This is a genomic window from Nocardia sp. NPDC004711 (assembly GCF_053601595.1).
The window spans coordinates 111,825-167,634 of record NZ_JBSGCB010000008.1 but is presented as its reverse complement, the minus strand read 5'-3'; the positions used below and the strand labels follow the sequence as shown (position 1 = coordinate 167,634).

The window sequence follows — 55,810 nt, the reverse complement described above, 5'->3', positions numbered from 1 at the left end:
GGGCATTGCGTCGTTCCGGATTCGTCCGAACCATTGACACCACTCCATGTGTAGTACTACGTTCGTAATCACTACGGACATAGTACTACGAACAAGGCGGTAAACAATGCGAAAGCTCGTCTACTACGTGGCGGTCTCCCTCGACGGCTACATCGCCGGTCCGCAGGGGGAATACGACTTCTATCCGGCCGGCGACGACATGATGGCCTGGTTCAACGAGGCCATGCCGGAGACGGTCCCGACTCACCTTCGCGAACTGGTCGGCCTGCCGGTCGATACGCCGAACCGGCAGATCGACACGGTCCTCATGGGGCGCGGCAGTTATGAACCCGGCCTGGCCGCCGGAACCGACAGCCCGTACAACCACCTGAAGCAGTACGTCTTCTCGACCACCCTTGCGCCGGTGGACAATCCGCAGGTGGAGATCGTCTCGGGCGATCCGGTAGAACTGGTCCGGCGCCTGAAAAAGGAAGAGGGCCTGGACATCTGGCTCTGCGGCGGCGCGAATCTGGCGGGACAGCTGATCGGCGAGATCGACCGGTTGATCCTCAAGAGCTACCCGGTCATCGCGGGTGCGGGCCTGCCCATGATCGTCGGCAACTTCAGCCCGTCCCGGTTCGAGGTCACTCAGCGCCGGGAATTCGGCAACGGCACGCAGGTCACCTGGCTCGACCGGGCCTGAGTCCCGTTCGTGCTCAATCGCTTCCGCGGATCCGGGCGGTCACGTCCATCGAGGTCTCGTGCAGCCGGTCGAAGATCTCGAGCAGTAGCGCCAACTGCTCGTCCGAATAGTCGCGGGCGATCTTGGCGAATTCCGTTGCCAGGAACTCGTAGTGCGGTGCGATCTCGTCGGTGCGGTCGTCCAGGGCGGTGACGATCACCCGGCGCCGATCCTTCGAATCGTGTTCGCGCCGTACGAATCCGCCCTTCAGCAGCCGGTCGATCATCCGGGTGATGGCCCCGGTGGTGAGGCCGGTGCGCTGGGCCAATTCGCCCGCGGTGGCCGGGCCGCCGATGCGCAGCATATTGAGACAGCGCAGGTCGGTGACGTGCAGGCCGAGCTTGTCGGCCATGGCCCCGTGCAGCATCACGGCGTCGGTGGCGCTGCGCTGGGCGGCGAAGGTGAGGGCGGCGCCCAATTCGTCGTGTTCCTCGCTCATCCCTTGGCAGCTTAGTCTCACTCGGGCAATATCTGAATGAGTCAACTACTGCTCAATTCAGTTGAAGACTGGTTCAGATATCTTCGGGAGGGATGTCATGACTGTTCAGCAGATCACCGACGAAACCGCCGTTCGCGCCCTGTTCGAGCGCTCGAATCAGGCACGGGCGGACGGGGATGCAAGCGTCGCCGGAACCGCTTCGACACCAAGGTGAACGTGTACGTCGCGGTGCGGCGGGACGGCGAGTGGGGCTTCGCCGCCTTCCACAACACCAAGTACAGCCGGCTGTTCAACACCCTTGTCGCCAAGCATGATCCGGGCGTGCGGATGTCGGCGCCGGAATAGCTGCCGGGTGACTGGAATCCGCGGACGGGAGGTGGGACGAAAAGTCGTGGACCTGGGCCGGTAGTCTTGGGCGTCGGTAGCAGCAGTTTGTCGATCTTGGAGGATTTCCGCCGTGGCTCTAGTCGTCCAGAAGTACGGAGGATCCTCGGTCGCCACCGCCGAGCGCATCCGTCGGGTCGCTGAGCGGATCGTCGAGACCAAGAAGCAGGGCCACGATGTGGTCGTCGTGTGTTCCGCCATGGGCGACACCACCGACGAACTCCTCGATCTGGCCCAGCAGGTCGCGCCCGCCGCCCCGGCCCGCGAGATGGACATGCTCCTCACCTCCGGTGAGCGCATCTCCAATGCGTTGGTCGCCATGGCCATTCACTCGCTGGGCGCCGAGGCCCGTTCGTTCACCGGCTCGCAGGCCGGTGTCATCACGACCGGCACGCACGGCAATGCCAAGATCATCGACGTGGCCCCGGGCCGGGTGCAGCAGGCGCTCGGCGAGGGCACCATCGTGCTGGTCGCGGGCTTCCAGGGCGTGAGCCAGGACAGCAAGGACGTGACCACGCTGGGTCGCGGTGGTTCTGATACCACCGCCGTCGCGCTGGCCGCCGCGCTCAATGCCGATGTGTGCGAGATCTACACCGATGTGGACGGCGTGTTCAGCGCCGACCCGCGCATCGTCTCCGACGCCCAGAAGCTGGACACCGTCTCCTATGAGGAAATGCTGGAGATGGCCGCCTGCGGCTCGAAAGTTCTCATGCTGCGTTGCGTCGAGTACGCGCGCCGCTACAACGTGCCCGTTCACGTGCGGTCCTCGTACACCGACAAGACGGGCACCATGATTACCGGATCGATGGAGGACATCCCCTTGGAGCAAGCAATCCTCACGGGCGTCGCGCACGACCGCAGCGAGGCCAAGGTGACCGTGGTCGGCATTCCGGACAAGCCGGGCTACGCCGCCAAGGTGTTCCGCGCGGTCGCCGATGCCGAGATCAATATCGACATGGTGTTGCAGAACATCTCGAAGGTCGACACCGGTAAGACCGACATCACCTTCACCCTGCCCAAGCTGGAGGGCCCGCGGGCCGTCGAGCTGCTCACCAAGCAGCAGGGCGAGATCGGCTTCTCCCAGGTCGTGTACGACGACCACATCGGCAAGGTGTCGCTGGTCGGCGCGGGTATGAAGTCGCACCCGGGCGTGACCGCCACCTTCTGCGAGTCGCTGGCCGACGCGGGCATCAACATCGACCTGATCTCCACCTCGGAGATCCGGATCTCGGTGCTGGTCAAGGACAACGACCTGGACGAGGCCGTGAAGGTGCTGCACTCGGCGTTCGATCTGGGCGGCGACGAGGTCGCGGTCGTGCACGGCGGAACGGGACGGTAACGGCATGGGTGTGCGTGTAGGCGTCGTCGGCGCGACCGGTCAGGTCGGCGCGGTCATGCGAAAGCTGCTGGAGGAGCGCAACTTCCCGGCCGACGAGGTGCGGTTCTTCGCGTCCGCGCGCTCGGCGGGCAAGACGTTGCCGTTCCGTGGCCGCGACATCGTGGTCGAGGACACCGAGACCGCCGACCCGAGTGGACTGGACATCGCGCTGTTCTCGGCCGGCGCCACCATGTCCCGGGTGCAGGCCCCGCGCTTCGCGGCCGCCGGTGTCACCGTCATCGACAATTCCTCGGCCTGGCGCAAGGACCCCGAGGTGCCGCTGGTCGTCTCCGAGGTGAACCCGGAGGCCACCCGCAACCTGGTCAAGGGCATCATCGCCAACCCGAACTGCACCACCATGGCCGCCATGCCGGTGCTCAAGGTGCTGCACGACGAGGCCGGGCTGCAGCGGCTGATCGTGTCCAGCTACCAGGCGGTGTCGGGCTCCGGCCTGGCCGGTGTCGAGGAGCTGGCCTCGCAGGTGCGCGCCGTGATCGGCGATGCCGAGAAGCTGGTGCACGACGGTTCGGCCGTGGAGTTCCCGGCGCCGAACAAGTACGTGGCCCCGATCGCCTTCGACGTGATCCCGCTGGCGGGTTCGCTGGTGGACGACGGCAGCGGCGAGACCGACGAGGATCAGAAGCTGCGCAACGAGTCCCGCAAGATCCTGGGTCTGCCGGATCTGCTGGTGAGCGGCACCTGTGTGCGCGTCCCGGTCTTCACCGGCCACTCGCTGTCGATCAATGCCGAATTCGCGCAGCCGCTTTCGGTGGAGCGCGCCGAGGAGCTGCTGGCGAAGGCGCCGGGTGTGAAGCTCACCGACGTCCCCACCCCGCTGGCCGCCGCCGGTATCGACGAGTCGCTGGTGGGCCGCATCCGCCAGGATCCGGGTGTGCCGGACGGCCGCGGTCTGGCGCTGTTCATCTCCGGCGACAACCTGCGTAAGGGCGCTGCGCTCAACACGATTCAGATCGCGGAAGTTCTTTTGAACAACTGATCAGATCTATCCGTTACGGACCGTGCACAAGAAAGTGCACGGTCCGTTTTCGGATATTGTCCAGGCGTCAATGCGATAGGCTCTCCGGAGTCGGTCAATCCGCCCAAAGTGCGGCACAGGGGAGCGGCGGTAGCCGATCGGTCCGGAGCCCGTCGATCGTGACTTCTATGCGATGCGGGCGCAAATGCGCAGCGAGGCGTTCGGCAATTGCGCGTTCCGCGCGGTAATCCAAGATCATTCCTCCGGGAAACCGCAGGCGCACATGGACTTCGTCGGTTTTCGGCGCCGCGGTCATCTCGATGGTGCCCGATGCGAGGCTGGTTGACCTTTCATCGAGCGCGAGTTCCGGATACCCTCGCGTTCGAGGCGCGCGGTGATGCTTTGCACCGTCGCCCCGTCGGCAGTGGAGGAATACTTGGTGGGCGCAAGGGCGCACGCCGCGAACCACATTGCCGCGCCGCCGATTCCGGCTCCGAGTAGGAAGAAGAGAAGTTCGCCGGGCATGACCACCTCTTGTCGTCCGTTTGGTTCGACGGGTCCTCTTCAAACGTTAAACACAGAAAAATTGCGGTGCAATAAGAAAAATCCATGTTCCATACTGTGCGCCGTAAGCTCGGTCGGTCTGGAATCCTTGTCGGCAGATCCCCCCTCTGGATGGAAAGGGCGGAAGGAGAAGGGCATGGTAGACATCGGCGAAACAAGCGGGCGGTGACGGCCGGGAAAGCCGATCAGGCAGAAGGAGTTTGACCCGGTGGCCGAAAGTACCCTTGGGGCACGGGTAGCGGAGTTGCGCCGGCGGCGGGGACTATCGCAGAAAGAGTTGGGAGCGGCGATTCGGCGCTCGGAAAGCTGGGTGTCGCAGGTCGAGCGAGACGTGCTGCCTGTTGAGCGACTGTCCGTTCTGCAAAGACTGGCGGACGTGCTCGGAGTGGCGGTACGCGATCTGCGTCCCGAAGCGGCCGAACCGATTGCCGCCGACCGCGGTGACGGGCATCGGCCCGGCTCGGCGGTGTTCGAGCAGCTGCGGCTGCTGCTCACCGGGCATCCCGCCCTGGAACAGCTCTTCGGAGACGAGGCCGATCGCAGTCTCGAGCTGAGCACTGCGGCCGCGAAACTGCCGGAGCTGCAACAGCGAGTGGACCTGGCCTGGCAGCTGGCGCACGAATCCCGGCTGGTCGAGGTGGGCAGCAGTCTGCTGGAACTGATTCCGGATCTCGAGCACGCCGCGCGGGCGGATGCCGCGCGGCGGCCGGAGGTGCTGACCCTGCTCTCGCGCGCCTATCAGGTGGCCGCGACCGCGTTCACCCGCCAGGAAGAGGTCGACGCGGCGTGGGTCGCGGCCGATCGCGCACTGTCCGCGGCCGAGGAATCCGGTGACGCGCTGAGCGTGGTGGCCGGAACCTACCGCATGGCACAGGCTTTCCTGCGTCTGCAACGCCTGGAACAGGCCGAGCAGGCGGCGCGAGTGTCGGTGGCCGCGCTGGCCGCGCAGGTGGCGGCCGAGCAGCCACGGCCGGAAGTGCTGTCGCTCTACGGATCTCTGCAGCTCATGCTGGCGGTGATCGCGGCGACGGACGGGAATCGCACGGCCGCCCGCACCGGGCTGGCAGCGGCGCGCGCCGCCGCCGACCGGTTGGGCGAGGGCCGCAACGATTTCGACACCGAGTTCGGTCCGACCGGGGTCGCCGTGCACGCGGTGGCCGTGGCGGTCGAACTGGGCGACGCCGGCGAGGCGCTCGATACCGCGCGCACCGTCGACGCCTCGATCCTGTCTCCGGAGCGGCAGGCGCGCTTCCTGGTCGATGTGGCCCGCGCGCACGCGCAGCGGCGGCAGGCGAGCGAGGCATTGGAAGCGTTGCTCAATGCCGAGCGACTAACCCCCGAACTGGTGCACACCGATCATCGCGCCCGCGAAGTGGTGCGGGATCTGCTGCAGTTCGCCGGTCGCCGACCGGCCGACGAACTACGGGAGCTGGCGGGCCGCGCCGCGGTCACCCCCTGACCGAATCAGGGGCCGGCGGCCGGTCAGCGAATCCCGGTGTGCGCGAGCCGGGTCCGACGCATACCGCGCGGGCTGACCCGGAAAGTTGAAGCCGACGCCCAACAAGCGCCTCTCGGCGAGTGGTCGCTCGTAGCGACGAAGGGTGCGGCCCGGGGCTGTTCCGACGCCGGCAAGGGGGATCAACCCGGGGTCCGCCGGATCTATTCCGGGGCGGGCACTGTGATCTGGGCAACGGTCCGCGGAACGAGCCGGTGACGGCGCTGCTGCGGCGGTCTGCTGACTCCGCCCGCAGTGTGGTCGAGATCGCTGACGCTCGATATTTGCCATATCTGCGCGGCCGGACTGTATATACCTTTGTTTACTCACCGCAATGCGGACTTTTCTTGACTAGTTCCAGAAAACTCGGCACGCTCGAAAACATGACCAAGGCGACCACCACCAATACCGGCGCCCCGGTGCCCAGCGACAACGAGTCGCTCACCGCGGGCACACAGGGCCCGATCCTGCTGCACGATCACTACCTGATCGAGAAGCTCGCCCACTTCAACCGGGAGCGGGTGCCCGAGCGCGTGGTGCACGCCAAGGGTTCGGGCGCGTTCGGCGAACTGGTGGTTACCGGTGATGTCAGCCGCTACACCAAGGCCGCGCTGTTCCAGCCGGGCACCCGCACCGAGTCGCTGGTGCGTTTCTCCACCGTCGCCGGTGAGCAGGGCAGCCCCGACACCTGGCGCGACCCGCGCGGTTTCGCGGTGAAGTTCTATACCACCGAGGGCAACTACGACATCGTCGGCAACAACACCCCGGTGTTCTTCATCAAGGACCCGATCAAGTTCCCCGACTTCATCCACTCGCAGAAGCGCCTGCCCGGCTCCGGTCTGCGCGACGCGAACATGCAGTGGGACTTCTGGACCCTGCGTCCGGAGACCGCCCACCAGGTCACCTGGCTCATGGGCGACCGCGGCATCCCGGCCACCCTGCGCCACATGGACGGCTTCGGCTCGCACACCTACCAGTGGATCAACGAGGCCGGCGAGCGCTTCTGGGTGAAGTACCACTTCAAGACCGACCAGGGCATCAAGAACCTGACCCAGGCCGAGGCCGACGAGCTGGCCGGTAAGGACGCCGACTTCCACCGTCGCGACCTGTACCAGGCCATCGAGCGCGGCGACTTCCCGAGCTGGACCCTGAAGGTCCAGATCATGCCGGTCGCCGAGGCGGACAACTACCGCTTCAACCCGTTCGACCTGACCAAGGTCTGGTCGCAGCAGGACTACCCGCTCATCGAGGTCGGCCGCTGGACCCTGAACCGCAACCCCGCGAACTTCTTCGTGGACATCGAGCAGGCCGCCTTCGCGCCCTCGAATGTGGTTCCCGGCATTGCCTTCTCGCCCGACAAGATGCTGCTGGGCCGCGTCTTCGCCTACGCCGACGCGCACCGCTACCGCATCGGCGCGAACCACGAACAGCTGCCGCCGAACCGGGCCAAGGCAGCGCCGGTGAACTCCTACTCGCAGGACGGCGCCATGCGCTTCGCGCACAATGCCGCGAGCGTTCCGGTGTACGCGCCCAACTCCTTCGGCGGCCCGCACGCCGATCCGGCGCGCGCCATCGACGACGGCGCCTGGGCGTTCGACCCGGCCATGGTCCGGGCCGGTTACCTCCAGCACCGCGAGGACAACGACTTCGCGCAGGCCGGCGCCCTGGTCCGCGAGGTCATGAACGACGCCGAGCGGGATCGCCTGGTGGGCAATGTCGTCGGCCATATCCTGGGCGGCGTGCGCGAGCCGATCCTGAGCCGGGTCTTCGACTACTGGAAGAGTGTCGACGCAGAGCTCGGCAAGCGCATCGAGATCGGGGTCCGCGAGCAGCTCTGACCCGACTCCAGGGACAGTCCGGGGCTTCCCCGGAACCCGCACGAGGCCCGCGCCGCGAATTGTGGCGCGGGCCTTCGTCATATCCGCGCAGCGGATAGCCGCGGTGTCCATAACGTGGCTATCTATGATGGTGGCTCGGTGGGCAAGCCCCGCGCGGCGACGAGGAGGTCCGATGCGAATCGGGGAGCTGAGCAAGGCCAGTGGCGTGTCCACCCCGACGATCAAGTACTACCTGCGGGAAGGTCTGCTGCCCAAGGGCGAGGCGACCGGCCACAATCAGGCGCAGTACGACGACGCGCATCTGCGCCGCCTGCGGCTGATCCGGGCGCTCATCGAGGTCGGCGGGCTCTCCATCGCCTCGGCGCGCGAGGTGATCGCGGCCCTGGACGATCCGGATCTCGGCACCCACAAGATCCTCGGCGTCGCCCAGCACACCGCCGCCCGCAGCATCGCCTTCTGCGACGAGGAATCGCGCACTGCCGCCCGCGCCGAGGTGACGGCCATGCTCGATCGCCTGGGCTGGCGCGTCGGCCGCGACAATCCGGCGGTGTCGGCCGCCGCCGAGGTGGTCGGCGCGCTGCGCCAGCTCGGCCACGGCGATATCGCGGACCGCCTCGACGACTACGCCCACGCCCTGGAGCCGATCGCCGAACTGGATATGGCCGTGCTGACCTCGCGCGGCGATATCGACAGCAGGGCCGAGACGGTCGTGGTCGGAAACGTGCTCGGTGACGAGCTCATCGCCGCGCTGCGGCATCTGGCGCAGACCGATCGCTCGGCCGAATTCTTCAGCGGCCGGCCAGCATCGAGTCGGTGAGCCGTTCGGCGAGCGCGTCGTCCAACGGCGCGTGGCCGAGGATGAAGCGGTACCAGAACACCCCGTAGAACTGGTCGACCAGCAGATCGAGATCGGCGCCGGCGGGCAGTTCGCCGCGTAGCCGCCCGCGCTCGAGCACGGCCCGCACCGCTGCCCGGCGCTGCGCGGTGAAGGTCCGCAACAGCTCCGCGAGATGCGGGTCGTGCGCCGCCTCGCGCACCAGCGTGCGCAGCGCGGGTGCGGTCGAACTGCGCTGTGCGCCACGGAAAGTCGCTTCCATGAGGGTGCGCAGGTCGGTGCGCAGCGAACCGCTGTCCGGCGGCGGCACCTCGAGCGCCGACCGTTCGGTGAGCGCGTCCAGCAGGACCGCGCCCTTGGACGGCCACCACCGGTACACGGTCTGCTTCCCGACGCCGGCCGCCCGCGCGATGGCGTCGATGGTGACCGGTGCGCCGTCGGATTCGCCGAGCAGCCGCAGCGAGGCATCGAGGATGGCCTGCCGGGTGGCCTCGTTGCGGCGTCGCCCGGTGTGCGGTCGCGCCGGATTGGGCTGTGCCGCCGTGCTTTCCATGATCGCCCTCCTGTGACGCACCTCACGGATTTGTCGAGACTAAAAGTCTCGCCAACAGTGTTGTCGAGACTGTCAGTTCCGTAAGAATAAGCGGACAGCGACAGAGAGGGTTTCCGACAATGACCACAACACCGCGCGTCGTCGTCATGGGTGGCAGCTCCGGCATCGGCGAGGCCACCGCCACCGCCTTCGCGGCCGACGGCGCCGAGGTCGTCATCACCGGCCGCGGCCGGGACAAGCTCGACGCGGCCGTCGCGCGTATCGGCGGCAAGACCACCGGCTACGCCCTCGACGCCACCAGCCAGGCCGATATCGACGCCTTCTTCGCCCAGGCCGGGACCATCGACCACCTGGTCATCTCGGTGAGCGGCTCGGCCGGCAGCGGTCCCTTCGCCGACCTCGATCTGGACCAGTTGGCCGCCGGCTTCGACGGCAAGTTCTGGCCACAGGTGCGCATCCTGAAAGCCGCACTCCCGCACCTGGATTCGCAGGGCTCGGTCACCCTGGTGACCGCGGGCTCGTCCCGCTCGGCCTTCGCCGGCACCGCGGGCCTGGCCGCCATCAACGGCGCGCTCGACGCCATGGTGCCGCCGCTCGCCGTCGAACTCGCCCCGCTGCGCATCAATGCCGTCTCCCCGGGCGTCATCGACACCCCGTGGTGGGACCGGGTTCCCGAGGCGCAGCGCACCGCTCTGTTCGACGGCCTGGTGGCGACCACCCCGGTCGGCCGCGTCGGCCGCCCCGAGGACATCGCCCGCGCCATCCACATGCTGGCCACCAACGGATTCATCACCGGCGTCGTGCTCGACGCCAATGGCGGCACCAGTCTGGCGACGGGTCGCTGACCGGCCAGTAGTTTGGTCGGCATGCTCGAAAGCTCCGCCGCCGCACCGGAAACCACCACACCGCGCCGGGCCACCTGGTTCGAATGCTTCGGGGATCTGGTGTTCGCGGCGGCCGTCGGCCAGATCACGCATCGGGTGGGCGCGCACCCCGATGCCGGATCGGTGGCCGCGGCGGCCGGACTGTTCGTGCCGCTGTGGTGGGCCTGGGTCCTGTACGCGGTGCACGCCAATCGGGCCGATCGGGATACCGCGGCCCACCGCCTGCTCACCAGTTTCGGGCTGACCGGCATCGTGGGCATGGCGGTGTTCGCGGGCGCGGTCGGCCAGAGCCGGGGCGTGGACGCGGGATTCGTCCTCGCGTACCTGGTGGCCCGGGCCGGTGTCGCCCTGCTCTACGCCTGGGATTCCCGGCGGAATCCGGCACTGCGGGCCGTATTCCGTTCGTTCACACTGGGTTCGGCCGTGAGCGCGGTGGGCTGGCTCGGCGGCCTCGCGTGCGATGCCGGCCCGCTGCGCTACGGCGCCTGGACGCTGGCCATGCTCATGGAGCTGGCCCTGCCGTTGGTGGTGACCCGGCGGCTGGCCGGCGTCGAGCAGGAGACCGACCATCTGCGAGAACGCTTCGGGCTCTTCACCATTGTGATCCTGGGCGAATCCGTGCTGGGCTTCACCAATGGCCTCGCGGCGGTGCACACCGCCGGCTGGGCGGCGGTGACCGCGGCCGCCGCCTTCGCGCTCACCGTGGGCCTGTGGTGGTCCTACTTCAATGGCAGCGGGATGCGCCCGGGGTCGCACACCGAGCTGGCGCGCACCGGAAAACTGCTGCACCTCTACACCTTCGGGCACCTGCCGCTGCTGCTCGGTCTGGCCCTGGCCGGTGCGTCGATGGGCATCACGGTGACCGGCGGCAGCGCGCAGTCGAATGCCACCGCCGCGGACTGTGTCGTCGGCGGCGTGATCGTGTACCTGGTCTCGGTAGCGCTGACCCGGGCCGCCTTCACCGGAATTCGCGAGAGCGTCGTGGTGATCCGTGTGCTCACCGCCGTGCTGGTGGCGGGGCTGCTGCCGATCGCGACCCACATTCCGGTGGCGGGATTGCTCAGCGTGCTGGCCGGATTGGTGATCGGCTCGGTGGTGGTGGAGACTCCGGCCCAGCGCCGTCGGCTGGCGACGTTGGGCTGAATCACCGGCCGCCGCAGGTCACTTGGCGCGGTCGCGCCGAAACTCCAGTCCGTCCAGGATGAGTCCGAGCTCGGAGTCGAAGAAGTCGTTCCTGGCCTGCGTGGGGTCGAGTTCGCGGTAGACGCTGTACCGTTTGGCGACGTGGGGGTAACCGCGTACCGCCTGTTCGGACACGGCCATCATCTTGGCGAACCATTCCTGTTCGCTGAGCCCGCTGCGGGAGACGCTGGTGAGCATGGCGGTTTCGGTGCCGGCGGAGCCGAGGACGAAGGCCCAGAAGGCATTCGAGGCCCGGTCCGCCTCCCCGTCGTCGAAGCCGGCCGCTTCGAGGGTCGCGAGCATGGCGTTCGACAGGCGCATGAGATTGGGGCCGAGGTAGGCGAGTCCGGCTCCGGTGATGGCGGTGCTCATCCAGGGGTGGCGCAGGACGGTGTCGCGCACATCGCGACCCAGCGCGAGTAGATCGGCGCGCCAGTTCTCCGATGCGATGGTGGCGGGCTCGTGGACCTCGCCGAACGCCTCGTCGATCACCAGTTCCAGAATCTCGTCCTTGTTCGTGACATGCGTGTAGAGCGAGGTGGCTCCGGCATTGAGGCGGGAACCGAGCTTGCGCATGCTGAGCGCGTCATAGCCCTCGGTATCGAGCAGCGCGAGGGCTTCGGACACGATCTGTTCCCGGCTCAGTGCGGGCTGATCTCGCCGCTGTCGCTGCGGGCGGGTCCACACCGACGAGAACTCCTGTGCCTTGGCCGCCATGGCTCTTCCTCCTTCGTCTGCGGAACAGCATAACCCCAGCTAGAACGCCGTTCGTTCTGCCGTACACCGTTCTGTATTGCGAACAGTGTACGTAGACCGTACAGTGTTCGACAACGCCGCACAGTGTGCGGAAGAGCTTCTCGAAGGGGAACCGAAATGACTGCGAACGAACTGACCGAGGCGCTGACATCGCCTGCGGCCCAGCGCAATCCGAAGCGCTGGCTGATCCTGGTCGTGCTCTGCCTGGCCACGCTCGTGCTGGTGATCGACAATATGGTCCTCACCGTGGCGCTGCCGGAGATCGCGATCGACCTGCACGCCGGGTCCCAGGCCCTGCAGTGGGTGATCGACTCCTACATCCTGGTCTTCGCGGGCCTGCTGCTCACCACCGGCAGCCTGTCGGACCGCTTCGGCCGCAGGCTGGTGATGGTGCTCGGGCTGGCACTCTTCGGCGCGGCCTCCCTCATCGCGGCCTACGCGACCAGCGCGGGGATGCTCATCTCCGGCCGCGTGATCATGGCGGTCGGCGGCGCGCTCATCATGCCGAGCACGTTGTCGATCCTGATCACCGTGTTCGACGAGGACGAGCGGCCCAGGGCGATCGCCGCCTGGACCGGTGTGTCCGTGCTCGGCATGGTCGGCGGCCCAGTGCTGGGCGGCGTGCTGCTGAACCACTTCTGGTGGGGTTCGGTCTTCCTGCTGAACGTGCCGATCGCGGCACTGGCCATCACGGCCGCCTTCGCCCTGATGCCGGAATCCAAGGGCCCCGCCCGTCCGATCGATCTGCCGGGCATGGTGCTCTCGATCGTCGGCATGGTGTCGCTGGTGTGGTCCATCATCGAGTTCCCGGCCAAGGGCCTGCACGGCACCTGGGCGACGCTCGTGCTGGCGGTTGCGGTGCTGGTGGCCTTCGTGATTCGTGAACTGACGGCTGAGCACCCGATGGTTCCGCTGCAGCTGTTCCGCAACCGGGTCTTCACCGGATCCAGCTTCTCGCTGGTGCTGGCCACCTTCGCCAATGCCGGCCTGACCCTGGTGCTGACCCAGTACCTGCAGTTCGTGCTCGGCTACTCGCCCATCAAGACGGCCCTCGCCTTCACGCCGTTCGCGCTGACCGCGCTGGTGTTCAACGGTCTGGGCGCCGCGCTGGTGCAGAAGCTGGGTGTGCGTCCCGTCGCCCTGGTCGGCATGCTGGTGCTGGCGGGCGGCTTCGGCGCCCTGGCCGCGCTGAGCTCCGACTCCGGCTTCTGGCTGCCGGCCCTGGCGATGTCGCTGGTCGGCGCCGGTGCGGGCCTGGCCATGCCGGCCGCCGTCGGTGCGCTGATGGGTGCGATTCCGCCGGAGCAGGCGGGTGTGGGTTCGGCGCTGAACGACACCATTCAGCAGACCGGTGGTGCGCTCGGTGTCGCGGTGCTCGGCGCGGTGCTGGCCGGTACCTACACCGACGCCATGCCCGCCGACGCGCCGGCGGCGGCCCGGGAGGGCATCGCCGGAGCCTTCGCCACCGGTGACGGCAGCCTGGTGTCCGCGGCCCGCGATGCCTTCACCGACGCCATGTCGAACACCTTCCTGGCCGGTGGGGCGGCGGTGCTGGCTGCCACCGTGATCGCATTCTTCCTCATGAAGGGCGCGAAGCCGGCTGCGCCGGAAGGGGTTCCGGCCGAGGCCGACCTGGTCGAAGCCCGCTAGTCCCGGCACCCGCGAACGACTCCGCCCCCGGCAGCACGCCGGGGGCGGAGTCGTTGCCGCGGCAGGGAGTCACTGCCGCGACAGCGCGGCGCCGGCAGGTGTCAGTCGAGTAATTGCTCGATGCGGGCAGTGCAGAAGCCGGTGATGTTCATCTCCGGCGGGAGCTGTACGCGGTGGGTCATGCGCAGCAGGGGAATCGACAGCAGGGCGGCCGAGAAGACCTCGTGGAATTCGAGGTTGCGGACCTCGTGACCGGTCCGCTTCTCGTAGTAGGCGATGGTCTCGGCGCGGGTCGGTGTGCCCGGCAGCGGGGGATGGCCCTCGTACTCGCTGCACGCCCAGTCCAGGAACAGCAGCCAGGCCAGATCCGACTCCGGCGCACCGAGGTGGGCGATCTCCCAGTCGAGCACACCGCGGACCCGGAAGTCGTTGCCGTACAGGATGTTCGACATCCGGGCGTCACCCCAGCAGAGGCACGGCTGCTCGGGTTCGCAGAGGTTGTCGCGCAGATACGCCACCGCCCGCCGGTAGGTCTCCGGCGGCGTTCCCTCGCAAGCCCACTTCAGCGCGGCGTCCAGATAGTTCACCCCCTGCTCGACGACCCCGGCGCCATGCTCGGGAAACGCGAGGAAGTCCAATCGCAGTGCCCGCCAATCCAACTGGTTGACCTCGGCGATGGTGTCCACGCATCCCCACCACATGCGAGCCCGCTGCTCGGGCGTGGCCTCGAAGTAGTTCCCGGCCGCGTGGTACGACGGATAGTCGCCCGGCGCCCGGCCTTCCAGCCGGTTCATCACGAAATACGGGCTGCCGAGCGGATTGTCGCCCCGCTCCAGCCAGGCCACGGTCGGCACCGGCAGCCCGGTGTCCGCCAGCCGGCGCATCACCAGCACCTGCCGCAGCAGATCGTAGTCCGGGAACAGCGACAGGTCCGGTGGTCGTCGCAGGACCAGGGGAGTGCGGCCGGAATCGTCCTCGACCTCGAAAAGATAGGTTTCGGTGGCGAATCCGCGTTCGGTGCGCGCGAGCTCGAGCACGCGCGCGTTCCCCGTGGGCGAAAGATGCTCGTGTACCGCCGGTTCCAGTGCCGTCGCCAGCTGCTCGGCCGGAATTCGGGTGGTGCTCACGGTCAGTACCCCTCGTACCCGTACCGCGCATTGCGGCCCATGAACACCATTTCGACCAGCCCGTATCCGACCTTGCCGGCGGTCTCGATGCGGCAGAAGGTCTCGCTGAGCATGCTGACCTGCCGCAGGTCCGCGGTGTCGGTGAGGTCGGCGGTGAAGCCGTCGCTCCAGTCCGCACCCTTCCACAGTCCGGAGGCGTAGCCGCGGTAGTGGTCGTATCCCGCGAGGCCGGGCCAGAAGCCGGATACCGGCGTGATGGTGAATTCACGGTCGCGGCCGTCGACGCCGCGCGCGGTGAAGCTGCCGCCGCTGACGATGCGGAAGTCGTCGCGGAAGGTCAGCGCGTGGCCGGTGCTGACGATCGGGACCGGCTGCGCGGCGGAGCCGATCGGGGCCAGCACGGTGCCCTCGAAGTGCCAGCGCTGCCCGTCGGCGGTCTCGCGCTGCGCGAAATGCACCAGTTCGTCCTCGAATTGGAAGATGCCCATGTAGTAGAGGACGCCGTCGGGGATGTCGCCCGGCTGCAGGCCCTCGCCCTCGCCGAGGCTGCCGCCGCCCCCGCCGTGGCGGGTGCCCCAGGAGTGGTCGCGCCCGAACCACCAGGTCTCCGGATCGATCTCGAAGCGGCTGTCCGCCACCTCGATCCACCCGGAGATGCGCCCGTTCTGGTAGTAGCGCCGGGCGTCCTCGCGCACCCGGCCGCGGCTGCGGAAGAAGGCGGGTTCCTGTTCGTACGCCGGGAACTCCCCCTCGAAGTCGAGTTGCAGCCGCACCCCGTGCTCGTTGTCGCCGAGGGTGGCGCGCACCTTGCGCAGCGGTTCGACGATCTCGTACTTGTACGGGCCGACCTGCCAGTCGGCGAGGCCGTCGTAGCGGTCGCCGATCTCGCGCGAGAGCCGGACCACGTGGGCGGTCTTGTCGCCGATCGTGATCATGGCGTAGGCGTCGAGCACATTGCGGTTGGGGTAGCGCGCCATGCCGGTCATCACGCTGATCTCGCCGGTGGTGTCGAAGCCGTACAGGACGACACGTTCGGTCCAGCGCAGATCGCTCTGCTGGACGTGGTCGAAGGTGGTGGGGAGTTGGTGGGCGAGCAGTTCGTCCTGGGGCGTCAGCACGGGTGCCTCCTGAATTAGAATACGGGCCATACCGTATTCCAAATCGGACGACGATGTAACCTGTTTCAGAATTTGCCACCGACCCGAGCGAGAGGGGAGCCCCGTGACCGCAGCCACCGGGACCACCCGCCCCGGCCCCGGCCGACCCCGCGACCCGCAACTGGACGCCCTGGTGCTCACCGCGACCCAGGAACTCCTGGTCCGCGACGGCTACCAGGCCACCACCATCGCGGCAGTGGCCCGGCGTGCCGGAGTCGTCACGACCTCGATCTACCGCCGCTGGCCCGGCAAGCGTGCCCTGGTGGAGGATGCGATCTTCGCCCTGGACACCGAGAATCACCCGGTTCCCAGCGGCGACCTGCGTGCCGACCTACTGGCCTGGACGCGCCTGTTCCTCAATGCCGCCGCGCACCCGGCGGCCCGCTCGGCCATCCCCGGCCTGCTCTCGGAGTATCACGACGATCGGGAGAGCTACCGCCGCCTGCTCGACGGCGGCGAGCGGCCGACGATTCAGGCCCTGCGCGAGCTGCTCATGGCCGCTGCCGAATCGGGTCAGGCGGCCGGTGCCTGCGATGTCGAGGCGATCTTCGAATTCCTGCGGGGTGCGACCCTGATGCGCGCGCTCACGCACGGCACCGAGGATGCCGACCACTTCAGCCGCCGCATCGCGGACGCGCTGCATGCGGTCGCGCAAACTCCCACGTCAGAGTAGGCCCCACCAGTAGATCAGGCAGGCCAGTACGAAGACGACCACGGTTTCCATCGGCAATCCCAATCTTCTTGGCGCACTTACCTACATGATGCCGTGTGCCGGGCGGACTAGGCCACAAATCGGACGAACAAGATCGCTAACCGTTAGCCTGCCACACAAAGAACCCGCCCAGTCCGACACCCCTCGTGGTCGGACTCGGCGGGTTCTGCGCTGGCCTACCACCCCCTTCGCGGTAGGCCATGTCCCCAATTGAGTACCGGTTGGTTGGTTTGCTGTGGCCGACCCGCCACCCCTCGTAGACGGGTCGGCCCCAGCGTTCCCACCCCCGGATGGTGGCTCGTTGGGTCCGCCGGTGCGTTCCGGCGTTGACACAAACGATGCCCAGCCGCGCTTGGCACGGCCTTAACAAGATCTTGTAATTGCGAAAATGCCTGCTGATGGGCAGTTTTCGTGGAGAGTGGACCTTCAGGAGTGCAGCGCGGTCACCAGGTCGGCGATGGCGGCATCGGTGGCCCGATAGCCCGGGAAATAGCAGCAGACGCGAGCGGCGCTGTCGCCGAAGCGGGTACGGATCAGCTGCGCGCACTCGACCGGTGTGCCGCTGACGGTGAGCGCGTCCACCATCGGGTCCTCGATGAGCCCGGCCATCTCCCGCCACCGCCCCTGCTTCGAGAGCAGGTTCAGCTCGGGTTGCAGCTCCGCCCAGCCCTCCACCTCCAGGACCGGACGGTAGGCGGGCGTGGAACCGTAGAACGCCAGCAGGTTTCGCACCGCCCGGCGCGCCTCGAGCAGTTCTTGCTCCGAATCGCCCATGGCCACAATGGCTTCCACGATGATCTCGAAGGGCCGGGTCGACTCACCGCGCCCCTGCGCGACCGCGGCGAGGGTTCGCTCCCGGAAGTGCCGCTCGGTATTGAACGGCATCACCAGCAGTCCGTCGGCCACCTCCGCCGCCATGGTGGTCATGCGCGGCCCCAGTGCGCCGACCAGAACCGGTGGCGCCCCATGGGGATTCGGCCCCGGATCGAACTGCGGGGTCATGAGCGTGTGCTGCCAGAACCGGCCGCGGTAGTCCAGCCGCTCCCCGTCCTGCCAGGCCCGCAGGATCGCCTGCACCGCCAGCACGGTGTCGCGCATTCGCTCCACCGGCTCCGACCAGGTGCTGCCGTAGCGCCGCTCGATATGGGTCCGGATCTGACTGCCGAGCCCGAGCCGGAACCGCCCGCCCGACAACGACTGCAGATCCCATGCGGTGTGCGCCAGATGCATCGGGCTGCGCGGGAACGCCATGGCCACATTGGTCATGATGTCGACCCCGGACGTGGCGGCCAGTGTCAAGGGTAGGAACACGTCGTGCGCGCCCTCGAAGGTGAACACCCCGTCCACGCCGAGCTCGCGCAATCGCGCTGCGCGGGAAGCGGATTCGGCCAGTGGCGCGTTCAGCCAGATATCGACGGGCAGGGACACCGTGACTCCTCCTGATACGAGAAAACAACAGCCCCGGGCCGAGAGGTAGTAGGCCCGGGGCTGTTTCGGGTCAGCGGTGGTCGTGATCCGCCGACCCGCGCGGGGGAGCCGCCAGGGAAGTAGCAGCACTCCTCCGCGGGCTCGTGGTCAGCCGATGAATTCGGCCGCCTTCTCGCCGATCATGTAGCTCGGCGCATTGGTGTTGCCGCCGGTGATGCTCGGCATGATCGAGGCGTCGGCCACGCGCAGGCCCTCGATGCCGTGCACCTTCAGCGTCGGGTCGACGACCGCGCGCTCGTCCACACCCATGCGGCAGGTGCCGACCGGGTGGTAGATGGAGTGCACGCGGTTGGGCAGCTCGCGGCGCAGCGCGGTCTCGTCCGCCCACTCCTGGCCCGGGAAGAAGTTCTCGGTGATGTCGCCCGCGATGCTCTTGTGCGACATGACCTCCCGGATCATCTTGATGCCCTCGATCAGGAACTCGGTGTCCCACGGGTCGGTCAGGTAGCCCGGGTCGATGAGCGGCGAGGCGAACGGGTCGGCGGAGGCCAGCTTCAGTTCGCCGCGGCTCTTCGGGTAGATGAGGCTGGGCATGACGGTGAGCGCCGGGCGGCGGTCCACCAGGTGCAGCTTGTCGGCGTCCTGGTTGGGCGTCGGGTAGCTCCACGGCAGGGTGTGGATCTGCATGTCCGGGTGGTCGCCCTCGGCGAACTTGGTCTTGACGAAGCCGGCGGCCTCGAAGACCGTGCGGCCCATGAAGGAGCTGCCCGGGTTGCGCATCTCCTTGAGGATGCCGCGCGCGAAGTAGGTGGGGATGCCGCGGTGGATGGCCTTCTTGGACACGAAGGTCATCGGCACGAACAGGTGGTCGTGCAGGTTCTGGCCGACGGGCAGATCGGCGACCACCTCGATGCCGAGGTCGCGCAGGTGCCCGGCCGGGCCGATGCCCGAGAGCATGAGCAGCTGCGGCGATCCGACGACACCGCCGGAGACGATGACCTCCTTGGCGGCGCGCACGATGCGGCGCGAGCCGTTCTTCTCGGCGATCTCGACGCCGGTGGCGCGGCCGTTCTCGATCACCACGCGGGTGGCCTGCGCGTGGGTGAGCACGGTCAGGTTCGAGTTCGGCATGTTGGTGATGAAGCCGCGCGAAGAGCTGTAGCGCACACCGTCTTTCACGCTCTGCTGGAAGATCGAGAGGCCTTCCTGCGACGCCCCGTTGTAGTCCTTGATGATCGGCGCGCCGAGGGTCTCGGACGCGGCGGTCATGAACTCCTCGGAGATCGGGGTGATCTCGCGGGGGCGGGTGACCTCGATCGGGCCGCCGGTGGCGCGGTAGTCGTCCGCGCCGTCGACCCAGTTCTCGAGGCGCTTGTAGGCGGGCAGGACCTCGTCGTAGCTCCAGCCGGTGTTGCCCTCGGCGGCCCAGGAGTCGAAGTTGGCGCGGTTGCCGCGCACGTAGAGCATGCCGTTGATGGAGCTGGAGCCGCCCAGCACCTTGCCGCGGGTCATCGGGATCAGCCGGTCGTTGGCGTGCTTCTGCGGGACCGAGTACTGCTTCCACGCCACCAGCTTCTTCAGCTGCGGAACCGTGTGGACCATCGAGATCATGCCGGGGCGGGTGACCAGCTGGGTGTTGTCCTTGCGCCCGGCCTCCAACAGGATCACGCTCGCGCCACGCTGAGCGAGCCGTCCGGCCAATACTGCGCCGGCGCTGCCCGCGCCAACGACGACGTAATCGGCTTCGGACGTGGAGCCCGGGGAAGCGGTCATATCAGTTACCTCATCTTCGAGTGTGCCTGGCATCACTGTAGAACAAGTTCTAGTCTGCCGACACAGTGGACATGATGTCCAGTCACAAGATCGACTTCAAGGCCGGTTGAGCGATCTTGCAGGCGCGTCGGGTCCTCGTTGAACATGTTGCAGATTCACTGCTGCGGGGTAACGGCCCCGCAGGGCGTGCGGGAACCGGGGGATCGGAGGCCGGAAACGCTGCCCAGCCGCAGGTCGGCATGGTTCAATTTCTGTGAAACACGTTCCAATTTCGTGATCATAGCGGCACCTTGCCCGAGGAGGAACAGTGTCTGTTCCGTCATTACCGGCCGGCTTCGATTTCACCGATCCCGCGCTCTGGGCCGACCACAGCCCCGCCGAGGAGTTCGCACTGCTGCGCCGCACCGCGCCGGTCTGGTGGAATGCCCAGACTCCCGAGCAGGCCGCACCCATGGACGACGACGGTTACTGGGTGATCACCCGCCACGAGGATGTCAAGGAGATCTCCCGCAGACCGGAACTCTGGTCCTCGAATCGCAAGGGCTCCATCATCAAGATGCCCGCCGACTCCGAACCCGAACAGCTCGAACTCGGGCGCGAGGCGCTGCTGGTGAATATGGATCCGCCCAAGCACACCAAGATCCGGCGCATCGTCTCCAAGGGATTCACCCCGCGCGCCATCGAGGGATTGCGGGCCGCGCTCACCGAACGCGCGGCAAAGATCGTGCGGGAGGCGAAGGCGAGTGGCGGCGGCGATTTCGTCCAGCAGGTCGCGTGCGAGCTGCCGCTGCAGGCCATCGCGGAACTGCTCGGCGTGCCGCAGGACGACCGCCACAAGCTGTTCACCTGGTCCAATCAGCTGCTCAACTACGACGATCCGGAATTCGCCGGCAGCAATATGACCGCCAATGCCGAACTGCTCGGCTACGCCTACAACATGGCCGAACAGCGCCGGGCCCGCCCGGTCGGCGATATCGTCTCCCAGCTGGTGACCGCCGATGTGGACGGTGAGGCCCTGGGTTCGGACGAGTTCGGTTTCTTCGTCATCCTGCTGTCGGTGGCGGGCAACGAAACCACCCGCAATGCCATCGCGCACGGCATGAAAGCCTTTGTGGATCACCCCGATCAGTGGGCGCTGTACAAGGAGCGCCGGCCGCGCACCGCACCCGATGAAATCGTGCGCTGGGCGACGCCGGTCTCGGCCTTCCAGCGGACCGCCGTGCGCGACACCGAAATCGGCGGGCAGAAAGTTCTGGAGGGGCAGCGGGTGGGGCTGTTCTACAGCTCCGCCAACTTCGACGAGGAGGTCTTCGACCACCCCTTCGAATTCGATGTGGAGCGCGATCCCAATCCGCACGTCGGATTCGGCGGGACCGGAAACCACTTCTGCGTGGGCGCGAATCTGGCGCGGCTGGAGATCGACCTGATGTTCAATGCCATTGCCGACGCCATGCCGGAAATCACCGAGGTCGCGGCGCCGCAACGGCTGCGGTCGGGCTGGATCAACGGGATCAAACACTGGCAGGTGAGCTACTCCTGAACCGGTGACCTCATCGAACTCGTTCTACCATTCGTGTTTGTGACCAATCTTCGCGAAATTCCGCTGCGCACGCTGACCGACAAGCCCACCACACTGGCCGAACTGGCCGGCGACAAGGTCGTGCTGCTGGTCAATGTCGCCTCCAAGTGCGGGCTCACCCCGCAGTACACGGGCCTGGTCGAACTGCAGCAGACCTACGGGCCGCAGGGCTTCACCGTGGTCGGTGTGCCGTGCAACCAGTTCATGGGCCAGGAGCCCGGCAGCGCCGAGGAGATCGCGGAATTCTGTTCCGCCACTTACGGGGTGGACTTCCCGCTGCTGGAGAAGAGCGAGGTCAACGGCGAGGGCCGGATTCCGCTGTACCAGGAGCTGACCCAGGTCGCGGACGCCGCCGGCGAGGCCGGGGACATCCAGTGGAACTTCGAGAAGTTCCTGATCGGGCGCGATGGCGCGGTGCTCGGGCGGTTCCGTCCGCGCACCGAGCCGAAGGATCCGGCCGTGGTCTCCGCCCTCGAGGGCGCGCTGTAGCTCGGAGGGCTCCGGTAGCTCAGCTCTACGACGGCCGTGCCCGGCGGCGGTACCGCACCGCGCACGGCTGTTGCAGCTGCATCACCATCGTGGAATGGTCGTTGCGGTAGGTTTCAGCTCCGCAGCACGCGCAGGGCGAATTTCTCCATGCGATCGGCGATCTCGGCGTAGGACACATAGCCCATGCCCGCGCGCACCAGTGCGCCCGCGTAGATCATTTCGAGTGTTTCCACGAGTTCGGGATCGGCGTCCGCGCCCAGTGCGTCGATCAATCGCCGCCGGATCTCGCCACCGATCCGCAGCCGCAGATGTGCCACATCCGGATCGGTCCCCAGCAGCGCGGCCGTCACCGCGCCCGCGAGGGTCGGCTCGTCGGCCAGTAGCAGCGCGATCTGCCGCAGTACCGCCAGCACCCGCGCGGTCGCATCGGCGCCCTCCGCGGCGGGCGGCTCGGTGGCGGCCAATCGGCGCCAGAACATCTCCGCGACCAGGTGTTCCTTCGACGAGAAATACGTGTACGCGGTGGCCGTGCCCACTCCGGCCTGTGCCGCCACCATGCGCACGGTGAGCCCGGCGAATCCCTCCCGCGACAGCACATCCATGGCTGCCCGGGTCAGGCGGTCCACGGTATCGGCCTGCTTCTCGGTGAGTCGCCGGCGAGTGGCCTCCATGCTCACCGCAGGGCGGGCGGAAAGGGGATCAGACACGTGTCCGGATGCTACTATGGCCGAGCCCGCCGAGCAACTCGCGGTATGCGCGAACCGTATGAATGAGGGCGCATCGGAAAGGCTTTCGAATGAACCGCATCGCGCCCCAGGTCACCGCGCGCGAGATGTCGGCGTTGATCGAGCGGATCAACGGATCGTGGCCGGTCGACGAGGCTCGCGCATTGTCCGAAGCTGCACGCGCCTATGCGGGCAAGGGCGTCATTCTGGAAGTCGCCGCTCACGCTGATGAGGCTGCGCCGGGCAATCGCGACGAGGCCGGGCCGGGTGACTACGGCAGCGAGGTTCGTGGGTGGCGTACGCCGCTGCGTCTGCTCCTGATCGCCGAGCCGGGCTCCGATGCCGCCGCCGAGCTCGCCTACGACGACTGGGCTCATTGGATCGCCGGTGGCGGGCTGCTCGTGCTCCGCGACGCTGATGCCCTCTATCGCCGAGTCGCGGCCGGAGGGAAGTTCCGCGAGCTCGCTGCGGTCGGAGCGCTGCGAATCCTGCAACGGATCGCCGCCTGTAATTAGACCGCACGCGGCGCGAATCCAATTGTTAGCCAGAGATTTTCAAGGCGTGTCTCGGCTATCTTGCTTCCGTGTCCTCGGATTCGAAATTATGATCGAATCTATGAGTGAATCAACTGGTGAGGGCTTCGCCGCCGTGCAGGTGGTGGAGCGACTCCGTGTGGTGCACTCGATGATTGCTGCGGCCCAGGCCGAAGAGGTCGAGTTGATGACGCAGCTGTATCGGCTGCGGCGCGAGCAGCAGTTGGAGCTGGGGGTCGGTGCGTTGTATGCGGGCGAGGATGCGGCCACCGAGATCGGGATCGCGCTGAAGGTATCGCAGCGGTCGGCGGACGGGCTGATCGCGCTCGGTCTGGGCTTGGACAACCGATACAGCGGTACTCGCGAGGCTTTCGCCGATGGCCGGATCGACCTGCCACGGGTGCGGGCGATCAGTGAAACGCTGGCCAATGCTTCCGAGGATCTGGTCGCGGAGTTGGAGTCGCGGATCGTCGCGTATGCGGAAAATGCTGAGCCGCAGCGGGTTCGGCGGACGCTGCGGCGGTGGCTGCTGGAGGCGGATCCGGCGGGTCAGGCCGCGCGGCGTAAGTCCGCAGAGGCGGACCGGTATGTGAAGGTCACCGCGGCCGATGACGGCACCGCGCTGCTCGATGGGGTGCTGCCCGCCGCCGGTGGGCAGGCGCTCTATGAACGGTTGCGGGAAATGGCGACCACTCAGTGCTGCGGGAACGATCCGCGCACCACCAATCAGCGCCGGGCTGACGCACTGGTCGCACTGGCAGACGGCCGCGGCCGCCCGCCTGCGAATGTGGGTGCGCCGACTGCCCCCGCACCGATACGGGCGAGCCGACTCCTGCGGCGCGCAAAGCCCTTGTGCAGGTCGGGGTTTCGGCGGAGACACTGGCCGGTCTGCAGGACAACCCGGCACTGCTCGCGGGTCTCGGTGCGATCGATGCCGACCTGGCCCGCCAGATCGCACGACATGCCCGCTTCGACATCATCACCGACCCGGCCGCACCGGCACCCGTACCCGCGGCGCGGGCCACTGATTCCGAGTTGCGATACCGCCCTGCGGCCCGAGCGGCCAGGCGAGTTCGCGCTCTCGACGGTGGTTGCCGCGCACCGGGTTGCGGAGTTCCCCCTGCCGGAACCGATCTCGACCATCAGGATCGATTCGATCACACGGACCCCGAGAATGGCGGCCGCACAGTCGAGTCGAATCTCGGATGCCGGTGTCGTCGCCACCATCGATTGAAGACACTCGCGGACAATGGAGCCAATGGCTGGCAGGTCGTTCACCATCCGGACCGGAAGGTCGAATGGCGCACGCCCTCAGGTGGTTCGGTGATCACTTCCCCGGAGGGCGCGAAGTTCCTGTTTCCGGCGCTGGCGGTGCCGCCGGTTACCGCTCCCGGAGTTCCGGATGCCGAACCGATTCGGCCTCTGATCGATCCGGGCCCGGTGGTCAACGCCATGACCGAGATCGTCCATGTCTATTGCACGCCGGGCCAGCGGCGGGCGGTACGTTCATACGCCAGGACCTCCCGCGTCACTATGTGATTCAGATGCATGAGGCCAGGTAACTCGGGGGAAGACAACCAGGGTGGATGACTGGCAACGGGATTCCTCGCGCGGTGATGTACCTGGAAGTGTGGTTGCGTCGCCTGCCCTACCGGACTTTCGCTGACGCGGCTCGGGTGCCGTGACCTCGGTCCCGGCCGGCGGACTGCACGGATCACCTTTTAGGACAAAACAAAACAAAAGCAAGAACCGAAAGCTCGGATGTTCGGCGGTGGCGCAGTTTTCGACAACCTTCGCGTCGCTGTCCTGCGTAGACCGACCTCCGCGCCTGCGGTTGTTGCGGGCGGGGAGGTCGGTGTTGCGCCGGGCTGCGAGTGGGACGGGTCAGGCGGTGGGGGTGGTCAGGCCCAGTGGGGCGAGTTTGCCTGCCAGGCGGTCGAGGTAGGCGAGGACGTCGGGTTCGGGTTTGTCGGGGAGGCCGTAGAGGACGTCGGTGACACCGGCTTCGGACCAGGCCGAGAGTTTTTCGGGGTCGGGTTTGTGGGCGAGGGCCACCACGCGGGGGGTGCCTTGGCGGCCTGCTTCCTGCCAGTGCTTCATCAGCAGGGTGGTGGAGGCGGAGACGTCGGATTCGTAGGGGGTGGTGATCCAGCCGTCGCCGGAGCGGGCGATCCATTTGAAGGTCTTCTCGGTGCCGCCGGCGCCGATGAGGACGGGGATGTGGGATTGGATCGGTTTGGGCCAGGCCCAGCTGGGGCCGAAGGAGACGAAATCGCCGGAGTAGGAGGCTTCTTCCTCGGTCCAGAGGGCGCGCATGGCTTCGATGTATTCGCGCAGCACGGTGCGGCGCTTGTTGCCGGGTACGCCGTGGTCGGTGAGTTCGTCGGTGTTCCAGCCGAATCCGGCGCCGAGGGTGACGCGACCGCCGGAGAGGTGGTCCAGGGTGGCGATGGTCTTGGCGAGGGTGATGGGGTCGCTCTCGGTGGGCAGCGCTACCGCGGTGGACAATTCGATGCGGGAGGTGACCGCGGCGGCCGTGCCGAGGGCCACCCACGGGTCGAGGGTGCGCATGTAGCGGTCGTCGGGGAGTTCGGCGGTGCCCGTCTGGGGGTGGGCCGCGTCGCGTTTGACGGGGATGTGGGTGTGCTCGGGGACGAAGAAGGAGTCGAAGCCTCGATCTTCGGCGGCCTTGGCGGCGGCCGCGGGTGTGATGCCGCGGTCGCTGGTGAACAGGACGATGCCGAATCGCATGGGGGACGGCTCCTTTCAGAGCTGCTTGGCGGCGGAGACGCCGGCGCGGCGGCCGTAGAAACTGCCGTCGCCGAGGGAGCAACCGGAGGCGTAGCCGCCGGCACAGATGCCGGAGGTGACGCGGCCCGCGGCGTACAGGCCGGGGATGGGTTCGCCGGAGACGTGGAGGACTCGGGAGTCCAGGTCGGTGCGCAGGCCGCCCAGGGTGAAACCGCCGGTGTAGCCGCGCAGGTCGTAGGCGCCGAGCGGGGTGCGGATGGGTTTGACCCACTCGGTCTTCTTGTGCAGCAGCGGATCCTCGCCCTGCTCCGCGTGATGGTTGTAGAGGTCGACGGTGGCCTGCAGGGTGTGCTCCGGCAGGCCCATCTCGCTTTCCAGTTCGGCGACCGTCTCGGCCACCCAGGTCGGCGCGGTGCGCAGGAACGACAGTGAGGACTTGCTCTCCATCGCCTCCTCCAGCGCGAGTTCGTCGATCACCAGGTACGCCTGATTGCCCTGCTCCTGCAGCACGGCCTGACCCATGCGCCCGGCGTAGGTGTCCTCGGTGATGAAGCGCTGCCCGCGCCCGTTCACCAGGATCCCGCGCGCTACCACCTGCGGGTCCACCACCAGCGCGACCTCGGTGGCGTCCATGTGCGCGAGATCCGCGCCCAGCGCCTGGGCGACCCGGATGCCGATGCCGTCGTGCTCCTCGACGGTGGCGGTGGGCCGGCCGGAGATCTTGGGCGCGTAGCGCTGCACCATTTCATGGTTGTAGGCGAAGCTGCCGGTGGCCAGCACCACGCCGCGTTCGGCGCGCACGTGTACCGGCTTGCCGTAGCGGGTGGCGGCCACGCCCACCACGCGCCCGGTCTCGTCGACGATGAGCCGGCGCAGGCGCGCGTCGTATTCGTGTCGCACGCCGAGTTCGTCGGCCTTGTGGGCGAGGGGCTCCATCAGCATGTAGCCGCCGCCCTTCTCGCCCAGCTTCTTGTCCTTGGTCCAGGCCAGGTGACCGCGCGGCGCGGGCGGGATCGAGTCCTTGAACGGTGCGGCGTTCTCGCCGCCGGAGTACATCAGGCCCTGGTCGCCGGGCGGCTCGTAGCCGGGCTCGCCCCAGAATTCCTCCTTGAACGGAACACCCTGGGCGACCAGCCAATCGAAGTGCTCGATACTGCCCTGGCAGTAGTCGTGGATCTTGGCCTTGTCGACGCCCGGGCCCAGGGCCGCGGTGAGGAATGCCTCCATGTTCTCGGCGGTGTCCTCGAAGCCCAGTTTCCGCTGCAGCGCGGTACCGCCGCCGAGATAGATGAAGCCGCCGGACATGGCGGCCGCACCGCCCCAGCCGCCGGTGCGTTCCAGCACCAGGACGTCGGCCCCCGAGCGGGCGGCCTCGATGGCCGCGCACACCCCGGCGATGCCGAAGCCGACGACCACGACGTCGGCCTGGTCGTCCCAGGTCTCGACCTCGCTGGCCAGAAGCGGTCGGACGCTTGCGGTTTCCGCCATTGTCTCTGTATTCCTCACTGCGGGTTGGGATTACTTCTTCTTGTCCTTGGCGAGCGTCTTGCGAATGACGCCGTCCAGCTTGGTGGCCGCGGGCCAGCCCACGTAGTGGGCCAGGAACACCGCGATCTCACGCAGTTGATCGGCGTCGAGCTCGCCATTGCGCAGGGCCGCGCCGACCTGGATCTCGGCGATCTCCGAATGTCCCTGCGCCGTAATGGCGCCGAGCAGCAGCAGCCGCCGGTCGCGCAGCGACAGGCCGGGCCGATTCCAGATATCGGCGAACAGGTGATCGACGGTGACCTCGAAGAACGGATCACCCGTCAGGTTCGGCAGATCGAACCCGTACACCTCCGACATCTTCTTCAGGCCCTGCTGCCGTTGCTCCGAGGGACTCTGATCCGCTGTCATGACTGCTCCTTCGCGATCGTTCCGGGCCCCACACCGAGCCCGTCACCCAGGTCGTGCAATGCGCGCCGCGCCAGCGGCAGGTCGACATCCAGCCGCCCGGCCAGGTCCAGCGCGAGCGCCAGATCCTTCTCGCCGAGGTCGCGGACGTGGCCGAGGATCGGGAACCAGAAGTCGTCCGCGGCGACCGGCGCGGTGGTCTTGCGCAGCATGATCGCGCCGGGCCCGCCGGTGTGCGAGTCGGAATGCCGGACCACCTTGCCGAGCGCGGCGATGTCCAGCCCGCCCGCCGCCGCCAGTCGCTGCGCCTCCGACGCGGCGGTGAAGGCGACGAAGTGCAGCAGGTTGCGCGCCAGCTTCATTCGCGTGCCCGCACCGACCTCGCCGGCATGGATGACCAGGGACCCGAAGCGCCCGAACGGCTCCCGCACCGTCTCGAAGGCGGCGGCGGTGCCGCCCACCATGACCGCGAGCTCCCCGCGCTGCGCGGCCGGCGCCCCGCCGCTGATCGGCGCGTCCACGAATTCCACACCGTAGGCGGCGCATTCGGCGCCGAGCTCGACGGCGGTGCGATCGGAGATGGTGGAGTGCACGGCGATGACGGTGCCCGGTTTCGCGGTCTGCAACAGCCCGTCGGGGCCGGTCACGACCGAGCGCACCTGGTCGTCGTCGAGGACCACGACCGAGACGACGCCGCAGCGCTGTGCCACCTCGGCGGCGGTGGCGGCGGCCGTCGCGCCCGCGTCGGTGAACGGCTGCACCGCGTCCGGCCGCATATCGCACACCACCAGCCCGCCCGGCCAGCCGACCAGGCGCTGCGCCATCGGCGCGCCCATATTGCCGAGTCCGATGAACCCGACCGAGATTTCCTGGTTCGCACTCATGGCCGGAAGACCTGCCCCCCATCGACATTGAGCACCTGCCCGGTCACCCAGGCGGCATCGTCGGACAGCAGGTACAGGCACGCCCCGACCATGTCCTCGGTGGTGCCGAGCCGCTTGAGCGCCATCTGCTTCACCAGCTGATCCACGAACTGGTCCGGCACGATGCTGCGGGTGGCCTCGGTGTCGGTGGGCCCGGGCGCGATGGCGTTGACCCGAATCTTGGAGTGCCCCAGCTCGTGTGCCAGCTGCTGGGTCAGGCTGTTGATGCCCGCCTTGGCCAGCCCGTAGAACCCGGAGTAGGTCCAGGCCGCGGTGGACGACTGATTGACGATCGACCCGCCGCCCTTGGCCGCGATGTGCCGGTACACCGCGCGCGTCATGTTCAGCGCCCCATCGAGATTCACGGCCATGAACTTCTTGTAGTAGTCCCACGGCACGGTCAGCAGGATGTCGAGCTTCATGTCGCCGTAGATGGCGGCATTGTTGACCAGATGATCGATGCCGCCGAACTCGGCGACGGTGAAGTCGGCGACCGCCTTGGCGGAGGCCGGGTCGGCCACGTCGACCTGCGCGAAGACCGCGACGCCGCCGGCGGCGGTGATCTCCTTGGCGACGGTCTCGCCCAGTTCGCTGTTGAGGTCGGCGACAACCACTTTCGCGCCCTCGGCGGCCAGCGCCCGTGCGTAGGCGGCGCCGATGCCGCGCGCGGCGCCGGTGACGATGATCGACCTGTCGGTGAATCGGTTCATGTCAGTTCTCCTCAGACGCCGGTCGCGATGAGTTTGGTTTCGGTGTATTCCTCGAAGCCGAGGACGCCCATTTCCCGGCCGATGCCGGACTGCTTGTAGCCGCCGAAGGGCGCGTCGGCCGAATACCAGATGCCGCCGTTGACGCTGAGCGTCCCGGTGCGCACGCCCTCCACGACCGCGCGCAGCCGCTCGGGATCGCGTCCCCAGACCGAGCCGGACAGGCCATAGGGGGAGTCATTGGCGATGCGGACGGCATCCGCGTCACCGTCGTGCGGGATGACGGTGAGGACGGGCCCGAAGATCTCCTCCTGGGCCACGGTGGAGCTGTTGGGCAGCCCCGTGATCAGGGTCGGCTCGATGAACCAGCCGCCGGCGCGCTCGGGGCGTCCGCCGCCGGTGACGATGGTGCCGCCCTCGGCGCGCGCGATCTCGAGATAGCGTTCGACGCGCGCCAACTGCCGCTCGGAAATGACGGGGCCGCAGACGGTTCCGGGCTTCGACGGATCCCCGGGCTTGATCCCGGCCAGGGTGCGCGCGGCCGCTTCGACCGCCTGATCGTGCAGTGCACGCGGCACCAGCAGCCGGGTGCTGATCGCACAGCCCTGCCCGGCGTGCACGCACACCCCGAACGCCGCGTAGCCGACCGCCGCCGCGATGTCCGCGTCGTCCAGCACGATGAACGCCGATTTCCCGCCCAGCTCCAGGAACACCTTCTTCAAAGACGTTGCCGCAGCGGCCATGACGGCCCGGCCGGTCTGCGTCGACCCGGTGAACGAGATCATGTCCACCCGCGGATCGGTGACCAGCTGGGCGCCCAGTCCGTGATCGTCGGAGGTGACGATATTGACCACCCCGGCCGGAATATCGGTCTCCTCGGCGATGATCCGGCCCACGGCCGCCGCGCACCACGGCGTATCGGGCGCGGGCTTGAGCACCACGGTGGTTCCCGCCGCGAGCGCCGGGCCCAGCTTGGCGAAGTTGATCTGGTGCGGGAAATTCCAGGGCGTGATCGCCCCGACCACGCCGATGGGTTCGCGGCGCACCCGCCGCGCACTCTTGATCCCCATGGGTGAGGCGATGCCGAGATCGGTTTCCCACGCGTAGTTCTCGGCGAGGTCGGCGAAGTACCCGAGATCGCCGACCGGGCCCTCCAGCTGCGGCCCGCTGGTCAGCATGCGGGGTGCGCCGGCCTCGGCGATGGTGATCTCGCGTAGTTCCTCGAGGTGCCCGCGCAGCGCGTCCCGCAGCTGCCGCAGGCAGGTCGCGCGAAATCCCGGATCGCGCGACCAGTCGGTGGTGTCGAAGGCGGTACGGGCGGCGGCGATGGCCGCGTCCATATCGGCGGCGTCGGCATTGGCGGCGTAGCCGAGGGTTTCCCCGGTGGCGGGGTTGGCGGTGGTGAACACACCGCCGCCGCCGGGCGTCAGCTTGCCGCCGATCAGCAGGTGCGAACCGCCGTCGGGGACGAGATCGCTCGGGCTCATAGGTAGCTCCCATGCTGTCCGGACACGTGTACGGACTATAGGTTCGCGGCTCGGATACGCGCAAGAACCTGTTTCAGTTTGCGCGGACTTTGCCGATTTGGTTCGCGGGATTCCGTTGTCAGGCGATCCCGTCGCTAGTACCGTACAGACACATGTCCAGCTACGTGTCTCCGTTGCTGGAAAACGTTCATCGGCTCCGATGAACGCGTTATCGAAGACGAGGTGCAGACACCATGACCGCAGCCTCCCTAGAGCCGCTGCTGTTCGACCCCTACGACTACCGCATCCACGAGGACCCCTACCCCGTGTACCAGCGGTTGCGCACCGAGGCGCCGGTGTACCACCACCCCGACCTGGACTTCTGGGCACTGTCCCGGCACGCCGACGTGACCGCCGGGTTCCGCGACAACATCCGGCTCTCCAGCGCCAACGGCGTCTCCCTGGACCCCGCCGCCTGGGGTCCGCACGCCTGGCGGACCATGTCCTTCCTGGCCATGGACGATCCGCGGCACCTGCGCCTGCGCAAGCTGGTCTACCAGGGCTTCACGCCGCGCCGGGTCACCGAGATGAGCGATCGCATCCGCGACATCACCCGGCGCTACCTCGAACCCGCGCTGGCCGGAGGCGATTTCGACTGGATCGACGCGGTGGCGGGACAGGTCCCGATGGACGTCATCTCCGAACTGCTGGGCGTCCCCGAATCCGACCGCACCGAACTGCGCAGGCTCGCGGACCTGCTGGTGCATCGCGAGGAGGGCGTGCTGGATGTGCCGGTCGCGGCCATGGAGGCCGCCCTGCAGCTGGCGGGCTACTACAACGAGATGCTGGTGGCCCGGAAGCGGCAGCGCACCGACGATCTGACCTCGGCCCTGCTCGACGCCGAAGCCGACGGGGACCGGCTCACCGACGAGGAGATCCTCGGATTCATGTTCCTCATGGTGGTCGCCGGGAACGAGACCACCACGAAACTCCTGGGCAATGCGCTGTATTGGGCGGGCCACAATCCCGGCGAGTACGCCAAGGTCGCCGCCCATCCGGAACTCGTGGCGGACTGGGTGGACGAGACACTGCGCTACGACGCGTCGAGCCAGATTCTGGCCCGCACCGCCGCCGAGGACCTGGAGTACTACGGGCAGACGATTCCGCGGGGCTCGAAGGTGCTGCTGCTCGTCGGTTCCGCCAATCGCGACGCCGCCGTCTTCCACGACCCGGACCGCTACGACATCGAACGCACCGACAAGGGCGGGCTGATCAGCTTCGGCCGCGGCGTGCACTTCTGCCTGGGCGCGCACCTGGCCCGGCTCGAGGCCTCGATCGTGCTGGGGGAGTTCGCGGCTCGCGTGCCCGCCTTCGGTATCGGTGAATCCGGTTGCCGGCGCGTGCATTCGGTGAATGTGCGCGGTTTCGCCCACCTGCCCGTCTCCGTGGAGGTCCGCCGATGACCCGTTTCCCCGCACATCCCGGCCGCCGTCCCGCCATTGTCGCGGGCGCGTCCTCCGGCATCGGCGCCGCCACGGCGGAAGCCCTTGCCGCCCTGGGGCATCCGGTCGCGCTCGGCGCACGCCGGATGGAGATCTGCGAGACCCTCGCCGAGAAGATCCGCGCGGCCGGCGGTGCGGCGTTCGCCGGACGGCTCGACGTCTCCGACACCGATTCGGTGCACGAATTCGTCACCGCCGCCGAAGCAGCGCTGGGCCCCACCGAGATCCTGGTCTCCGGCGCGGGCGACCTCGAATTCGGGCAGGCCTGGGAAATGGATCCCGACGTCTTCGAATCCCAGGTCCGCGTGCATCTGGTCGGCGCGCAGCGCCTCGCGCACCGGGTGCTGCCCGGCATGATCGAACGGCAGCGCGGCGACTTCGTCGTCATCGGCTCCGACTGCGCGGTCCGGGTGCGCCCCGGCGCGGGCGCGTACAACGCGGCCAAGACCGGGGTGGAGGCCTTCGCCACCCAGCTGCGCATGGAGCTGGAGGGCACCGGGGTGCGCTCGTCCATCGTCCGCCCGGGGCAGACCCTCACCGGCATGGGCATGCAGGCCACCCCGGAAGTCGTCGGCCCGCTGCTGGAGAACTGGGTGAAATGGGGCTTCGCCCGGCACCCGCAGTTCCTGCGGCCCGCCGATCTCGCGGCGGCCGTGACCGCGGTCGTCTCCACCCCGCGCGGCGCGCACCTGGTGCTGGTGGAGGTGCAGCCGGAAGCGCCGATCCAGGACAGGAAGGACGTCTCCTGATGCGACTGATCGTCGATCTCGATCTCTGCCAGGGCCACGCCGTCTGCCAGGACGAGGCCCCCGAACTCTTCCAGGTGCCCAAACAGGGCCAGGTCCGGATCCTGCGCCCCGATCCCGGCGCCGACCTGGAGGCGGCCCGCGCCGCCGTCCGCTACTGCCCGACCCAGGCGCTGTCGCTGGTCGACGACAGCGCCACCGAATAGCGCAACCCGAACAGAAGGAGGCCGCGGTGAGCTGGTCCCGCGACGAACTCGACGAGATGATCCGCCGCTGGGTGGACGAGAACAAACAGTGTGAGGCCCACGGCGATTGGAAGCCGCTCGAGCACTTCTACACCGAGGACGCCACCTACGGCTGGAACTACGGTCCGCAGCAGGAGTTCATGGCCGTCGGCCGCGACGAGATCCGTGACATCGCGCTCGGCCAGGAGATGTTCGGCCTGGAGGGCTGGACCTATCCGTATCAGGAATTCGTGGTCGACGAGCGCAGCGGCAGCGTCATCGGCTTCTGGAAGCAGGTCAACGAGGGCCGGCGGGCGGATGGCCGGCCCTACAGTCCGGAGGGCATCGGCGGCAGCTGGTTCCGCTACGCGGGTGACTACCAGTGGTCCTGGCAGCGCGACTTCTTCGACTTCGGCAATGTGACCGCGCTTTTCGTCGAGATGATCTCGAACGACGCGCTATCGTCCGGAATGCGCAAGCGCATGGAACGGGCCATGACGGGCGAACCGCTGCCCGGCTGGTACCCCGTCGGAAAGGGGCCGGTGCCCCTGTGGTGAACAGCAGATTCGAAGCCCTGACCAGATCCGAACTGGCCCTGCTGGTTCCGGAGTTGCTGCTGTGCGGCCACCTCATCGACCGCTCCGGCATGGCGCACGTGCTGGGCGCGCTCGGCCGGGAGGGCATGACGGCGGTGGCCATCGAGGAATGGCAGCTGGCCAGCCCGGTCTACACCCGGCGCATGCGGCGGGCGCTCGACATCACCGGCGACGGCGTGGACGCCATCTTCAAGGGCTTCCAGCTGGATATCGGCGCGCCGCCGCAATTCATGGACTTCCGCTTCCGGGTGATCGACCACGACCACGGCGAATTCCACCTGGACCACTGCGGCGCGCTCGCCGACGTGGAGCCGATGGGGACCGAGTTCGTGGTCGCCATGTGCCACGACATCGAGGACCCCACCTTCGACGCGACCGCGCTGGCCACCAACCCCTACGCGCAGGTCCGCCCGGTACACCGGCCACCTCGCGAGCCCGCCGACCGGAAGCCGGTGTGCGCGTGGACGGTCACCATCGATCCCGCGCACAAGCCACCGGTCCCGCCCGACGACGCGCAGGTGGTGGCCGGATCCGAGGCCGCCGCCACGGTATTGGCGCCCATCGAACCGGAAGATCCGGGGCAGCACGACTATTCGGGTCCGCTGCTGAGCGATCTGCGCTTCGCGGACTTCTCCCGCTCCGCGCTCATCCGGATCGCCGACGAGGTGTGCCTGCAGCACCATCTGCTCAACCTCGGCTACAAAACAGCCGTCGAAGCGCGGACGAAACCCGAAGTGGCGCTGGATATCCTGCGCAAGCAGTGGACGGGAATCGCCGGCCTCACCGCCGAACGCATCCGCACGGCGCTCGGGCTCGGCGACGACGCGGCGGCGCTGGCCAAGGTGCTGCGGTTGCATCCGGCCTTCAATCCGGCCGCCTACGTCGACATCGAGGTCGCCACCGAGACCACCGGTGGCGAACAACTGGTGGAACTGCGGGTCGGCCGCGGCTGCGGCGCGATCGACGACGGCGCGTGGCCCGCCCTGCTCGACCCCGAGCACCTGGCCCCGCTCGACGCACTGGTGCGCGGGGTCAACCCGCGTTTCCACACTCGCGTCCGCTCCGTCGACGAGTGCGGCCTCACCCTCGAAATCGGTTGTGCGGACCTGCCGTACCGCGAGGCCGACGAGGTCGCCATCACCCGGTTCAGCTCCGGGGCCGCCTTCACCTTCACCGACCGGGGCACCCCGCTGCCGCTCACCGTCCTGTAGCCGGAACACACCAGGAGATACGGCCATGGCGTGCACTTTCGCCGACCTCTACGAACACTCCGCCGACGCCGTGCCGGACCGGACCGCAGTCATCGAGGGCCCGCGCCGGCGCACCTTCGCCGAACTCGACGCCCGCGCCAACCGGCTGGCCCACCACCTCACCGCCGCCGGCGCGGGACCGGGGACCCACATCGGCTTCCACATGCACAACAGCATCGAGAGTCTCGAAACACTGCTGGGCTGCTACAAGATTCGCGCGGTGCCGGTCAATATCAACTACCGGTACCGCGCGGAGGAACTGCGCTACGTCTACGACAACGCCGACCTCGAGATGGCGGTGCACCACCGCTGCTACGCGCCGCTGATCGACGAGATCCGGCCGCGATTGCCGAAGCTGCGGCACACCCTGGTGGTGGAGGACGATCAGGGCGGCGCGGGGCTGCCGACCGCCTCCATCCCGTACGAGCAGGCGCTCGAATCCGGTTCGCCCGATCGGGATTTCGGGCCGCGCAGCGCCGACGACCACTTCATCATGTACACCGGCGGCACCACCGGCCTGCCCAAAGGGGTCATCTGGCGACAGGAGGACATGTGGCGGGTGCTGGGCGGCGGCATCGACTTCTACACCGGTGAACCCGTCGCCGACGAGTACCAGCAATCCCGCGCGGGGGGCGAGAACCCCTCGCCGATGACCTGGTTCGTGCTGCCGCCGCTCATTCACGCCGCCGCCATGATGCCCACCTTCACCGCGCTGTGGTCCGGCAACGCGGTGCTGTTCCAGCCGCGCTTCGACGCCGACGAGGTGTGGCAGGTGGTGGCGCGGGAGCGGCCCCAGGTCCTGGTGGTCACCGGCGACGCCATCGCCCGGCCGCTGGTGGACTCCTACCGGGCCGCGCCGGTGGACGCGTCCTCGCTGATCTCCATCGGCTCCGGCGCGGCCCAGCTCACCCAGCCGGTGAAGAACGCGCTGCTGGAACTGTTCCCGAATACGCTGGTCACCGAATCCATCGGCTCCTCCGAAACCGGTTTCGGCGGTATCGGATTCGCGCAGAAGGACGACGACCCGGCCCGCGCGCCGCGGGTGCACACCGGGCGCGGGGCGCTGGTGGTGGACGACGCCGGGCGGCCCGTCGCGCCGGGCGGCGAGGGCTGGGTGGCCAAGACCGGCAATGTGCCGATCGGCTACTACAAGGATCCGGTCAAGACCGACAAGCTCTTCCGCACCGTGGACGGGGTGCGCATGGTCATCACCGACGATCGCGCGCGCGTGGAGTCCGACGGGTCGGTCACCCTGATCGGCCGCGGCAACATGGTCATCAATACCGGCGGGGAGAAGGTCTTCCCGGAAGAGGTCGAGGCCACCGTCAAGGCCCATCCCGCCGTCTACGACGCGGTCGTCATCGGGGTGCCGGACGAGCGCTGGGGTCAGCTGGTGGCGGCCGTGGTGTCGCCGGCCGCGGGCACGATCGACTTCGCCGCGCTGGCGGAGCACGTGCGCGCGCGTCTCGCGGGATACAAACTGCCGCGGCGGATCTGGGTGGCCGAGACCGTCGCGCGCACGCCGAGCGGCAAGCCCGACTACCGCTGGGCCAAGGGTTATGTGGCCGAGCGGGAACCCGACTACGAGGCGAGGTGAAGAAACTCGGCGAAACGACCGGCGTCCATCACTGAAACCTGTTCTAATTCTGGCATGGAGGCGCATACCGTACTCGGTGAACAGGTCCGCATGCCGGTGCAGATCCGGCACGCGGACGCCTGCTCGGCGCTGTTCCTCGTCGACGCGGCCGCGGCCCGCGACCTGCTCACCGGCACCGGGCTGGAGCCGATCACGACGCTGCCCGGAAAGGCCGTGCTCTCCCTGGCCTTCGTCCGCTACCTCGACGGAGACCTCGGGCCGTACCACGAATTCGCCTTCTCGCTCATGGCCAGACAGCCGGGACGCAAGAACAGCACCGGCGCGTACATCCACTGGCTGCCGGTCAACCAGAGCTTCACCTGTGAAGCGGGACAATCCATTTGGGGCTTCCCGAAGCTCATGGCCGATATCGACATCACGCCGGACGGCCGCGGGCACCGCTGCGAGGTCCACGTCGACGGGCAGTTCGTGCTCGCGCTGCGGGTCGCCGACGGCTTCCGCATGCCCGGCGGCGCGGGCGGGGCATCCATCGACGCGTACACCGCCCGCAATGGAATCCTGCGGCGCACACCGTGGGTCATGAATCCGGCCCAGGTCCGGGGACGGCCGGGCGGTGCGCGGATCGAACTCGGAAATCATCCGGTCTCCGAGCAATTGCGGACGCTGGGACTCCCCGCGCGCGCACTGTTCTCCAGCCGGATCGGCGCACTCCGCATGACCTTCGAGGACGCCGCGACGGTATTGCAGACCCGGGAGGTCCGATGAGCCGGACAGCACTCGTCACCGGAGCGGCCAGCGGCATGGGCCGCATCGTCGCGCAGCGACTCGCCGCCGCGGGCTGGCAGGTGGCCGCGGTCGACCTGAACGCCGACGGCCTGGCCACCATGGCCGCGCGCTCGCCCAACACCCACACCTACGAATGTGACGTGTCGGATTCCGCGCAGGTTCGCGCCGTCGTCGACAAGGTGCGCGCGGAACTGGGCAGCATCGACCGACTGGTGCACGCGGCCGGCATGGCCCACGTGCACGCCTCCGTGCTGGACCACGACGTGGCCCAGATCCGGAAGATGATGGACATCAACTACATCGGCACCGTCAATCTCTGCCAGGCCGTCATCCCCGCCATGAAGCAGGCGGGCGCGGGCACCGTGGTGTTGTTCGCCTCGCTCGCGGGCTGGCTGCCCTCACCCGGCATGGCCGGGTACACGGCCTCCAAGCACGCGGTGGTCGGCTTCGCCGACAGCCTCTCCTACGAACTGCACGACACCGGCGTGCGGCTGCTCGTGCTCTGCCCGCCCATGGTGGAGACCCCGTTCCTGGACGCGGTCCGCAAGGAGAACGCCAGCGTGCTCGGCAACGCCGGCGGCGCCACGCCCGAGAGCATTGTCGACGCGCTGGAAAAGGCACTGGCCAAACCGAAGTCGCCGCTGTTCGTCTTCCCCGGACAGGCGCGACCGGCGTATCTCATGCGGAGGCTGCTGCCCGGCCTGGCGCGTGCCATCGTCCGGCGCACGGTGCACCCCACCGAGTAATCCCCCCGAACGTGGATGCCGGCACGTGCTCCGATCGGCATCCGCTCCCGGCGCTGGGTAGCCGGCCCTGCGGCTGCCCAGCGCCGAAAACCCTTCGACCGGAGCCGAAACCAGCTACCGCGCAGCAATAATTCGGTGGCGCGCCCTCTCCCCACCAGGCACTCTGGGCTGTCTGCACTGCTCGAAGCACCTATTCGAGAGGGGATGGATGAGTTCGCGCACATCCGCTGTCAGGCTGGTTCTGCGCTACTACGGCCGGGAAATGGCCCGGCGCAAGACAATCACGATTCCGGCCATGCTGGGGCCCGCCCTCGGCAATATCTGCCAGCTCTACATCGCGCCGCTGCTGGTCGCGGTCGTCGTGGGCAAGGTGGCCGCCACCGGTGACTCCTCGTTCGGCACGCTCGCGCCGTACGTGATCGGGTTCGGCACGCTGCTGTTCATCGCGGAAGTCTTCTGGCGGTTGGGGATCCACTGTCTCAACCGTCTCGACGCCTACGGCATCGAGAGCCTCTACAACACCGCCATGGACGAACTGCTGGCCAAGGACTCGGCGTTCTTCCACAACAACTTCGCGGGCTCGCTGACCAAGCGCGCTCTGAGCTTCGCGACCCGGTTCGAGGAGTTCGCCGACACCTTCGCCTTCGAGATCGTCGCCGCCCTGGTGCCGCTGAGCTTCGCCTCGGTGGTGCTGTGGCGCTACGACCCGATGCTGGTCGTCGTGCTGCTCGGCCTGATCGCGGTGAGCGGCGTCGTGGTCGCCCCGCTGATCCGGCGGCGCCAGCACCTGGTCGACGACCGCGAGGCCGCCATCGCGCGGGTATCGGGCCACGTCTCCGACACCCTGTCGAACATGCAGGCGGTGCGGGCCTTCGCGGCCGAACCGCAGGAGATCGAGGAGCATCGGCGGCGGGTGGCGGTGCAGCGGCGAAAGTCGTTGCGGTCCTGGGACTACAACAACCTCTACATCGACACCGCGGTCACGCCGCTGATGGTGATCGTGAACGTCTCCGGATTGCTGATCGCGCTGGGCATCGGCGGCGGGCACGCCTCGGTCGAGGTGATCATGGTGGCCTTCACCTACTACTGGAACGCCACCGGCATCATGTTCCGGTTCAACCAGATCTACCGGCGGCTGGAGAGTGCCACCACCGAGGCCGCGCAGTTCACCGAACTGCTGCTGGAATCACCGACGGTGCTCGACACCAGCGAGCCGGAACCGCTGTGCCCCAAGGGCTCCGGCATCCGGTTCGAGCGGGTGGACTTCGCCCACGCGGGTGCGCCGCCCCTGTTCCGCGGGCTGGATCTGGATGTGGCCAGTGGCGCGCGCATCGGCCTGGTCGGCCGGTCGGGCGGCGGCAAGAGCACGCTCACCCAGCTGCTGCTGCGCATGATGGATGTCGACGGCGGAGTAATCCGTATCGGCGGACAGGATATCTCGCGCCTGCGGCAGCGTGATCTGCGCAGCCTGCTGTCCTACGTGCCGCAGGACCCGGCCATGTTCCACCGGTCGCTGAGCGACAACATTCGCTTCGCCCGGCCCGAGGCCACCGACGAGGAGGTGCGGCGCGCCGCCAAGGCCGCGCACGTCACCGAATTCGCGGACGGGCTACCCGAGGGCATGGAGACGCTCATCGGCGAGCGCGGCGTGAAACTCTCCGGCGGGCAACGCCAGCGGGTCGCGCTCGCACGGGCAATCCTGCGCGACGCCCCGATCCTGCTGCTGGACGAGGCCACCAGCGCCCTCGACTCCGAGAGCGAAATCCTTGTGCAGCAAGCGCTCTGGGAGTTGATGGAAGGGCGTACGGCGCTGGTGGTCGCGCACCGGTTGAGCACGGTGGCCGGGATGGACCGGCTGATCGTGCTCGATCGCGGGCGGATCGTCGAACAGGGCAGCCACGAGGAGCTGCTGCGCGGCGAGGGTACGTACGCGCAGCTGTGGCGGCACCAGTCCGGCGGCTTCCTCGGCGAGGAGCTGGCCGCTCGCTGACGGTGAGGTGGCGATGTGAGAGGTCCGTCGCCACCTCAGCTCCGGGGGAGTCCCCGGAATTCCTAGTTGCCCTGGAAATTGGGCTTGCGCTTCTCGGCGAAGGCGCGCGGGCCCTCCTTCGCGTCGTTGCTGCGGAAGACCGGCAGGCCGACCTTGGCGTCGATCTTGAACGCCTCTTCCTCGTGCATGCCCTCGGTGTCGCGGATGACCTTCAGGATCGCCTGCACGGCCAGCGGGCCGTTGTTGTTGATCAGCTCGGCGATCTCGAGGGCCTTGTCCAGCGCGGTCCCGTCCGGCACCACGTGGCCGATGAGGCCGAAGTTCAGCGCCTCGGCCGCGGTGATGTGGCGACCGGTCAGCAGCAGTTCCGCGGCGACGGTGTAGGGGATCTGGCGCGGCAGCCGCACCGCCGAGCCGCCCATCGGGAACAGGCTCCACTTCGCCTCGGAGACACCGAACTTGGCGCTCTCACCGGCGATGCGGATATCGGTGCCCTGCAGGATCTCGGTGCCGCCCGCGATGGCCGCGCCCTCCACCGCCGCGATCAGCGGCTTGGTCAGGCGACGGCCCTTGAGCAGACCCGGCATGCGGGACGGGTCGAACGCACTGCCCTCCTTCATGCCGTCGTCCGGGCTGCGCTTGTTCATGGCCTTCAGGTCCGCGCCCGCGCAGAACGCGCCGCCGGCACCGGTGAGGATGCAGGAGCGGATCTCCGGATCGTTGTCGACGGTGTCCCACGCCTCGGTCATGATCGCCAGCATCTCGCCGGTGAGGGCGTTCTTGGACTTGGGGCGGTTCATGGTGACGATCAGCGTCGCGCCGCGCTTCTCGACCAGAGCGTGCGGTTCGGTGTTGCTAGGTGTTTCAGCAGTCGCTGCGGTCATCGCCGACCCTTCTTTCCACATGGGCGAACCAAGATTCCGGCACGAAACTACCCCGCGCCGTTGTCCTGAACAATAACGTGTTCTAGTTTGGAGCATGGTGACCGCCGTCACGGGCGGCAAGTAGTGGAGAGAGTCCCATGAGCACAACGAGCAAGGCGAAGCTTCCGCCGCGCGTCACGGAATCCCTCATCAACCGGCTGACCGCGATGGTGACGGCGGGCCGGGCCGGCGAGGCCCGCGAGCCCTTCGAGATGGTCGAGGTCTACACCGGCGACGTCGTCGGCTACCTGCCGCAGTCCTCGCCCGAGGACGTCGAGGCCGCCGTCGAGATCTCCCGCGCCGCCCAGAAGGAATGGGCCGCCCGGCCGCTCAAGGACCGCCTCGCCGTATTCGAGCGCGCGCACGAGCTGATTCTCTCCGAGATCGAGACCATCGCGGACCTGATCCAGATCGGCTGCGGCAAGGCGCGGCGGATGGCCATCGAGGAGGCGTGCGATACGCCGATGGTCATCGCCCACTACCTGAAGACCGCCGAGAAGACCCTCAAGCCCAAGAAGCGCAGCGGCCCGATGCCGGTCATCACCTCCTCCACCGAGGAGCACCGGCCCAAGGGCGTGGTCGCGGTCATCGCGCCGTGGAACTTCCCGTTCGCCATCTCCATGTCCGACTCCACCCCGGCGCTCATGGCCGGCAACGGCGTGATCATGAAGCCGGACAACAAGACCGCGCTGTGCACCCTGTACGGCATCGAACTGCTGCAGAAGGCGGGCCTGCCGCGCGGGCTCATCCAGGTGGTCTGCGGCGGCGGCCCCGACGTCGGCCCCACCCTCATCGACAATGTCGAGTTCGTCATGTTCACCGGCTCCACCGCCACCGGCCGCACCATCGGTGAGCAGGCCGGGCGCAACCTCATCGGCTGCAGCCTGGAACTCGGCGGCAAGAACCCGATGATCGTGCTCGACGACGTCAACCTCGACGAGGCCATCCCCTCGGCCGTGTTCGCCGTCTTCGGCAACACCGGCCAGGCGTGCATGCACATCGAGCGCATCTACGTCCACGAGCGCATCTACGACGAGTACCTGCGCCGCTTCGTGGCCGCCGCCGAGGACCTCGCCGGCAAGATGGGCGCCAGCTACGACTTCGATCCCGAGATGGGCTCGCTGGTCTCGGTGGACCACATGAAGCGCGTCGCCGCCCACGTCGACGAGGCCCGGGAGAAGGGCGCGACCGTCGTCACCGGCGGCAACCCCCGCCCCGACATCGGGCCCGCCTTCTTCGAGCCGACCGTCCTCACCGGCGTCACCAAGGACATGGCCCACGCCACCATGGAGACCTTCGGCCCCGTGGTCAGCATCTACAAGTACGGCACCGAGGACGAGGCCGTCGCGCTCGCGAACGACACCGCGTACGGCCTCAACGCCAGCATCTGGACCGGAAACATCGACCGCGCAACGAAACTCGCCGAGCGCGTCGAAGCCGGCGCCATCAATATCAACGACGGCTTCGTCACCAGCTACGCCGCCAAGGGCACCCCGTCGGGCGGCGTGAAGCAGTCCGGCGTCGGCACCCGCCACGGCGCGGCCGGCATTCTCAAGTACACCGACACCATCAATGTCGGCGTGCAGAAGAAGCAGATCATGGCGGCCCGCGCCAACATGCCCTACGAGAAGCAGCTCAAGTCCACCCTGGTCACGCTGCGCCTCATGCGGCGCCTGCACCTGGGCTGAAAGCCGTTCCACCGCATCGGGTCCCGGCCGGGTTGGCCGGGACCCGATGTGCGTTCGGGTCAGGGTCGCTGCGCGGTCAGCGACAGTCGTGCCACCCCGATGATGTGCGAACCCATCGAGAACGACGCGACCGTCGGGGTGGTCGCCGCGGGCAGGTCCAGCGTCGGGGTGTCCAGGGCCAGCACGGAGATCTGGTAGGTGTGCGGCCGGTCGCCGGCGGGCGGGCACGGACCCAGGTAGCCGGGGACGCCGGCGTCGTTGGCGCCCGCCACACTCGCGGCGCCCGCGGTGAAATCGGTTGCGGCGGCGGGGATGTCCCAGTTCATCCAATGCCAGAAGCCCGCGCCGGTCGGCGCGTCCGGGTCGAACATGGTGACCGCGAAGCTCTTCGCTCCGGCCGGAGCGCCGGACCAGCGCAGGCGCGGGGCATGATTGGCGGCCGTGCAGCCGAAGGCGCCCGCGTAGAAGTCGGCCGGGAAGGCACGGTCGGCCGTGGCGTCACCGGTGGTGACGGTGAACGGGGCGGCCGACGCGGGAACCACGGCCCGAACCTGAACGGACGGAGCCGGATTCGGGCTCGGGGTCGCGGCGGACGAATCCCGGTCGCTGCCGCAGGCGGCGGCGGACAGCAGGGCCGCCACGGCGAAGGTCGCGGAAACGATGCGTGCGGTGCGATTCATGGCGGTTCTCCTCGTCGTTCGACTGACGAGAAGAGACTCTCGGAATCCGGTACCGCCAGGGAGATCGTCCGCACCCTGGTATCCCGCGTGCCACCCGCCCGCACCCTAGGCTGAGGGCCGGGAGCCGGGGCTCCGGCGAGAAGGAGTGCGAGCGTGGACACTACGACATCGGGAAGGGAGCTGGGCGCCTTCCTGCGGGCCATGCGGGAACGGCTGGCCCCCGAACAGGCGGGGCTGCCGAACGTCGGGCAGCGGCGTACTCCGGGCCTGCGACGGCAGGAGGTGGCGCAGCTCGCGGCGGTCAGCGTCGACTGGTACATCCGCCTCGAACAGGGCCGCGTCGGCACCCCCGGCGCCGCCATCCTCGACGCCCTCGCCGACGCCCTGCGGCTCACCGACGCCGAGCGCGCGCACCTGCACCTCATCGCCCGCGGCGCCCAGCCGCCCACCCGCCGCCGACCGGCCGACCCGCCGGAATCACTGCGCGCCATCCTCGACGGCCTGCCCGCCCTCCCGGCCTACCTGTCCGACTTCCGCCTCGACGTGCTGGCCCGCAACACCGCCGCGTCGGCTCTGTTCGGCCCGGGCTTCGAACCCGGCATCAATGTCGCCCGCCTGACCCTGCTCGACCCCGCCACCCGCGCCACCCAGCTGGACTGGGACCGGGTGGCCCGCGAGACCGTCGGCAACCTGCGCCGCAACCTGGCCCGCCACCCCGATGACCCGCGCCTGCGCGAGGTGATCGGCGAATTGCGCACGGACAGCCCCGAATTCGCCACCTGGTGGGATGACCATGCGGTTCAGGACCGCAGCCACGGCACCAAACGCATCCGGCATCCCGACGCGGGCGACCTGACGGTCTGCTACGACAACCTCACCAGCCCCGACGGGGCCGACTACAGCCTCACCGTCCTCACGCCCGTGGACGCGACGTCCGCCGCCGCCCTGCGCACCATCCTCACCGACCACGCGGACCGCCTGGGCGGCACCCGCCTTCGTCCGGTCGCGGGCTGACGACTGGAAACCAACCCCGAAACCAAGCGGGGTCCCTGAAAAACACGCGGGGTCCCTGAAAAACACAAAACCCCCGGCTCTCGAAAGAGCCGGGGGCCGAGTTGTGTCTCAACCACACAGTCGGGGTGACAGGATTTGAACCTGCGACCTCTTCGTCCCGAACGAAGCGCGCTACCAAGCTGCGCCACACCCCGTGAAGCGAACCTGCAGTAGCTTAGCGCACCCGTCGTCCAGACGTTAAATCGGCTGGTCAGGTGCTCTAAAGCAGGCGAAAAGTGGCGAACATCTTACGCGCGAAATCGGCCGTGACCGAGCGATCCACGCCCGTGTCGGCGAGGATCACCAGCACCAGCGAACCCTTGCCGGCGCCCACGCTGAGAGCGAAGGTGTAGACCGAATAGCCGGTGGCGCATCCCGCGGGAGCGGTGAAGCCGCCGCTGGTCTCCAGGAAGGTGCCGTGCAGCTGGCCGTCGCTGGTGTCGAGGGGTTGCGCGGTGCCCGGGGTGAGCGAGGTCTTGGTGGTGTAGCCGATGCGGGCGGCGTGCGCACCCACATCGGTGGCCGCCGCGGCCGCATCGGAGATATCCGAGGTGGACAGGAACATGGTGGTCCGCACATTGCTCGGGCAGTAGTCCGAACCCTCCTCCGCGAAGCCCGCAGCGGGAATGCTGTCGGTGCCGTTCCCGTAGGTGGTGGCGGTCAGATCGGTCTTCCAGTCGCTGGGGATGTCCCACGCGGCCTTCAGGTCCTTGGGCACGTCGACCTGATAGCCGGGAATCTGGGGAGCCAGGGTGGACGCCGGGGTCGTGGTGGTGCGCGGCGTGGTGGCGGGCGCGCTGGTGATCGAGGTGGGCTTCGCGGCGGTCGGGGTGGGGCCGTTGCCGGAATCGCGCATCACGATCACGATCGCCACGACGGCCACGATCGCCGCCACGAGCGCGCCCACGCCTGCCAGCAGCCACACCCGCCTGCGATTGCCGCCCGGCGGGGGCCCGAAGCCGCCCGGTTGCCCGGCGGCGAAGGGCGACGCGCCCGTGCTGTACGAATTCGCGCTCGGCGGAACGGGATTCGGCCCGGACCGATAGGGCGAGGACTGGTAGGGGTTGGGCCCCGACTGGTACGGGCTCGGGCCCGGCCACGGTCCTGGACCCGAGGCCGGACCCGGTCCCGGGATCGGATTCGGCCCGGAGGCTTGGGGATTCGGGTTCGGCTGGGGATACGGGCGCGGTGGGCTGGGCTGCGGCCGTTCGTGCACCGGCCCCTGCCACCAGTCCCCGCTGGACGTCGTCTTCTCCGGATCGATGTCCTGGCCGTCGGTTTCACCGCTCATCGTCGGACCCCCTGTGACGAGTCGTGCCGGCTACTGGATCGGGCGGATACTGGCGAGAATCTTCTTCGCCAGGGTCGCGTCCACGGACTGGTCCACCCCGGTGTCCGCGGCGATGGTGAACACGAAAGCGCCGCTGTCGCCGGGGAAGGCGAAGGTGTAGACCGAATACGTCGAGGCACAGCCCGCCGCCGGAGCCGGGGCAGCGCCCTTGGTCTCCATGTAGATGCCCTGCAGCTGCCCGTCCGAGGACTGGAAGGACTCCGCCGCGCCGGGCGTCGCACCCGTCGATGTGGACCAGCCGATGCGGCCCATCCGGGTGCCGATGTCGGCCGCCGCCCGTGTCGGATCCGTCTCGTCGGACTGGGTCAGAAAGATGTTGGTGCGCACGTACTTCGGGCAGTACTCGATGCCGTCCTGCGCCAGCCCGGCCACCGGAATGCTGTCCGCGCCGCTGCCGAAGGTGCTCTGCCCGGTGCCGTCCACCTTCCAGCTCTGCGGAATGTCGTATGCCGCACCGTTGTCCGTGATCGTGACCACCTGGTAGCCGGGGATCACCGCGGCGGGCGTGCTGGTCGCCTTCGGGGCGGTGGTCCTGGCGGTCGTCGGCCGGCCCGACTGGGTGGGCTTGGCCGCGGTCGAGGTGAGCGCGCTGATCAGCGACGGCGCGGTGTTCGACCTCGCCGAGGCGTCGTTCGAGTTCCGGTGCACCAGCGCCACGACCACCACCGCGGCGATGATCGCCAGCACCAGCACGCCGACACCGGCGAACAGCCATACCCGGCGATTGCCGCCACCGGGCGGCGGGGGATAGGGCGGCTGCTGGCCGTAGCCCTGCGGCGCGCCGAACGCTTGGGTCGGCGGGTACTGGGCCAGGTACTGGGCGGGACCGGGCGGATAGGGCTGGCCGTACGGGCCGCCGGTGAGCGGGGTCGTCGCCTGCGGCTGCCCGTAGCCGGGCTGCTGCCAGCCCGGATCGGGTTGCGGCGCACCATAACCCGGCTGCGGCGCACCATAACCCGGCTGCGGCGACGGTTGCGGCTGCTGCCAGGTCTGATCCTGTCCGGGCACACCCTGCCACCAGTCCGGATCGGGTTCCGGACGGCCGGGCTCGTTGCTGTGGTCGTTTCCACTGGTCACGGTTGCCCCCTGACTGACGACTACATACCGCGCTGTATATCGCGGCGGGCGCTCACCGCGCGACAGCCTCCGACGACGCGGTGCGACCCCGCCCCGACTCGGCGACCGGCTTCTTCGGCGGCGCGCCGACCAGCGTCAGCAGCGTCGCCTCCGGGCGGCAGCAGAACCGGTACGGAGCCCAGGGCGAGGTCCCCAGACCCGCCGACACGTGCAGCCGGGTGTGCGCGCCCCAGCGCGAGGCGCCCTTCACCCGGGCGCGGTCGATCCCGCAGTTGGTCACCAGGGCGCCGAAGCCCGGCAGGCACAGCTGCCCACCGTGGGTGTGGCCCGCCATCACCAGGTCGTAGCCGTCGGCCGCGAATCGGTCCAGTACCCGCGGCTCCGGCGAGTGGGTGAGTCCGATGCTCAAGTCCGCCAGCGGATTCGGCGCACCCGCCACGGTGTCGTAGCGGTCCCGCTGCAGATGCGGATCGTCCACGCCCGCGGTCGAGATCCGCACCCCGGCGACCTCGATATCGCGGCGCACATGCGTCAGGTCCAGCCAGCCCCGCTCGGTGAACGCGGCCCGCAGATCCTGCCAGGGCAGCGGATCACCGTAGACCCGCTTGTGGTCCTTGTTGAAGTACTTGAACGGGTTCTTCGGCACCGGCGCGAAGTAATCGTTCGAGCCGAACACGAAAATGCCGGGACGCGCGAGCAATCCACCCAGTGACTGCACCACGGCGGGCACCGACTTCTGGTGCGAGAGGTTGTCCCCGGTGTTCACCACCAGATCCGGCTCCAGCCGGTCCAGCTCCCGCAGCCAGGCCTGCTTCAACTGCTGCCCGGGCATCATGTGCAGGTCGCTGATGTGCAGCACCCGTAGGGAGGGCTTGCCCGGTTCCAGCACCGGTAGCGTCGCCTCACGCAGCGTGAAGGCATTGCGCTCGATGAGCGTCGCGTATCCGATTCCGGCGACCGCGGCCCCGGCGGCTCCGAGTGCGGCACGGCTGAGGACGGAAGTCGAGAAGACGGGCATTTGCCCAGAATAGGCGACCCGGCGGAGAAACATCGAGTCAAATGAGCTGGACCACGATAGAAGTCCCTCGTACCGTGTCGCTCATGTCGGAACTCAAATCCAAGCTGCGGTCGGACATGACCACCGCGATGAAGAGCAAGGACACGCTGCGGCTGGCCACCCTGCGGATGCTGCTGTCCGCCGTTCAGAACGCGGAAGTCGCCGGACCCGAGGCCCGTGAGCTTTCCGACGCGGAGATCATCGCCGTCCTGCAGAAGGAGGCGAAGAAGCGCAATGAGGCCGCCGTCGTCTACGAGCAGGCCGGGCGTGGCGAGCTGGCCGCCAACGAGCGCGCCGAGGAATCGATCATCGACGAGTACCTGCCCACCCAGCTCACCGATGCCGAGGTGGGCGACATCGCCGACACCGCCATCGCCGACGTCGCCGAGCAGCTGGGGGAGCGGCCCGGGATGAAGCAGATGGGTCAGGTCATGAAGGCCGCGACGGCGCTCGCCGCGGGGCGCGCGGACGGGTCGCGGATCTCCGCGGCCGTGAAGGCGCGACTCTGACACTGTCTTGTTGATACGAAAGGCCCGGAGTGAGTGAATCACTCCGGGCCTTTCCTTTGCCTGCCGCGAGATTGCCTACCGCGGGATCGGGATGGGAATCGGGATCGGCGGCAGCTGCGGGAGGGGGATGCTCGGCAAGCCCGGCACCGTGGGCGGCGCGTTCGGCGCGGGCGCCGGAATCTGACTGCCGTCGCTCACGTAGAGCGTGATCACCGAGCCCGGGATGGCCGACCCGTTCGGCGAGACGTTCATGACCGTCCCCTTGTTCGCGCCGGGCTGCGTCGTCACCGACACCTGGAAGCCCGCCCCGACCAGGGTGGAGGTGGCCTCCGCCTGGGACATGCCGATCACATCCGGGATCTGCGAATTGTTCGATCCGCGAACGTACTTGTCGTCCAGCGGCGGCAACGCCGCCGGCGGGAAGTGGTCGAGCACGTTCTTCATCGCGCCCAGATAGGTTTTGGCGGGCTCATTACCGCCGTACAGGTTTCCGCTGCCACAGCTGCGGAGCGGGAACGAGCAGATCTCGCCCGGCGTCGGGCTGTCGCCGTAGATGTAGCTGGCCCCGGCGAAGGAGTTGGTGAAGGCCAGGAAGGCCGAGGACCGGTGGGTCTCGGTGGTGCCCGTCTTGGCCGAGGTCGGGACGTTCCAGCCCACCGAGTGTGCCGAACCGGCACCGGTACCGCTCACCACGTCCTGGCTCAGGGCATTGGCGAGGGTGTTGGCCAGGCCCGGATCCACCACCTGCTCACATGCCTGCTGGGTCAGCGGCACCTGCTTGCCGTTGCGGTCCACCACCTCCTTGATCGGGGTGGGCGGGCACCACTTGCCGCTGGAAGCCAGCGTGGCGGCCACATTCGACAGTTCGAGGGGGTTGATCGCCACCGGGCCCAGGGTGAACGAGCCCAGGTTCTGGTCCTTGATCATGTCGGCCAGGCTCTGGTTGCCGTGGCCGGAGGTGCCGGGCTGGGTGTAGGAACGCATGCCCAGGCGCACCGCCATATCGACGGTCGGCTGTACCCCGACGGCCTGGATCAGCTTGACGAACGCCGTGTTCGGCGAGGTCGCCAGCGCCTGCGTCACCGACATCGAGCCCGCGTAGTTGCCCGCGTTCTTCACGCAGTAGGTCTCCGGCGGGCAGCCCGGCGTCCCGGAATTACCCATGCCCTTGGCAGAGAAGAACGCCGGGACGTCCAGCGTGGCATTGATGCCCAGGCCCTTCTCCATGGCCGCGGCCGTGGTGAAGATCTTGAAGATCGAGCCCGCGCCGTCACCGACCATCGAGTACGGCTGCGGCTGCACGGTCTGATGCGCGTTGGCGTCCAGGCCGTAGACGCGGCTCGAGCCCATGGCCAGCACCGGATGCGAATCCTGGCCGGGCGCCACGATATTCATGACCTCGGCGATGTCGTCCAGATTCGGGTTGGTGTTGGCGGCCAGCGAGTCGCGCACCTGGTCCTGGACCGCCGGGTCCAGCGTGGTGCGGATCAGGTAGCCGCCCTTCTCGAGCTGATCGCGGCTGATGCCGGCGTTGTTCAGGTACTGCATCGCGTAGTCGCAGAAGAAGCCGCGGTCATTGGCCGCGATGCAGCCGCGCGGCAGGCCCTTGGGCTCGGGCAGCACGCCGAGGGGCAATTCCTTGGCCTTGCGATACTCGTCGGCGCGATTGGGCACATTCTGGATCAGCGTGTCCAGCACGGTGTTCCGGCGCTCCAGCACGCCCGTGGGGTTGGTGTACGGGTTCAGCTTGGAGCTGGACTGCACCATGCCGGCGAGCATGGCCGACTGCACGACGTTCAGATCCTTGGCGTCCACACCGAAGTAGGTCTGCGCGGCGTCCTGGATGCCGTAGGAGCCGTTGCCGAACGGCACCAGGTTGAGATACCGGGTGAGGATCTCGTCCTTGGTGAGCCGCTTGTCCAGGGTCAGCGCCATCCGGATCTCGCGGATCTTGCGGGCGGGGGTGGTCTCCGTGGCGGCCCGGCGTTCGGCGTCGGTCTTGGCCACGACGAGCAGCAGGTAGTTCTTCACATACTGCTGGTCGATGGTGGAGCCACCCTGGGAGACCTGGCCGCCCGACGTGTTGGTCAGGAAGGCGCGGAAGGTGCCCTGCCAGTCCACACCGTGGTGGTCGGCGAAGCGCTTGTCCTCCACCGAGACCAAGGACAGTTTCATGTCATTGGAGATCTTCTCGCTGGGGACTTCGAAGCGGCGCTGCTCGTACAGCCAGGCGAACGGTGTTCCATTCGCATCCACCATGGTCGAGACGGCGGGCACGCTGCCCTCGACGAGTTCGGCGGAGACATTGTCGACGGCGTCCGCGGCTCGGTTGGAGATGAACCCGAAGCCACCGGCGAGCGGGAACAGCAGCCCGGCGAGCAACACGGCGGCCAAGACGCACGCGCCTGCCAGTCTCCAGAGCGTTCGTGTGATCGGCACGGGCCCTAGCCTAATTGGCCTCGCGGACACTCGGCGTTCGCCCGGCGGGGTGTTCATTCGTCCTAAAAGAGACGGACTGCCCGGTTCCGTGCAACGAATGCGTGGACGGACGTACCAGAAAATCTCGGGACGGTCTTGCGCAGGCCGCACACCTTTACCTAGATTGAGAACCCAGTGTGATAGAGCTAACACTCAAAGTGGAATGTGGTGCAGAACGCAGTGGGGTTGGGTAACTGCGCGCTGCACTCGCGATTCTGGAGCGCCGTGACCCGGTGTTCGGACTGCAAAGGGGCACACCAAATGCACATGACTACCCCGATCGCTCGATTGGACGTGGAGCAGGCCGAAGCGAGAATCGCCTGGGTTTCCCAGGCCCGATGCAAGGAAGTGGATCCCGACCAGCTGTTCGTGCGTGGCGCAGCGCAGCGCAAAGCGGCAACCATCTGCCGGCACTGCCCGGTGCTGATGGAGTGCGGGGCGGATGCCCTGGACAACCGTGTCGAGTTCGGAGTGTGGGGCGGCATGACCGAGCGGCAGCGCCGCGCGCTGCTCAAGCAGCATCCGGAGGTGACGAGTTGGGCGGACTTCTTCCGCGTCCAGCGATCACAGAAGGTAGCGATGTAACCGAGTATCCCTTACCCAGATCCCCCCTATAAGCAGAACGGATCGAGCCCGCGAAAGCGGGCTCGATCCGTGTCCAGGGTCGGATCGGGCATTTCAAACCAAAGGGTCGAACTGCCTGACTCGGTCAGGCGGACTTCACGCCCGCCTCGACCAGCTGATCACCCACCGCACGCAGCGCTTCCAGGTCGGCGACCTCGAACGGCAGCGCGGTGACGGCCACGATCGGGACGCTCGGGTGCGCGCCCGTGAAGCGGTGCAGCAGATGCTGTTCCCGCTTGGCGGTGGCGGCCCGGTGGGCGTGGATGCGCAGTACCGCGGCGGTCAGGGCCTCCGGGGTGTCCGCCTCGGGTTCCGGCGTCGCGCCGTTGGTCGCGGTCTCCGGCGCGAGCCGATCCGCGGCAACCTGCGCCTCCTCCGCGGACAGGCCGCTCAGCACCGGGTGGGTCCGGTTCAGTACCAGGCCGGCCAGCGGCATCCGGTCGGTCGAGAGCCGATCGACGAAGAAGCTCGCCTCGCGCAGCGCGTCCGGCTCGGCCGCGGCCACCACCAGGAAGTGGGTGCCCGGCCGCGACAGCATGGCGTAGGTGCGGTCCGCGCGATCCTGGAAGCCGCCGAACATGGACTCCAGTGACTGCAAGAAGACACTGGCGTCTTTGAGCAATTGACCGCCGACGATGGTCGAGACGCCGCGCAGCGCCAGGCTCATGGCGCCCGCCACGAATCGCCCGACCCCGCGGCCCGGGGCCATGATGACCCGGATCATCTTGCCGTTGAGGAAGTTGCCCAGTCGCTTCGGCGCGTCCAGGAAGTCCAGGGCATTGCGGGAGGGCGGGGTGTCGACCACGATCAGGTCCCACTCGCGCTTGGACGCCAGCTGCCCGAGCTTCTCCATCGCCATGTACTCCTGGGTGCCACCGAAGGAGGACGCGACGGTCTGGTAGATCGGGTTGGCGAAGATCTGCTCGGCCTTGTCCGGACTGGTGTGCTCGAGCACCATGTCGTCGAAGGTGCGGCGCATGTTCAGCATCATGGCGAACAGCTCGCCCTTGGCCTCGGGCCCGAGTTCGACCTTCTGCGGGGCGTTTCCGAGATCGTTCACGCCCAGCGACTGGGCCAGCCGGCGCGCCGGGTCGATGGTGAGCACCACGACCTTGCGGCCCGACTCGGCGGCGCGCAGCGCGATGGCCGCGGCCGTGGTGGTCTTGCCGACGCCGCCGGAGCCGCAACACACCACGATGCGGGCCGACGGATCCGCGAGGATCTTCGAAATGTCCAGGGGCACAGTGCCTGCCGGAACGACCATGACTAGCGAACCCCCTGCGCGCTCAAGACTTCGGCCAGCTCGTAGAGCCCGCCCAGATCCATGCCGTCGGTCAGCGACGGCAGGTACAGCCGCGAGATGTCGAGCTGGGCCAGTTCGGCGGCGCTCTCGTCCTGGGCGGCCAGCCGCGCGGAATGCTCCACGGTCTCGGCGACCAGGCCCTCGAAATCGGTCTCGGACAGGCTGATCCCGGCCTCGGTCAGTCCGGCCCGCAGGGCGTCGATGTCGACCGTGCCCTGCGCGGCCTGTTCGCGCACCGAGCGCGGCAGGTAGCCCTCGCTCGCCCGATTCACGATGACCGTCCCGATATTCAGGTCGTTGGCGGTGAGTTCGGCGACGGCGTCGGCGGTTTCCTGCACCGGCAGCGCCTCCAGCAGCGTGACCAGGTGGATCATGGTCTGCTCGGAGTGCAGCAGCTTGGACACGCCCTCGGCCTGCGCGGCGATGGGACCGCCGCCGGCGATCTCGGCCATGGCCTGGGTGACGTCCAGGAAGCTGGCGATGCGGCCGGTCGGGGGCGCGTCGATGACGATCTCGTCGTAGGCGGGCTTGCCGGACTTGTCGGCGCGCACCGCGCATTCCTTGATCTTGCCGGTGAGGATCACGTCGCGCAGGCCCGGCGCGATGGTGGTGACGAACTCGATGGCGCCCACCCGGCGCATGGCGCGCCCGGCGAAGCCCAGGTTGTAGAACATGTCGAGGTACTCGAGGAAGGCGTGCTCGACATCGAGGGCCAGTGCCATCACCTCGCCGCCGCCGTCCGCGGTGGCGATGCGAGTCTCGGTGGGCGGCAAGGGCGGGAGATCGAACAGCTGGGCAATGGACTGTCTGCCCTCGACCTCGACCAGCAGCACCCGGCGCCCCCCGGCGGCCAGTGCCAGTGCCAGTGCCCCGGCGACGGTCGACTTCCCGGTGCCCCCTTTCCCGGAAACGTAGTGCAGGCGGGCCTTGTCCGCCCGCTCCGGCCAACCTGCTTCGACCCCCGGCTCAACCGAAACGGGCACTGCTATCGGTACTCCCACGCTCGCGAGCCTATAACTCGTTCCGAATTCCTGCCCACAGGACTCGGCAACTGTCTGATACACCACTCTGGAAACTCGTATTTCCTGATCTCGCAGCGTAGTCGGCGGGCCTGGGGAACTGGGGGAACCTGGCCGGGCTAGTCTCAGCGCATGAGTGATGTGACCGTGTGGGAGTACGCGACGGTGCCCCTGTTGACCCATGCCACCAAGGCCATTCTCGACCAGTGGGGTTCCGACGGCTGGGAACTCGTCACGGTGCTGCCCGGACCGACCGGTGAACAGCACGTCGCCTACCTGAAGCGGGCGAAGAGCTGATGTCCTGGGCCGAGAACCTGAAGGAGCTCGGGCTCGAACTGCCGCCGGCTCCGAAGCCGGTCGCGGTGTACGTGCCCGGCGTCCGGTCCGGCAACTACGTCTACACCTCCGGGCAGTTGCCGTTCGTGAACGGCGAGCTGCCGCTGACCGGCAAGCTCGGCGCCGAGGTCACCGTCGAGCAGGGCGCGGAGATGGCCAAGCTGGCCGCCCTCAACGCCCTTGCGGTCGTGCACGATCTGGTCGGCCTCGACAATGTCGTGCGCATCGTCAAGGTCGTCGGTTTCGTGGCCTCCGCGTCCGGCTTCAACAGCCAGCCGCTGGTCATCAACGGCGCGTCCGAGCTGCTCGGCGCGGTGCTAGGCGAGGCCGGGGTGCACGCCCGTTCCGCGGTCGGCGTCAACGAGCTGCCCCTGAACACCCCGGTCGAGGTGGAACTCATCGCCGAGGTGCGGTAACCCCGAAATGCTTGGGGCACAGTCGGAAGCGTGATGCGTTCAACTCTGGACGCATCACGCTCGGTGCATTAGGACGAAACAATGACGCTCACTCACCCCGCGTACGAGCAACTGCGGCAAGTGACTCCGTCCGCCGCCGTCGTGCTGGCCGACAATCCCAGCGGAATGACATTGCAGGGCACCAACACCTGGCTGCTGCGCGCTCCCGGCACCACGGAATACGTTGTGGTGGACCCGGGTCCGAAGGATCGCGCGCACACCGAGGCGCTGGTGCGCGAGACCGGTGGGAACATCGCCCTCACCCTCGTCACCCACAAGCATCACGACCACACCGGCGGCATCGACCACCTGGTCAAGGCCACCGGAACCGCGGTGCGCGCCAAGGATTCCGAGTTCCTGCGCGGCGCGGGCACCCACCTGACCGACGGTGAGGTCATCGAGGTCGCCGGGCTGCGCATCACGGTGCTCGCCACCGCGGGGCACACCGAGGACTCGCTCAGCTTCCTGCTCGACGGCCCGGACGGCGAGCAAGCGCTGCTCACCGGTGACACCGTCCTCGGAAGCGGTACGACCGTCCTGGAATCCTGGGACGGCGCGCTGGCGGCCTATCTGGACTCGCTGAACCGGCTCGTGGCGGTCGCTCCCGGCCGCACCCTGCTCCCGGCCCACGGTCCCGACCATGCCGACGCCGAACCGGTCATCCGCTACTACATCGCCCACCGCGAGGAGCGCCTGAACCAGGTCCGCGCCGCCTTGGAGAAGCTCGGCCCCAAGGCCAAAGCGCTGCAGATCGTCGCCGAGGTCTACGCCGATGTGGACAAGCGCCTCTGGCCGGCCGCCCACAGCTCGGTCGAAGCGCAGCTGGCGTACCTGCGTTCACGGGAATAGGGGTTTCAGGGCCGAAGCCCCGGAGAATCCGAAGAGTTCGGTCCTCTACACGT

General features: G+C 68.1%; 55 protein-coding genes and 1 tRNA gene (1 of these 56 running past the window's edge). 32 read left to right on the top strand and 24 right to left on the bottom strand.

The genetic code is table 11. The features are described from left to right. On the bottom strand, positions 1 to 34 hold the beginning of the coding sequence (locus ACWEKS_RS10195; protein ID WP_452339757.1) for a TetR/AcrR family transcriptional regulator. It extends 545 nt beyond the left edge of the window; 34 of the gene's 579 nt are visible here — the first part of the coding sequence; its start codon is at positions 32 to 34; its stop codon lies beyond the left edge, outside the window. Between the two features lie 72 nt (positions 35 to 106). Between ACWEKS_RS10195 and ACWEKS_RS10190 the strand changes: the two genes are divergently transcribed. Next, positions 107 to 682, top strand: coding sequence for a dihydrofolate reductase family protein (locus ACWEKS_RS10190; RefSeq protein ID WP_452339756.1), 576 nt, complete (start codon positions 107 to 109; stop codon positions 680 to 682). 13 nt (positions 683 to 695) lie between these two features. Here the strand turns inward: ACWEKS_RS10190 and ACWEKS_RS10185 are convergent, their stop codons facing one another. Beyond that, positions 696 to 1,160, bottom strand: a complete 465-nt coding sequence (locus ACWEKS_RS10185) for a MarR family winged helix-turn-helix transcriptional regulator (RefSeq protein WP_452339755.1) — start codon at positions 1,158 to 1,160, stop codon at positions 696 to 698. A 210-nt stretch (positions 1,161 to 1,370) separates the two neighbouring features. Here ACWEKS_RS10185 and ACWEKS_RS10180 point away from each other — a divergent pair, with 210 nt between their 5' ends. From ACWEKS_RS10180 to ACWEKS_RS10155, 6 genes are all read left to right on the top strand, one after another. Beyond that, complete coding sequence (locus ACWEKS_RS10180; protein WP_452339754.1) at positions 1,371 to 1,505, top strand: hypothetical protein; 135 nt, start codon at positions 1,371 to 1,373, stop codon at positions 1,503 to 1,505. A 112-nt stretch (positions 1,506 to 1,617) separates the two neighbouring features. Continuing rightward, positions 1,618 to 2,883, top strand: coding sequence for an aspartate kinase (locus ACWEKS_RS10175; RefSeq protein WP_452339753.1), 1,266 nt, complete (start codon positions 1,618 to 1,620; stop codon positions 2,881 to 2,883). A 4-nt stretch (positions 2,884 to 2,887) separates the two neighbouring features. Continuing rightward, a complete protein-coding gene (locus tag ACWEKS_RS10170) occupies positions 2,888 to 3,919 on the top strand; it encodes an aspartate-semialdehyde dehydrogenase (protein WP_354838928.1) in 1,032 nt (343 codons plus the stop codon). Positions 3,920 to 4,670: 751 nt separating this feature from the next. Then, positions 4,671 to 5,921, top strand: a complete 1,251-nt coding sequence (locus tag ACWEKS_RS10165; protein WP_452339752.1) for a helix-turn-helix domain-containing protein — start codon at positions 4,671 to 4,673, stop codon at positions 5,919 to 5,921. Between the two features lie 419 nt (positions 5,922 to 6,340). Beyond that, positions 6,341 to 7,795: a catalase gene (locus ACWEKS_RS10160; protein ID WP_452339751.1), complete on the top strand. Its 1,455-nt coding sequence runs from the start codon at positions 6,341 to 6,343 to the stop codon at positions 7,793 to 7,795. A 172-nt stretch (positions 7,796 to 7,967) separates the two neighbouring features. Further along, positions 7,968 to 8,612 carry a MerR family transcriptional regulator gene (locus ACWEKS_RS10155; protein ID WP_452339750.1) on the top strand — a complete coding sequence of 215 codons (645 nt, stop codon included), beginning with the start codon at positions 7,968 to 7,970 and terminating at the stop codon, positions 8,610 to 8,612. Here ACWEKS_RS10155 and ACWEKS_RS10150 read toward each other — a convergent pair. Further along, positions 8,584 to 9,183 carry a TetR/AcrR family transcriptional regulator gene (locus tag ACWEKS_RS10150; protein ID WP_452339749.1) on the bottom strand — a complete coding sequence of 200 codons (600 nt, stop codon included), beginning with the start codon at positions 9,181 to 9,183 and terminating at the stop codon, positions 8,584 to 8,586. The genes ACWEKS_RS10155 and ACWEKS_RS10150 overlap by 29 nt on opposite strands. A gap of 119 nt (positions 9,184 to 9,302) precedes the next feature. Between ACWEKS_RS10150 and ACWEKS_RS10145 the strand changes: the two genes are divergently transcribed. After that, positions 9,303 to 10,028: an SDR family oxidoreductase gene (locus ACWEKS_RS10145; protein WP_452339748.1), complete on the top strand. Its 726-nt coding sequence runs from the start codon at positions 9,303 to 9,305 to the stop codon at positions 10,026 to 10,028. Positions 10,029 to 10,049: 21 nt separating this feature from the next. Next, the gene (locus ACWEKS_RS10140) at positions 10,050 to 11,210 is read left to right on the top strand and encodes a low temperature requirement protein A (RefSeq protein ID WP_452339747.1); all 1,161 of its coding nucleotides are present in this window, start codon (positions 10,050 to 10,052) and stop codon (positions 11,208 to 11,210) included. 18 nt (positions 11,211 to 11,228) lie between these two features. Here the strand turns inward: ACWEKS_RS10140 and ACWEKS_RS10135 are convergent, their stop codons facing one another. Next, positions 11,229 to 11,966, bottom strand: coding sequence for a TetR/AcrR family transcriptional regulator (locus ACWEKS_RS10135; RefSeq protein ID WP_452339746.1), 738 nt, complete (start codon positions 11,964 to 11,966; stop codon positions 11,229 to 11,231). Positions 11,967 to 12,122: 156 nt separating this feature from the next. On the opposite strand from ACWEKS_RS10135, the gene ACWEKS_RS10130 reads away from it, so the two are divergent. After that, a complete protein-coding gene (locus tag ACWEKS_RS10130; RefSeq protein ID WP_452339745.1) occupies positions 12,123 to 13,655 on the top strand; it encodes an MFS transporter in 1,533 nt (510 codons plus the stop codon). Positions 13,656 to 13,756: 101 nt separating this feature from the next. On the opposite strand, the gene ACWEKS_RS10125 is transcribed toward ACWEKS_RS10130, so the two are convergent. Together ACWEKS_RS10125 and ACWEKS_RS10120 are read right to left on the bottom strand one after the other, a co-directional pair. Next, the gene (locus ACWEKS_RS10125; RefSeq protein ID WP_452339744.1) at positions 13,757 to 14,782 is read right to left on the bottom strand and encodes a phosphotransferase family protein; all 1,026 of its coding nucleotides are present in this window, start codon (positions 14,780 to 14,782) and stop codon (positions 13,757 to 13,759) included. Between the two features lie 2 nt (positions 14,783 to 14,784). Further along, a complete protein-coding gene (locus ACWEKS_RS10120; protein WP_452339743.1) occupies positions 14,785 to 15,900 on the bottom strand; it encodes a hypothetical protein in 1,116 nt (371 codons plus the stop codon). 103 nt (positions 15,901 to 16,003) lie between these two features. Here ACWEKS_RS10120 and ACWEKS_RS10115 point away from each other — a divergent pair, with 103 nt between their 5' ends. Next, positions 16,004 to 16,612 (top strand): TetR/AcrR family transcriptional regulator, encoded by a 609-nt coding sequence (locus ACWEKS_RS10115; RefSeq protein ID WP_354838960.1) that lies wholly within the window; start codon positions 16,004 to 16,006, stop codon positions 16,610 to 16,612. A 465-nt stretch (positions 16,613 to 17,077) separates the two neighbouring features. Here the strand turns inward: ACWEKS_RS10115 and ACWEKS_RS10110 are convergent, their stop codons facing one another. Next, positions 17,078 to 18,073, bottom strand: a complete 996-nt coding sequence (locus ACWEKS_RS10110) for a TIGR03617 family F420-dependent LLM class oxidoreductase (protein WP_452339812.1) — start codon at positions 18,071 to 18,073, stop codon at positions 17,078 to 17,080. A 153-nt stretch (positions 18,074 to 18,226) separates the two neighbouring features. Further along, entirely contained in the window at positions 18,227 to 19,852 is a 1,626-nt protein-coding gene (locus ACWEKS_RS10105; protein WP_452339742.1) for a GMC family oxidoreductase, read from the bottom strand. A 307-nt stretch (positions 19,853 to 20,159) separates the two neighbouring features. On the opposite strand from ACWEKS_RS10105, the gene ACWEKS_RS10100 reads away from it, so the two are divergent. Together ACWEKS_RS10100 and ACWEKS_RS10095 are read left to right on the top strand one after the other, a co-directional pair. Then, the gene (locus ACWEKS_RS10100; protein WP_452339741.1) at positions 20,160 to 21,392 is read left to right on the top strand and encodes a cytochrome P450; all 1,233 of its coding nucleotides are present in this window, start codon (positions 20,160 to 20,162) and stop codon (positions 21,390 to 21,392) included. 63 nt (positions 21,393 to 21,455) lie between these two features. Beyond that, positions 21,456 to 21,920 carry a glutathione peroxidase gene (locus ACWEKS_RS10095; protein ID WP_452339811.1) on the top strand — a complete coding sequence of 155 codons (465 nt, stop codon included), beginning with the start codon at positions 21,456 to 21,458 and terminating at the stop codon, positions 21,918 to 21,920. Positions 21,921 to 22,033: 113 nt separating this feature from the next. On the opposite strand, the gene ACWEKS_RS10090 is transcribed toward ACWEKS_RS10095, so the two are convergent. Continuing rightward, on the bottom strand, positions 22,034 to 22,597 hold the full coding sequence (locus tag ACWEKS_RS10090) for a TetR/AcrR family transcriptional regulator (protein WP_452339810.1): 564 nt from the start codon (positions 22,595 to 22,597) through the stop codon (positions 22,034 to 22,036). A gap of 119 nt (positions 22,598 to 22,716) precedes the next feature. On the opposite strand from ACWEKS_RS10090, the gene ACWEKS_RS10085 reads away from it, so the two are divergent. From ACWEKS_RS10085 to ACWEKS_RS10075, 3 genes are all read left to right on the top strand, one after another. Next, entirely contained in the window at positions 22,717 to 23,160 is a 444-nt protein-coding gene (locus ACWEKS_RS10085) for a hypothetical protein (protein ID WP_452339740.1), read from the top strand. Between the two features lie 100 nt (positions 23,161 to 23,260). After that, the gene (locus tag ACWEKS_RS10080; RefSeq protein WP_452339739.1) at positions 23,261 to 24,412 is read left to right on the top strand and encodes a DUF222 domain-containing protein; all 1,152 of its coding nucleotides are present in this window, start codon (positions 23,261 to 23,263) and stop codon (positions 24,410 to 24,412) included. An 89-nt stretch (positions 24,413 to 24,501) separates the two neighbouring features. Beyond that, a complete protein-coding gene (locus ACWEKS_RS10075) occupies positions 24,502 to 24,717 on the top strand; it encodes a hypothetical protein (protein ID WP_452339738.1) in 216 nt (71 codons plus the stop codon). Positions 24,718 to 25,062: 345 nt separating this feature from the next. On the opposite strand, the gene ACWEKS_RS10070 is transcribed toward ACWEKS_RS10075, so the two are convergent. From ACWEKS_RS10070 to ACWEKS_RS10045, 6 genes are read right to left on the bottom strand one after another with little or no spacing between them, the layout of a single operon-like run. Continuing rightward, the gene (locus ACWEKS_RS10070) at positions 25,063 to 25,929 is read right to left on the bottom strand and encodes an LLM class F420-dependent oxidoreductase (RefSeq protein ID WP_452339737.1); all 867 of its coding nucleotides are present in this window, start codon (positions 25,927 to 25,929) and stop codon (positions 25,063 to 25,065) included. Between the two features lie 15 nt (positions 25,930 to 25,944). After that, positions 25,945 to 27,417 carry an FAD-dependent oxidoreductase gene (locus tag ACWEKS_RS10065; protein WP_452339736.1) on the bottom strand — a complete coding sequence of 491 codons (1,473 nt, stop codon included), beginning with the start codon at positions 27,415 to 27,417 and terminating at the stop codon, positions 25,945 to 25,947. A gap of 30 nt (positions 27,418 to 27,447) precedes the next feature. Beyond that, a complete protein-coding gene (locus tag ACWEKS_RS10060) occupies positions 27,448 to 27,825 on the bottom strand; it encodes a carboxymuconolactone decarboxylase family protein (RefSeq protein WP_452339735.1) in 378 nt (125 codons plus the stop codon). After that, the gene (locus ACWEKS_RS10055; protein ID WP_452339734.1) at positions 27,822 to 28,706 is read right to left on the bottom strand and encodes an NAD(P)-dependent oxidoreductase; all 885 of its coding nucleotides are present in this window, start codon (positions 28,704 to 28,706) and stop codon (positions 27,822 to 27,824) included. Before ACWEKS_RS10055 ends, ACWEKS_RS10060 begins: the two co-directional genes overlap by 4 nt. Further along, positions 28,703 to 29,455: an SDR family oxidoreductase gene (locus ACWEKS_RS10050; protein WP_452339733.1), complete on the bottom strand. Its 753-nt coding sequence runs from the start codon at positions 29,453 to 29,455 to the stop codon at positions 28,703 to 28,705. The genes ACWEKS_RS10055 and ACWEKS_RS10050 overlap by 4 nt, the downstream gene beginning before the upstream one ends. A gap of 11 nt (positions 29,456 to 29,466) precedes the next feature. Beyond that, positions 29,467 to 30,939 (bottom strand): aldehyde dehydrogenase, encoded by a 1,473-nt coding sequence (locus tag ACWEKS_RS10045; RefSeq protein ID WP_452339732.1) that lies wholly within the window; start codon positions 30,937 to 30,939, stop codon positions 29,467 to 29,469. A gap of 233 nt (positions 30,940 to 31,172) precedes the next feature. Between ACWEKS_RS10045 and ACWEKS_RS10040 the strand changes: the two genes are divergently transcribed. The 9 genes from ACWEKS_RS10040 (at position 31,173) to ACWEKS_RS10000 (ending at position 40,355) form a co-directional block, all read left to right on the top strand. Further along, entirely contained in the window at positions 31,173 to 32,381 is a 1,209-nt protein-coding gene (locus ACWEKS_RS10040; RefSeq protein ID WP_452339731.1) for a cytochrome P450, read from the top strand. Then, positions 32,378 to 33,169 (top strand): SDR family oxidoreductase, encoded by a 792-nt coding sequence (locus ACWEKS_RS10035; protein ID WP_452339730.1) that lies wholly within the window; start codon positions 32,378 to 32,380, stop codon positions 33,167 to 33,169. The genes ACWEKS_RS10040 and ACWEKS_RS10035 overlap by 4 nt, the downstream gene beginning before the upstream one ends. Continuing rightward, the gene (locus ACWEKS_RS10030; protein WP_379393382.1) at positions 33,169 to 33,372 is read left to right on the top strand and encodes a ferredoxin; all 204 of its coding nucleotides are present in this window, start codon (positions 33,169 to 33,171) and stop codon (positions 33,370 to 33,372) included. The genes ACWEKS_RS10035 and ACWEKS_RS10030 overlap by 1 nt, the downstream gene beginning before the upstream one ends. 56 nt (positions 33,373 to 33,428) lie before the next feature. Further along, positions 33,429 to 33,947: a nuclear transport factor 2 family protein gene (locus ACWEKS_RS10025; RefSeq protein WP_452339809.1), complete on the top strand. Its 519-nt coding sequence runs from the start codon at positions 33,429 to 33,431 to the stop codon at positions 33,945 to 33,947. Continuing rightward, entirely contained in the window at positions 33,944 to 35,197 is a 1,254-nt protein-coding gene (locus tag ACWEKS_RS10020) for a hypothetical protein (RefSeq protein WP_452339729.1), read from the top strand. The genes ACWEKS_RS10025 and ACWEKS_RS10020 overlap by 4 nt, the downstream gene beginning before the upstream one ends. A gap of 25 nt (positions 35,198 to 35,222) precedes the next feature. Then, a complete protein-coding gene (locus ACWEKS_RS10015; protein ID WP_452339728.1) occupies positions 35,223 to 36,833 on the top strand; it encodes an acyl-CoA synthetase in 1,611 nt (536 codons plus the stop codon). A 54-nt stretch (positions 36,834 to 36,887) separates the two neighbouring features. Beyond that, the gene (locus tag ACWEKS_RS10010) at positions 36,888 to 37,598 is read left to right on the top strand and encodes an acetoacetate decarboxylase family protein (RefSeq protein WP_452339727.1); all 711 of its coding nucleotides are present in this window, start codon (positions 36,888 to 36,890) and stop codon (positions 37,596 to 37,598) included. Beyond that, positions 37,595 to 38,365, top strand: coding sequence for an SDR family NAD(P)-dependent oxidoreductase (locus tag ACWEKS_RS10005; protein WP_452339726.1), 771 nt, complete (start codon positions 37,595 to 37,597; stop codon positions 38,363 to 38,365). The genes ACWEKS_RS10010 and ACWEKS_RS10005 overlap by 4 nt, the downstream gene beginning before the upstream one ends. 208 nt (positions 38,366 to 38,573) lie before the next feature. Next, complete coding sequence (locus ACWEKS_RS10000; protein ID WP_452339725.1) at positions 38,574 to 40,355, top strand: ABC transporter ATP-binding protein; 1,782 nt, start codon at positions 38,574 to 38,576, stop codon at positions 40,353 to 40,355. A 62-nt stretch (positions 40,356 to 40,417) separates the two neighbouring features. On the opposite strand, the gene ACWEKS_RS09995 is transcribed toward ACWEKS_RS10000, so the two are convergent. Beyond that, positions 40,418 to 41,239, bottom strand: a complete 822-nt coding sequence (locus tag ACWEKS_RS09995; protein ID WP_354839022.1) for a crotonase/enoyl-CoA hydratase family protein — start codon at positions 41,237 to 41,239, stop codon at positions 40,418 to 40,420. A gap of 137 nt (positions 41,240 to 41,376) precedes the next feature. Between ACWEKS_RS09995 and ACWEKS_RS09990 the strand changes: the two genes are divergently transcribed. Further along, positions 41,377 to 42,966 (top strand): succinic semialdehyde dehydrogenase, encoded by a 1,590-nt coding sequence (locus tag ACWEKS_RS09990; RefSeq protein ID WP_452339724.1) that lies wholly within the window; start codon positions 41,377 to 41,379, stop codon positions 42,964 to 42,966. 59 nt (positions 42,967 to 43,025) lie between these two features. Here the strand turns inward: ACWEKS_RS09990 and ACWEKS_RS09985 are convergent, their stop codons facing one another. Beyond that, on the bottom strand, positions 43,026 to 43,646 hold the full coding sequence (locus ACWEKS_RS09985; protein WP_452339723.1) for a YbhB/YbcL family Raf kinase inhibitor-like protein: 621 nt from the start codon (positions 43,644 to 43,646) through the stop codon (positions 43,026 to 43,028). 153 nt (positions 43,647 to 43,799) lie between these two features. Between ACWEKS_RS09985 and ACWEKS_RS09980 the strand changes: the two genes are divergently transcribed. Then, positions 43,800 to 44,660, top strand: a complete 861-nt coding sequence (locus ACWEKS_RS09980) for a helix-turn-helix transcriptional regulator (protein ID WP_452339722.1) — start codon at positions 43,800 to 43,802, stop codon at positions 44,658 to 44,660. Positions 44,661 to 44,780: 120 nt separating this feature from the next. Here ACWEKS_RS09980 and ACWEKS_RS09975 read toward each other — a convergent pair. The 4 genes from ACWEKS_RS09975 to ACWEKS_RS09960 all read right to left on the bottom strand — a co-directional run bounded on the left by ACWEKS_RS09975 (position 44,781) and on the right by ACWEKS_RS09960 (position 48,145). Then, positions 44,781 to 44,854 (bottom strand) — tRNA-Pro (locus ACWEKS_RS09975). Between the two features lie 65 nt (positions 44,855 to 44,919). Continuing rightward, positions 44,920 to 45,990 (bottom strand): hypothetical protein, encoded by a 1,071-nt coding sequence (locus ACWEKS_RS09970; protein WP_452339721.1) that lies wholly within the window; start codon positions 45,988 to 45,990, stop codon positions 44,920 to 44,922. A gap of 30 nt (positions 45,991 to 46,020) precedes the next feature. Further along, complete coding sequence (locus ACWEKS_RS09965) at positions 46,021 to 47,127, bottom strand: hypothetical protein (protein ID WP_452339720.1); 1,107 nt, start codon at positions 47,125 to 47,127, stop codon at positions 46,021 to 46,023. A gap of 52 nt (positions 47,128 to 47,179) precedes the next feature. Beyond that, on the bottom strand, positions 47,180 to 48,145 hold the full coding sequence (locus ACWEKS_RS09960; RefSeq protein ID WP_452339719.1) for a metallophosphoesterase: 966 nt from the start codon (positions 48,143 to 48,145) through the stop codon (positions 47,180 to 47,182). An 83-nt stretch (positions 48,146 to 48,228) separates the two neighbouring features. On the opposite strand from ACWEKS_RS09960, the gene ACWEKS_RS09955 reads away from it, so the two are divergent. Continuing rightward, positions 48,229 to 48,693 (top strand): GatB/YqeY domain-containing protein, encoded by a 465-nt coding sequence (locus ACWEKS_RS09955; protein ID WP_354839043.1) that lies wholly within the window; start codon positions 48,229 to 48,231, stop codon positions 48,691 to 48,693. A 75-nt stretch (positions 48,694 to 48,768) separates the two neighbouring features. Here ACWEKS_RS09955 and ACWEKS_RS09950 read toward each other — a convergent pair whose 3' ends face one another. Further along, a complete protein-coding gene (locus ACWEKS_RS09950; protein ID WP_452339718.1) occupies positions 48,769 to 51,132 on the bottom strand; it encodes a penicillin-binding protein in 2,364 nt (787 codons plus the stop codon). Between the two features lie 300 nt (positions 51,133 to 51,432). On the opposite strand from ACWEKS_RS09950, the gene ACWEKS_RS09945 reads away from it, so the two are divergent. Next, the gene (locus ACWEKS_RS09945; RefSeq protein ID WP_033089817.1) at positions 51,433 to 51,756 is read left to right on the top strand and encodes a WhiB family transcriptional regulator; all 324 of its coding nucleotides are present in this window, start codon (positions 51,433 to 51,435) and stop codon (positions 51,754 to 51,756) included. A gap of 124 nt (positions 51,757 to 51,880) precedes the next feature. Here the strand turns inward: ACWEKS_RS09945 and ACWEKS_RS09940 are convergent, their stop codons facing one another. Next, complete coding sequence (locus tag ACWEKS_RS09940) at positions 51,881 to 53,059, bottom strand: ArsA family ATPase (protein WP_452339717.1); 1,179 nt, start codon at positions 53,057 to 53,059, stop codon at positions 51,881 to 51,883. A 2-nt stretch (positions 53,060 to 53,061) separates the two neighbouring features. Beyond that, a complete protein-coding gene (locus ACWEKS_RS09935) occupies positions 53,062 to 54,081 on the bottom strand; it encodes an ArsA-related P-loop ATPase (protein ID WP_364621551.1) in 1,020 nt (339 codons plus the stop codon). A 168-nt stretch (positions 54,082 to 54,249) separates the two neighbouring features. Between ACWEKS_RS09935 and ACWEKS_RS09930 the strand changes: the two genes are divergently transcribed. From ACWEKS_RS09930 to ACWEKS_RS09920, 3 genes are all read left to right on the top strand, one after another. Continuing rightward, on the top strand, positions 54,250 to 54,414 hold the full coding sequence (locus tag ACWEKS_RS09930) for a DUF4177 domain-containing protein (RefSeq protein WP_085996654.1): 165 nt from the start codon (positions 54,250 to 54,252) through the stop codon (positions 54,412 to 54,414). After that, positions 54,414 to 54,869 (top strand): RidA family protein, encoded by a 456-nt coding sequence (locus ACWEKS_RS09925; protein WP_357000552.1) that lies wholly within the window; start codon positions 54,414 to 54,416, stop codon positions 54,867 to 54,869. The genes ACWEKS_RS09930 and ACWEKS_RS09925 overlap by 1 nt, the downstream gene beginning before the upstream one ends. Before the next feature lie 81 nt (positions 54,870 to 54,950). Continuing rightward, positions 54,951 to 55,757, top strand: a complete 807-nt coding sequence (locus tag ACWEKS_RS09920; protein WP_452339716.1) for an MBL fold metallo-hydrolase — start codon at positions 54,951 to 54,953, stop codon at positions 55,755 to 55,757. Positions 55,758 to 55,810: the final 53 nt, after the last annotated feature.

Coding starts and splice junctions, on each gene's coding strand:
- ACWEKS_RS10055 (WP_452339734.1), bottom strand. CDS start 28,706: ATGAGTGCGAACCAGGAAATCTCGGTCGGGTTCATCGGACTCGGCAAT.
- ACWEKS_RS10185 (WP_452339755.1), bottom strand. CDS start 1,160: ATGAGCGAGGAACACGACGAATTGGGCGCCGCCCTCACCTTCGCCGCC.
- ACWEKS_RS09925 (WP_357000552.1), top strand. CDS start 54,414: ATGTCCTGGGCCGAGAACCTGAAGGAGCTCGGGCTCGAACTGCCGCCG.
- ACWEKS_RS10065 (WP_452339736.1), bottom strand. CDS start 27,417: ATGGCGGAAACCGCAAGCGTCCGACCGCTTCTGGCCAGCGAGGTCGAG.
- ACWEKS_RS10080 (WP_452339739.1), top strand. CDS start 23,261: ATGAGTGAATCAACTGGTGAGGGCTTCGCCGCCGTGCAGGTGGTGGAG.
- ACWEKS_RS09940 (WP_452339717.1), bottom strand. CDS start 53,059: ATGGTCGTTCCGGCAGGCACTGTGCCCCTGGACATTTCGAAGATCCTC.
- ACWEKS_RS09955 (WP_354839043.1), top strand. CDS start 48,229: ATGTCGGAACTCAAATCCAAGCTGCGGTCGGACATGACCACCGCGATG.
- ACWEKS_RS10170 (WP_354838928.1), top strand. CDS start 2,888: ATGGGTGTGCGTGTAGGCGTCGTCGGCGCGACCGGTCAGGTCGGCGCG.
- ACWEKS_RS10015 (WP_452339728.1), top strand. CDS start 35,223: ATGGCGTGCACTTTCGCCGACCTCTACGAACACTCCGCCGACGCCGTG.
- ACWEKS_RS10085 (WP_452339740.1), top strand. CDS start 22,717: ATGAACCGCATCGCGCCCCAGGTCACCGCGCGCGAGATGTCGGCGTTG.
- ACWEKS_RS10035 (WP_452339730.1), top strand. CDS start 32,378: ATGACCCGTTTCCCCGCACATCCCGGCCGCCGTCCCGCCATTGTCGCG.
- ACWEKS_RS10130 (WP_452339745.1), top strand. CDS start 12,123: ATGACTGCGAACGAACTGACCGAGGCGCTGACATCGCCTGCGGCCCAG.
- ACWEKS_RS10045 (WP_452339732.1), bottom strand. CDS start 30,939: ATGAGCCCGAGCGATCTCGTCCCCGACGGCGGTTCGCACCTGCTGATC.
- ACWEKS_RS10010 (WP_452339727.1), top strand. CDS start 36,888: ATGGAGGCGCATACCGTACTCGGTGAACAGGTCCGCATGCCGGTGCAG.
- ACWEKS_RS09990 (WP_452339724.1), top strand. CDS start 41,377: ATGAGCACAACGAGCAAGGCGAAGCTTCCGCCGCGCGTCACGGAATCC.
- ACWEKS_RS09945 (WP_033089817.1), top strand. CDS start 51,433: ATGCACATGACTACCCCGATCGCTCGATTGGACGTGGAGCAGGCCGAA.
- ACWEKS_RS10070 (WP_452339737.1), bottom strand. CDS start 25,929: ATGCGATTCGGCATCGTCCTGTTCACCAGCGACCGCGGCATCACACCC.
- ACWEKS_RS10105 (WP_452339742.1), bottom strand. CDS start 19,852: ATGACCGCTTCCCCGGGCTCCACGTCCGAAGCCGATTACGTCGTCGTT.
- ACWEKS_RS09920 (WP_452339716.1), top strand. CDS start 54,951: ATGACGCTCACTCACCCCGCGTACGAGCAACTGCGGCAAGTGACTCCG.
- ACWEKS_RS10005 (WP_452339726.1), top strand. CDS start 37,595: ATGAGCCGGACAGCACTCGTCACCGGAGCGGCCAGCGGCATGGGCCGC.
- ACWEKS_RS10145 (WP_452339748.1), top strand. CDS start 9,303: ATGACCACAACACCGCGCGTCGTCGTCATGGGTGGCAGCTCCGGCATC.
- ACWEKS_RS10150 (WP_452339749.1), bottom strand. CDS start 9,183: ATGGAAAGCACGGCGGCACAGCCCAATCCGGCGCGACCGCACACCGGG.
- ACWEKS_RS10040 (WP_452339731.1), top strand. CDS start 31,173: ATGACCGCAGCCTCCCTAGAGCCGCTGCTGTTCGACCCCTACGACTAC.
- ACWEKS_RS10050 (WP_452339733.1), bottom strand. CDS start 29,455: ATGAACCGATTCACCGACAGGTCGATCATCGTCACCGGCGCCGCGCGC.
- ACWEKS_RS10060 (WP_452339735.1), bottom strand. CDS start 27,825: ATGACAGCGGATCAGAGTCCCTCGGAGCAACGGCAGCAGGGCCTGAAG.
- ACWEKS_RS09960 (WP_452339719.1), bottom strand. CDS start 48,145: ATGCCCGTCTTCTCGACTTCCGTCCTCAGCCGTGCCGCACTCGGAGCC.
- ACWEKS_RS09985 (WP_452339723.1), bottom strand. CDS start 43,646: ATGAATCGCACCGCACGCATCGTTTCCGCGACCTTCGCCGTGGCGGCC.
- ACWEKS_RS10000 (WP_452339725.1), top strand. CDS start 38,574: ATGAGTTCGCGCACATCCGCTGTCAGGCTGGTTCTGCGCTACTACGGC.
- ACWEKS_RS10140 (WP_452339747.1), top strand. CDS start 10,050: ATGCTCGAAAGCTCCGCCGCCGCACCGGAAACCACCACACCGCGCCGG.
- ACWEKS_RS10190 (WP_452339756.1), top strand. CDS start 107: ATGCGAAAGCTCGTCTACTACGTGGCGGTCTCCCTCGACGGCTACATC.
- ACWEKS_RS10030 (WP_379393382.1), top strand. CDS start 33,169: ATGCGACTGATCGTCGATCTCGATCTCTGCCAGGGCCACGCCGTCTGC.
- ACWEKS_RS09930 (WP_085996654.1), top strand. CDS start 54,250: ATGAGTGATGTGACCGTGTGGGAGTACGCGACGGTGCCCCTGTTGACC.
- ACWEKS_RS10025 (WP_452339809.1), top strand. CDS start 33,429: ATGATCCGCCGCTGGGTGGACGAGAACAAACAGTGTGAGGCCCACGGC.
- ACWEKS_RS10155 (WP_452339750.1), top strand. CDS start 7,968: ATGCGAATCGGGGAGCTGAGCAAGGCCAGTGGCGTGTCCACCCCGACG.
- ACWEKS_RS09995 (WP_354839022.1), bottom strand. CDS start 41,239: ATGACCGCAGCGACTGCTGAAACACCTAGCAACACCGAACCGCACGCT.
- ACWEKS_RS09970 (WP_452339721.1), bottom strand. CDS start 45,990: ATGAGCGGTGAAACCGACGGCCAGGACATCGATCCGGAGAAGACGACG.
- ACWEKS_RS10135 (WP_452339746.1), bottom strand. CDS start 11,966: ATGGCGGCCAAGGCACAGGAGTTCTCGTCGGTGTGGACCCGCCCGCAG.
- ACWEKS_RS10160 (WP_452339751.1), top strand. CDS start 6,341: ATGACCAAGGCGACCACCACCAATACCGGCGCCCCGGTGCCCAGCGAC.